Origin of the sequence: Gelidibacter sediminis (assembly GCF_004364975.1) — a bacterium.
Taxonomy (GTDB): domain Bacteria; phylum Bacteroidota; class Bacteroidia; order Flavobacteriales; family Flavobacteriaceae; genus Gelidibacter; species Gelidibacter sediminis.
The window spans coordinates 576715-618224 of the sequence record NZ_SOBW01000008.1; the positions used below are offsets into that span (position 1 = coordinate 576715).

General features: G+C 37.1%; 35 protein-coding genes, 1 tRNA gene and 1 pseudogene (1 of these 37 running past the window's edge). 25 read left to right on the forward strand and 12 right to left on the reverse strand.

Going from position 1 to position 41510, the window contains the following annotated elements:
• The 4 genes from BXY82_RS09205 to mscL form a co-directional block, all read left to right on the forward strand.
• Positions 1-76, forward strand: the end of a protein-coding gene (locus BXY82_RS09205; RefSeq protein WP_133757904.1) for a hypothetical protein. Its footprint begins 215 nt before the window's first position; the window shows 76 of its 291 coding nt (coding positions 216-291); the start codon falls outside the window, past its left edge; its stop codon occupies positions 74-76.
• A gap of 6 nt (positions 77-82) precedes the next feature.
• Positions 83-493: a group III truncated hemoglobin gene (locus tag BXY82_RS09210; RefSeq protein ID WP_133757905.1), complete on the forward strand. Its 411-nt coding sequence runs from the start codon at positions 83-85 to the stop codon at positions 491-493.
• A gap of 155 nt (positions 494-648) precedes the next feature.
• Positions 649-3843 (forward strand): cytochrome c biogenesis protein CcsA, encoded by a 3195-nt coding sequence (gene ccsA / locus BXY82_RS09215; RefSeq protein WP_133757906.1) that lies wholly within the window; start codon positions 649-651, stop codon positions 3841-3843.
• Positions 3844-3952: 109 nt separating this feature from the next.
• A complete protein-coding gene (mscL, locus tag BXY82_RS09220; protein WP_133757907.1) occupies positions 3953-4411 on the forward strand; it encodes a large conductance mechanosensitive channel protein MscL in 459 nt (152 codons plus the stop codon).
• Between the two features lie 73 nt (positions 4412-4484).
• Here mscL and BXY82_RS09225 read toward each other — a convergent pair whose 3' ends face one another.
• The gene (locus tag BXY82_RS09225; RefSeq protein ID WP_133757908.1) at positions 4485-5156 is read right to left on the reverse strand and encodes an HAD family hydrolase; all 672 of its coding nucleotides are present in this window, start codon (positions 5154-5156) and stop codon (positions 4485-4487) included.
• 224 nt (positions 5157-5380) lie between these two features.
• On the opposite strand from BXY82_RS09225, the gene BXY82_RS09230 reads away from it, so the two are divergent.
• The 4 genes from BXY82_RS09230 to BXY82_RS09245 all read left to right on the forward strand — a co-directional run bounded on the left by BXY82_RS09230 (position 5381) and on the right by BXY82_RS09245 (position 8378).
• A complete protein-coding gene (locus BXY82_RS09230; RefSeq protein ID WP_133757909.1) occupies positions 5381-6550 on the forward strand; it encodes a trans-sulfuration enzyme family protein in 1170 nt (389 codons plus the stop codon).
• Positions 6551-6590: 40 nt separating this feature from the next.
• Complete coding sequence (rlmF, locus tag BXY82_RS09235) at positions 6591-7484, forward strand: 23S rRNA (adenine(1618)-N(6))-methyltransferase RlmF (RefSeq protein WP_133757910.1); 894 nt, start codon at positions 6591-6593, stop codon at positions 7482-7484.
• A 4-nt stretch (positions 7485-7488) separates the two neighbouring features.
• Positions 7489-8205 (forward strand): bacillithiol biosynthesis deacetylase BshB1, encoded by a 717-nt coding sequence (bshB1, locus tag BXY82_RS09240; protein WP_133757911.1) that lies wholly within the window; start codon positions 7489-7491, stop codon positions 8203-8205.
• 97 nt (positions 8206-8302) lie between these two features.
• Positions 8303-8378, forward strand: a tRNA-His gene (locus BXY82_RS09245).
• Between the two features lie 231 nt (positions 8379-8609).
• On the opposite strand, the gene BXY82_RS09250 is transcribed toward BXY82_RS09245, so the two are convergent.
• From BXY82_RS09250 to BXY82_RS09260, 3 genes are all read right to left on the reverse strand, one after another.
• Positions 8610-9389, reverse strand: coding sequence for a S1/P1 nuclease (locus BXY82_RS09250; protein ID WP_133757912.1), 780 nt, complete (start codon positions 9387-9389; stop codon positions 8610-8612).
• A 16-nt stretch (positions 9390-9405) separates the two neighbouring features.
• The gene (locus BXY82_RS09255; RefSeq protein WP_133757913.1) at positions 9406-10755 is read right to left on the reverse strand and encodes a DEAD/DEAH box helicase; all 1350 of its coding nucleotides are present in this window, start codon (positions 10753-10755) and stop codon (positions 9406-9408) included.
• Between the two features lie 105 nt (positions 10756-10860).
• Positions 10861-11751, reverse strand: a complete 891-nt coding sequence (locus BXY82_RS09260) for an aldose 1-epimerase family protein (RefSeq protein WP_133757914.1) — start codon at positions 11749-11751, stop codon at positions 10861-10863.
• Between the two features lie 81 nt (positions 11752-11832).
• Here BXY82_RS09260 and BXY82_RS09265 point away from each other — a divergent pair, with 81 nt between their 5' ends.
• The 4 genes from BXY82_RS09265 (at position 11833) to BXY82_RS09280 (ending at position 17127) form a co-directional block, all read left to right on the forward strand.
• On the forward strand, positions 11833-13122 hold the full coding sequence (locus BXY82_RS09265) for an anthranilate synthase component I family protein (RefSeq protein ID WP_133757915.1): 1290 nt from the start codon (positions 11833-11835) through the stop codon (positions 13120-13122).
• A gap of 79 nt (positions 13123-13201) precedes the next feature.
• The gene (tilS, locus tag BXY82_RS09270; RefSeq protein WP_133757916.1) at positions 13202-14512 is read left to right on the forward strand and encodes a tRNA lysidine(34) synthetase TilS; all 1311 of its coding nucleotides are present in this window, start codon (positions 13202-13204) and stop codon (positions 14510-14512) included.
• Positions 14513-16135, forward strand: a complete 1623-nt coding sequence (gene ade, locus BXY82_RS09275; RefSeq protein WP_133757917.1) for an adenine deaminase — start codon at positions 14513-14515, stop codon at positions 16133-16135.
• A gap of 32 nt (positions 16136-16167) precedes the next feature.
• Positions 16168-17127 carry a YheT family hydrolase gene (locus BXY82_RS09280; RefSeq protein ID WP_133757918.1) on the forward strand — a complete coding sequence of 320 codons (960 nt, stop codon included), beginning with the start codon at positions 16168-16170 and terminating at the stop codon, positions 17125-17127.
• A 49-nt stretch (positions 17128-17176) separates the two neighbouring features.
• Here BXY82_RS09280 and BXY82_RS09285 read toward each other — a convergent pair whose 3' ends face one another.
• A complete protein-coding gene (locus BXY82_RS09285) occupies positions 17177-18646 on the reverse strand; it encodes an SLC13 family permease (RefSeq protein ID WP_133757919.1) in 1470 nt (489 codons plus the stop codon).
• Positions 18647-18817: 171 nt separating this feature from the next.
• On the opposite strand from BXY82_RS09285, the gene BXY82_RS09290 reads away from it, so the two are divergent.
• From BXY82_RS09290 to BXY82_RS09330, 9 genes and pseudogenes are all read left to right on the forward strand, one after another.
• Complete coding sequence (locus BXY82_RS09290) at positions 18818-20356, forward strand: YifB family Mg chelatase-like AAA ATPase (RefSeq protein ID WP_133757920.1); 1539 nt, start codon at positions 18818-18820, stop codon at positions 20354-20356.
• A gap of 69 nt (positions 20357-20425) precedes the next feature.
• Positions 20426-21544, forward strand: a pseudogene (locus BXY82_RS09295) (DUF2891 domain-containing protein).
• The gene (locus BXY82_RS09300) at positions 21537-22763 is read left to right on the forward strand and encodes an Nramp family divalent metal transporter (RefSeq protein WP_133757921.1); all 1227 of its coding nucleotides are present in this window, start codon (positions 21537-21539) and stop codon (positions 22761-22763) included. Before BXY82_RS09295 ends, BXY82_RS09300 begins: the two are co-directional and overlap by 8 nt.
• Positions 22764-23066: 303 nt before the next feature.
• Positions 23067-23807: a 5-oxoprolinase subunit PxpA gene (gene pxpA / locus BXY82_RS09305; protein ID WP_133757922.1), complete on the forward strand. Its 741-nt coding sequence runs from the start codon at positions 23067-23069 to the stop codon at positions 23805-23807.
• A gap of 3 nt (positions 23808-23810) precedes the next feature.
• Positions 23811-24542 carry a 5-oxoprolinase subunit PxpB gene (gene pxpB, locus BXY82_RS09310; protein ID WP_166643284.1) on the forward strand — a complete coding sequence of 244 codons (732 nt, stop codon included), beginning with the start codon at positions 23811-23813 and terminating at the stop codon, positions 24540-24542.
• A complete protein-coding gene (locus BXY82_RS09315) occupies positions 24535-25380 on the forward strand; it encodes a 5-oxoprolinase subunit C family protein (protein WP_133757924.1) in 846 nt (281 codons plus the stop codon). Before pxpB ends, BXY82_RS09315 begins: the two co-directional genes overlap by 8 nt.
• A gap of 89 nt (positions 25381-25469) precedes the next feature.
• Entirely contained in the window at positions 25470-25973 is a 504-nt protein-coding gene (locus BXY82_RS09320) for a hypothetical protein (RefSeq protein ID WP_133757925.1), read from the forward strand.
• A 9-nt stretch (positions 25974-25982) separates the two neighbouring features.
• Complete coding sequence (locus BXY82_RS09325) at positions 25983-26681, forward strand: hypothetical protein (protein WP_133757926.1); 699 nt, start codon at positions 25983-25985, stop codon at positions 26679-26681.
• A complete protein-coding gene (locus tag BXY82_RS09330; protein ID WP_243835771.1) occupies positions 26657-27487 on the forward strand; it encodes a sensor histidine kinase in 831 nt (276 codons plus the stop codon). Before BXY82_RS09325 ends, BXY82_RS09330 begins: the two co-directional genes overlap by 25 nt.
• Before the next feature lie 137 nt (positions 27488-27624).
• Here the strand turns inward: BXY82_RS09330 and BXY82_RS09335 are convergent, their stop codons facing one another.
• The 4 genes from BXY82_RS09335 to BXY82_RS09350 all read right to left on the reverse strand — a co-directional run bounded on the left by BXY82_RS09335 (position 27625) and on the right by BXY82_RS09350 (position 31688).
• The gene (locus BXY82_RS09335) at positions 27625-28311 is read right to left on the reverse strand and encodes an RluA family pseudouridine synthase (RefSeq protein WP_133757927.1); all 687 of its coding nucleotides are present in this window, start codon (positions 28309-28311) and stop codon (positions 27625-27627) included.
• A 100-nt stretch (positions 28312-28411) separates the two neighbouring features.
• Positions 28412-29230 carry a 3-methyl-2-oxobutanoate hydroxymethyltransferase gene (gene panB, locus BXY82_RS09340; RefSeq protein ID WP_133757928.1) on the reverse strand — a complete coding sequence of 273 codons (819 nt, stop codon included), beginning with the start codon at positions 29228-29230 and terminating at the stop codon, positions 28412-28414.
• 132 nt (positions 29231-29362) lie between these two features.
• Positions 29363-30787 (reverse strand): L-serine ammonia-lyase, encoded by a 1425-nt coding sequence (locus BXY82_RS09345; protein WP_133757929.1) that lies wholly within the window; start codon positions 30785-30787, stop codon positions 29363-29365.
• A gap of 388 nt (positions 30788-31175) precedes the next feature.
• Entirely contained in the window at positions 31176-31688 is a 513-nt protein-coding gene (locus tag BXY82_RS09350) for a hypothetical protein (protein ID WP_133757930.1), read from the reverse strand.
• A gap of 171 nt (positions 31689-31859) precedes the next feature.
• Here BXY82_RS09350 and dnaK point away from each other — a divergent pair, with 171 nt between their 5' ends.
• A complete protein-coding gene (gene dnaK / locus BXY82_RS09355; RefSeq protein WP_133757931.1) occupies positions 31860-33767 on the forward strand; it encodes a molecular chaperone DnaK in 1908 nt (635 codons plus the stop codon).
• Between the two features lie 135 nt (positions 33768-33902).
• Here the strand turns inward: dnaK and BXY82_RS09360 are convergent, their stop codons facing one another.
• The 3 genes from BXY82_RS09360 to BXY82_RS09370 all read right to left on the reverse strand — a co-directional run bounded on the left by BXY82_RS09360 (position 33903) and on the right by BXY82_RS09370 (position 36425).
• A complete protein-coding gene (locus tag BXY82_RS09360) occupies positions 33903-34451 on the reverse strand; it encodes a hypothetical protein (protein WP_133757932.1) in 549 nt (182 codons plus the stop codon).
• Between the two features lie 421 nt (positions 34452-34872).
• Entirely contained in the window at positions 34873-35406 is a 534-nt protein-coding gene (locus BXY82_RS09365; protein ID WP_133757933.1) for a hypothetical protein, read from the reverse strand.
• Positions 35407-35714: 308 nt separating this feature from the next.
• The gene (locus BXY82_RS09370) at positions 35715-36425 is read right to left on the reverse strand and encodes a Crp/Fnr family transcriptional regulator (protein ID WP_133757934.1); all 711 of its coding nucleotides are present in this window, start codon (positions 36423-36425) and stop codon (positions 35715-35717) included.
• A 153-nt stretch (positions 36426-36578) separates the two neighbouring features.
• Here BXY82_RS09370 and BXY82_RS09375 point away from each other — a divergent pair, with 153 nt between their 5' ends.
• The 3 genes from BXY82_RS09375 to BXY82_RS15440 form a co-directional block, all read left to right on the forward strand.
• Positions 36579-37523, forward strand: a complete 945-nt coding sequence (locus BXY82_RS09375) for an NAD(P)H-dependent flavin oxidoreductase (protein WP_133757935.1) — start codon at positions 36579-36581, stop codon at positions 37521-37523.
• 75 nt (positions 37524-37598) lie between these two features.
• Positions 37599-38804: an NAD(P)/FAD-dependent oxidoreductase gene (locus BXY82_RS09380; RefSeq protein ID WP_133757936.1), complete on the forward strand. Its 1206-nt coding sequence runs from the start codon at positions 37599-37601 to the stop codon at positions 38802-38804.
• 667 nt (positions 38805-39471) lie between these two features.
• A partial coding sequence (locus BXY82_RS15440; RefSeq protein WP_166643285.1) for a hypothetical protein occupies positions 39472-41510 on the forward strand: 2039 nt, incomplete at its 3' end.

Sequence of the window (41510 nt, forward strand, 5' to 3'; positions counted from 1 at the left end):
CGTCTTCAATTTATTCATCGCTACAGTTTTGGTGCACATTACGTTTATTGTTATAAATTTGTTGCGAATGGCATAGCATCACATGAAAAAAAAAGATATTCAAAATAGAGACGATGTATATTTACTAGTTTCAGAATTTTATAAAAAAGTAAGAAAAGATACGGTTTTAGGACCTTTTTTTAACCGTGTTATTAATGATTGGGAAGCACATATTGAACGATTGACCACATTTTGGGAATCGAGCTTATTCATGTCCCGAAAATTGGAACAGCGCTACCATGGCAATCCTCTAGAAGTGCATATTAAAGTTGATGAAGAAAACGATAATATGATCACATCTGAACATTTTGGTTTATGGCTTAACCTTTGGTTTGAAACATTAGATCAAAATTTTGAAGGGGAATACGCTCAAAATGCCAAAAATCGTGCCCGTAAAATGGGCACCTTTATGTTTATGAATATCTTCCAAGCAAGGCAGCATCGCGATGTGTAATGTTGGTAATGTTGTGGTATTGACATGCCTCATTCTGGGCAATTCGTGTTTCTCCAAATTATATCAACTTTAACATCTTTTAATTTCTTTCCAATCAACAAAATTGGCTAAATTTGCACAACTTAAAGGAAAGCCCAAAAAACCGTCCTTCTACTATGCAAAAAAGACTAGCCAACATTCTTTTCTCCACCCGATTAACAGCTATTTTATTTGTTGTTTTTGCCTTAGCCATGGCCATCGGTACATTTTTAGACGCCAATCAAGATACATCTCCAACGCCTTATACCCGACATTTGATTTACAATGCCTGGTGGTTTGAGGCCATTATGGGGATTTTCATGATCAATTTTATTGGCAATATGTTTCGGTACCGCTTGCTGCGCTGGAAAAAATGGGCAACATTAACATTGCATTTATCCTTTGTGCTCATCATTTTTGGAGCATTCATCACAAGATATATTGGTTATGAGGGTATGATTGCCATTAGAGAAGGTGAAACCGAAAAGCAATTTCTATCTCAAAAAACATATGTTACTGCATATATTGATGGCGATTATATGGTAGACGGAATGGCCCAACGCAAAATTATTGAACGTGAGGTTGATTTTTCCTATCGTCTGAATAATACTTTCAAGGCTGAGACTGATTATAATAACATTCCTGTTACGATAGAACTTGAAAAATACATTAAGGGTGCCGAAACTGATGTAATCCCAGATGAATCTGGAGAATCGTATTTAAAATTGGTGGAAGCTGGAGAAGGTCAGCCTCACAATCACTTTTTAAAATCTGGAGAAGTTCAAAACTTACATAACGTTTTGATTGCTTTAGATAAACCAACACCAGGTGCCATTAACATTGCCAGTACTCCTGATGGTGGCCTCACCATAGAATCGCCTTATGAAGGAAACTACATGACAATGGCCACAAGAGCCACAGGAACTGTAGTAAAAGATAGCGTTCAACCTTTAATATTAAGATCACGTTATCAAATTGGTAATATGTCTATGGTTTTTCCAAAGCCAATTGTGAAAGGTGTTTTTGATGTGGTTAAAAAATCAGAAATACTTAAAGGTGATGAAGATGGGGTGGTAATGAAAGTAACTGTTAACGGAGAAACCAAACGCGTTAATGTATTAGGTGGACCCTATAAAAACAATCCTTTTGAACAGGTTGATTTTGGTAATATTACGGTGGCTTTAAAATACGGTTCTAAATTAATAGAACTCCCTTTTGAAGTTAAATTGAATGATTTCATCGCACAAAAATTTCCAGGAACAGAAAAAAGTTACTCTTCTTATGAGAGTAAAGTTACGGTTTTGGATAAGGAGCAAGGAGATTTTGACTACCATATTTATATGAATAATATTTTAGACCATAGGGGCTATCGTTTTTTCCAAGCTAGTTTTGATCCCGATGAAAAGGGTACAATTCTCTCTGTTAACCATGACTTTTGGGGTACCTGGGTAACCTACATTGGGTATTTTCTCCTTTATATTGGTTTGATGGCTATTTGGTTTGACAAGAATACCCGTTTTGCAGATCTTAACAAAATGCTCGAAAAAGTTAAAAAACAAAAGCGCAAAGTCATCACTATCCTTGTTATAGGATGTACCACTTTAGGGTTTTCACAAACGCATTCTCCTGATGATGGTCATGATCATGGCAGGCCTACTAAGGCACAGATAGATTCGGTACTCCGGGCCAATATCACGCCAAAAGCGCATGCTGATAAGTTTGCACACCTTGTTGTACAGGATTACAGTGGACGTATGATGCCAATGGATACTTACGCCTCAGAAATATTGAGAAAACTGAGTAAACATGATACTTACGAAGAATTTGATGCTAACCAAATTATGCTTTCCATTCAGGAAAGTCCGTTGTTATGGTATAACGTTCCAATCATCTATTTAGCGCCTAAAAAAGCCGATACTATTAGAAAGTTAATTGGAGTGCCCATGGATAAAAAGCACGTTGCTTTCATCGATTTTTTTACCGCAGATGGCACTTATAAATTAGAACCGTATTTAAATGATGCTTATAGAGCTCAGGTTCCAAATGGATCGCAAAAAGAACTTAAAGAGGCAGACCAGCGGGTTAATTTATTGCACAACGCCTTAGAAGGTAGGGCTATGAAAATTTTCCCTGTACCTAATGATGACAATAATAAATGGATTTCATCCAATGAGTTTAGAGATGGAAATTACAGAGAAAAAATCGAGGATTCACTCTTAGGAAATTTTATGAATAATGGGTTCAGCGCCTATTTGCTGACTCTGAATAGAGCAAAACAGGACGGCGATTTTTCTAAAGCTGAAGATGTCCTTATGGGCATTAAAAAAACGCAAGAAAAATACGGAAGTGAAGTGATGCTTTCTGACGAGAAGGTTAAAACTGAGATTGCTTATAATAAATATGACATTTTTAAAAACCTTTTCAGCTGGTACATGTACGCAGGTTCTTTAATGTTTATTTTATTGATTATTCAAATATTCAAAGGCAACAGTAAACTAATAAATTTGGGCGTAAAGATATTTTCTGTTATTATTTTAATGTTATTTTTAGTGCATACTGCCGGTCTTGGGGTACGTTGGTATTTGTCAGGGCACGCGCCGTGGAGTGATGCTTATGAATCTATGATTTATGTGGCCTGGGCGACAATGTTTTTTGGATTGGCTTTTGGCAGAAAAAGTAATCTTACCCTTGCCTCTACAGCCTTTGTAACTTCAATCATCCTAATGGTGGCCCATTGGAATTGGATGGACCCTGCAATTTCAACTCTAGAACCAGTTTTGGATAGTTATTGGTTAATGATTCACGTAGCTGTAATTGTAATGAGTTATGGGCCATTTGCCCTCGGAATGATTTTGGGTACGGTGAGTTTAATGCTTATGATTGTGACCAATAAAAAGAATAAAGACAAGATGTTGCTAAGTATCAAAGAGTTGACCATAATTAATGAAATGGCTTTAACTACAGGGTTGGTATTATTAACTATTGGAAACTTCTTAGGAGGTATGTGGGCCAATGAGAGTTGGGGACGTTATTGGGGATGGGACCCTAAAGAAACATGGGCGTTGATCAGCATTATGGTCTATGCTTTTGTAATCCATATGAGATTGGTTCCTGGACTGCGCGGGCGTTTTGGATTTAACCTTGCGTCTATCATCGCTTTTGCAAGTATTATGATGACTTATTTTGGGGTAAATTTCTATTTGTCAGGTTTGCATGCTTATGCAAGTGGAGACCAAATTGTGAGTTTAAAATTTATAGCCATTACAGTAGGTGTTGTAGCCGTGATAGCTGTTTTAGCTTACAGAAAATACGTTGTTTATTATAAAAAGTAAAAATTACATAGCAATTTAAATAAAGCAGCCATAAACAATTTTGTTTATGGCTTTTGCAATTTAGAGCATCAATTAATAGTTGCTTTTAAAATCTTAATTTTAAGAACTCATGAAAATTTTTAAAGAATTTAAAGAATTTGCCGTTAAAGGGAATATGATGGATATGGCCATCGGAATTATAATAGGTGCTTCTTTTAACAAAGTCATAGATGTACTGGTTAAAAAGGTGCTAATGCCACCATTGTCTTTAATGACCGATGGATTAAAATTTCAGGATAGACGTTTTGTTTTAAGAGAAAAGGAGACTGATGCAGCAGGGCAATTAATTGCAGATGAAGTGGCCATAGGGTATGGCGAGTTATTTGAAACGTTTTTAGATTTTATCATAATAGGATTTACCGTTTTTATTTTGGTCAGATTCTTAAACAGTCTTAAAAATAAAGCACAAGATCCTAAAGATAAAACCGTAAAAACACCAAAGGATATTGAGTTGCTATCCCAATTGACAGAATTGCTTCAAGAACAAAATCAACTGTTAAAAACCAAAAACGGTCAGGATAATAAGTAAATACCACTATGGTCACTAAAGACAATCAGAAAACGCTGTAGTAAGTGGGTAAAAACGGTTAATAATATTATTTTTAAGTAATCAATGCAGTAAAATGCTGAAGGATTTTTGGGTAAGAGATCGATTTAAAATCATTCACTACAATATCTGCCAAGCTATAATCCTGATCATGAGAATGGAGACTATCATAGCCTACACAAAATATTCCAGCATCTTTTGCGGCTTTAACCCCATTGGTGGAATCTTCAATCACTATACATTCGTGAAGTTTATGTCCAGAAACGTACGCAGCTTTTTCAAATATTTCAGGATGTGGTTTGGATGCTTTTAAATCAGCACCACTCAATTTTGCAACAAAATATTGGTTTAAATTAAAACGCTCAAAGATGTTGTTGATGTTTTCCATAGAAGCAGAAGAAGCCAACACTAAAGTTAAACCGTTGTTATAGTATTCTTCTATTAACTCTAGGACACCTGGTAAGAGGGTCAAAGCATCATCATTCTCAAATAGATGTTTAAAGTGATCGCGCTTTAATCCAATTAGAGTCTGCGGACTTAGAGGCAAATTAAAATGTTCAACCAGGGTTTCGCAGATAGCTTTTGTAGATTGGCCTGTAAAGGAGGCATATAGAGGTTCTGGCACACTTATGTTGACATCTTTAAACATCAAGTGATAGGCTTTGCGATGGAGGGGTTCAGTATTTACGATGACCCCGTCCATATCAAACAATACGGCTTTAAGCATTTGGATGGTAATTAATTAATAGCACTACGAATATAAGAGAATTGGACTTCAATCCCAATAATAGGTGTGAAGTTTTGGATAATCAGTAAATAATTAACGTTTTAAGGCATGGATGTAGCTGCGTCAGCGAGAAGAACAAATTGTTTTTATATAAAAGCAAGGTTGTATTATGTAAATGTGTTCCTAATTATTTGTAATTTTAAACCTTACTAATAGCAGCTCACATGTCTCAATTAAAATACGGATTAAATACTATTTGCACTCACATTGGCGAAATTAAGGACGAACAGTTTAAAGGCGCTGTGTCACCTATATATATGTCTACTTCTTATGAATTTGAAGATGTTCAAATAAAGCGTTATCCGCGATACTTTAATACACCAAATCAAGAATTTACTTCAAAGAAAATTGCTGCATTAGAGCATGCCGAAGCTGGAATGCTGTTTGGTAGCGGCATGGCGGCTATTAGCACTGTATTTCTGGCGTTTTTGAAACACGGCGATCATATTGTGGTACAAAACACTTTATATGGTGGCACCAGTAATTTTATTAGAGAAGAATTTCCTAAATATGGAATCGACTTTACGTTTACGGATGGCTATGAAGTTTCTGATTTTGAAGCTGCTATCCGTCCAAATACTAAACTCATTCATATTGAAACACCGTCCAATCCACTCTTGACAATTACTGATATTAAAGGCGTTGCAGATTTGGCAAAATCCAAAAATCTGATGACGACTATTGACAATACCTTTGCCAGTCCTGTAAATCAAAATCCAATCGATTTTGGAATTGATATCGTCATGCATTCCGCTACCAAATATTTGGGTGGCCATTCTGATATTTTAGCAGGAGCTGTTGTGTGTAATGAGGCTCATATGAAAATTATTTGGAATGTTGCTAAAAATTTAGGTGGCAGTTTAAGTGATATGACGGTTTGGATGTTAGAACGCAGCATGAAAACCTTAGCTTTACGGGTAAAGGCGCAAAACCGAAATGCTAAAAAGTTGGCCAAATTTTTATCTCAACATGACAATGTGAAACAGGTGTATTATCCTGGATTGAAATCCCATCCGCAATACGATTTGGCAAAATCTCAAATGAAAGGCTTTGGAGGCATGTTGTCCTTCGAATTGGCAGACGGTCTGGATGCCATGGCATTTCAAAAGGAGCTAAAATTGATCAAATCGTCAATGAGTTTGGCAGGTGTGGAAAGTACGGTCTTATCACCGCACAAAACCTCACATTCTTTATTAAGTCAAGAGGAACGAGATGCCATTGGTGTGAGCGATAATTTAATCCGGTTCTCAGTAGGTATCGAATCAAAAAAGGATTTGATAGCAGACATTGAACAAGCCATCCTTAAGGTAAAGCAAAACACGCAGATGGCATAGCATAAAACCTAACTTTACAAACCCTAGAAACTTTACCAATTTGCATAAAAACTCTTATCACAATACGAAATACAATTTTGATGAACTTGTAAAAAATTATGATGCTTTGAAGGAGCATGTTTTTATAAATGACTATCAAACCCAAACCATAGATTTTTCTAATCCTTTGGCGGTTAAAGCTTTAAATACGGCATTGTTAGCCACGCATTATGATATCAAATTCTGGGAGTTTCCTGACCAGAATTTGTGTCCACCCATTCCGAGTCGTGCCGATTATATGCACCATTTAGCTGATCTTTTGAGAAGAAATAAGCTTCAATCAACAGTACACATTTTAGATATCGGGACAGGTGCCACTGCTGTCTATCCATTATTGGGCCATAGTATTTACAAATGGCATTTTGTAGGTACTGATGTCGATAAAAATTCACTACAGATTGCTCAAAACATTATTGAAAAAAACAATATAACTGCTGCTATCGAGCTGCGATTACAACCAGACTATCAACATATCTTAAAGGGAGTTATAAAATCTACCGATAGATTTACGGCATCTGTATGTAATCCGCCATTTTACAAAAGTCAAGCCGACGCTTTAGAAGCTACCAAAACCAAATTGAAAGGATTGGGAAAGGGTGGAGACAAAGTGGTGAGAAACTTTAGTGGGACGCCAACAGAGTTGTGTTATGCAGGTGGCGAAAAAGCATTTTTACATAATTATTTATACGAAAGTTCGCAGTATAAACAGCAATGTTTCTGGTTTACGAGTTTGGTGTCTAACGTTAACCATGTAGAATCGATGAGAGCCTCTTTAAAAAAATTGGGTGCTACCCAATTTGAGGTGTTAGATATGATTCAAGGTAACAAAGTGAGCAGAATAGTCGCCTGGAGTTTTTTAACAGAAGATGAGCAAAACGATTGGAATAAAAAATAAACAGATGAAATTAGATATATTAGCTATTGGTGCACACCCAGATGATATAGAATTAGGTTGTGGGGCAACTATTGCGAAAGAAGTACATAACGGCAAAAAAGTAGGTATTATTGATTTGACGCGTGGCGAATTAGGGACTCGCGGTACTGCAGAAACGAGGAAATCAGAAGCGGAAGCAGGGGCCAAAATTTTAGGGGTGGCGGTAAGAGAAAATATGGGCTTTGCTGACGGATTTTTCAGTAATGATAAAGAACATCAATTGCAGTTGATTAAGATGATTAGAAAGTACAAACCTGAAATGGTATTATGCAATGCGATTAATGATCGTCATATAGATCATGGTAAAGGTAGTCAGTTGGTGAGTGATGCTTGTTTTTTGAGCGGCCTGATGAAAATTGAAACGGAGTTGGATGGGCAACCTCAAGAGCAGTGGCGACCAAAATTTGTATACCATTACATACAATGGAAAAATATCGAGCCAGATGTGGTGGTTGATGTCACTGGGTTTATAGATAAAAAAATTGAAGCGGTACTTGCATATAAAACGCAATTCTTTGACCCTGAGAGTGAAGCGCCGCAAACCCCAATTAGTAGTAAAAACTTTACAGATAGTATTAATTATAGGGCCCGTGATTTGGGAAGATTGATAGGAACTGAATACGCCGAGGGCTTTACGGTAGAACGTTACGCAGCAGTTAAAAGTTTATTCGATTTAGTGTAATTTTTTTATAAAAAGTCTTTGTAAACATTAGTAAATAATTTACATTTGCACCTCCCAACCAATAGAGGTTGGATCGCATCGCAAGATGTGGCTACATGGTGGTTGTAGCTCAGTTGGTTAGAGCATCGGTTTGTGGTACCGAGGGTCGCCGGTTCGAGCCCGGTCTTCCACCCAAAATATAAGCCTTCAAAGCAATTTGAGGGCTTCTTTTGTACCCAATGTTGAATAAATAGCTTATTGGGCGAATAGGCGTGTCAAGTTCAAAAGTTATGGAATTTATTTACCCTGCCATTCCATTGCAATTTGTCATTCTGACGTTAGGAGAAGTCCCATATTATAAGTAGTCTATGAGGCAAAAATGATGTGATGATGTCTCATTTTATATGGACATGACTAAGATGTAATTAGAACAAATCATTCAACACTTTAGCCAATCGGATACCCGCAATTTGCATTTGCGTTCGCGCCGTATTTAAATATTTATATGAATATTCATATCGCAGGTTTTCGCCTTCTTCAATGGAATTGTAAATATCTTTAGTGAGAACTTGGGTTTCATTAACCCAATCTACGACCGTACCTTTTTGTAAAAATTTCACTTGCGCTTTTGATAAACGATCAGCATTTTCGGATAGCTCACTATAACTCATTCCGTAAGATTCAATCATCTGACTGTCCCACACTCTGTGTAAATTAGTCTCTTTGTAAAACCATTTAACTTTAATATCATTTCCTCCTTTATCTTCTGCACGGCCTACATGCATCGGTTGGTGTAAGTCGCCAATTAAATGAATAAGCATTTTTAAATAAAATACCTTATCCTCATCGGACGCATTGTCATCTGTAATGATGCTTTTGCATTTTGCTATTCCTGTCACTATATCGCCTTCAGGATTTTTTGTAGACGTTTCATAGGTGTCCTCAAAAGACATATTAACGTAATGCCAAACGCCAAATTCCCTATAGCGTGGATCGGATTTTATTTCATCGCTAAACGTAGATACCAACGCTAAAGATTGGTGGTTTAATAGCTTTTTGAGCTTACGTTTGGTTTTGTTGGTTGTATGTTGATCAGCAATAGCACCCACCACACGATGTCCTGTGGCGCCCCATTTTTTAGTCGCGAAACTCTGTGTATTAACAAGTAACGCCAGGAGTAATAGAAGTACTGGAATTGGTCTCATAAAATTTAAAGTCGTATTATTTCTTATTGCGTCTGTTATAATTTTTGTCGCCTCTAGTTTTCGGCTTTTTATACTTTTTAACGATCTCCCGTCTGTACGATCCTCCTAAGTTTTCTTTCTTATTTTTTTCCTTTTTTTCGTGATAAGCAGGCCCTGGAGCATCTTCGTCGCGTCGTTTTAAAGGGTTGTTGCGCTCCTTAAACTGTGGACGTTCTTCTTCCAAAAGTTCAGTGGACATTTCTACACCTTCAGGAAGTTCCTTTAATGGAATCTCCATTTGCATCAATGCTTCAATACCAGATACCAATTCCTGTTCGGCTTCTGTCGAGAACAATAATGACTGACCTTCACGTTCTGCACGACCGGTACGTCCAATACGGTGCATGTAATTTTCAGGGTAATTAGGCGTATCAAAATTAATAACGTGACTAATATGATCGATGTCCAGTCCGCGTGCCATAACATCTGTTGCAATTAAGATACGATTGCTGCCTTCTCTAAATTGTTCAATACTCCTGAGTCGGTAATTTTGGGTTTTATTGGAATGGATGACGCAACTTTCATCGTGAAAATGTTCTTCTATTTTGTCAAATAATAAATCTGCCATTTTTTTATAGGCCACAAAAATCAACACTTTGTTAAAGGTTTCTTTATCAGCCAATAAATGTTTCAAGACATTTACCTTTGAATGAAAATTAGGTACATTATAGCGTACTTGACTGATATTTTCTAATGGCGTTCCTGATACAGCAATGGTTACTTTCTCGGGTTTCACAAAGAAATTGGTAATCAATTCATCCACATCATCCGTCATGGTGGCAGAAAACATAATATTCTGTCTGCGTTCGGGAAGAATATCAAATATATTAAGCAGTTGATGTCTAAAACCTAAATCGAGCATCACATCTACTTCATCAATTACCATTTTCTGAATGGATTTTAATTGCAACACATGACTTACAGCCAAATCGAACAATCGACCTGGAGTAGCCACCACAATGTCCAAACCTTGCGCTACGGCATGTTTTTGTGTATTGATGTTTACACCGCCATATACTCCTAAAACGCGCACGTTAATATATTTTGTCAATTTTTCAATTTCATCTACCACTTGAACAACCAACTCTCGCGTTGGTACCATAATCAGCACTCGGGGATTGTCTTGTGTTGAATACGGCAGATTCTTTAAAATTGGCAACATATAGGCATATGTCTTACCAGTACCCGTTTGTGCAATTCCCACCATGTCTTTTCCTGAAGCCACCACATTAAAGGCTTGTTCCTGAATAGGGGTAGGCGTGGTAAACCCTAAATCGTCTAGGGCGTTATATAATGGGGTATTTAAGTTCAGGTTTTTAAAGCTCAAGGTATTTATTTTTAAATGATGTTTAATATGTTGTGTTGAAGCTTAAGTTTTAAGGAACTACATGGCTTTTTTGCACAATTGGCAAAGTTAAAGCTAATTAATAACTTATGCTAAATGCGTTTTATGTATTTCAATGGTGTAGGAAGCGCTGTATATCTTGCTCTTGTCTAATGCAATAATACCTTCCTTGTCTTTTAAAAGTTGTGTACTGTTTTCTGAATCTGCAACACCTTGCCAAGGTTCTATACAGACAAAATTAGCCTTTGGTTTGGCCCAAATTCCCATAAATGGAAAATCAGGGAAGCTTACGTTTAAAATTTCGCCATATTTTTTGCTGGTTAAGGTGATTTTATCTGATTTAAGATCTTTAAATACAAGCGCATCCTTATCAAATAAATGTTCATGTAAATTGAGGGTTTGTGGCGTCGAAAAAATAGGTTTGGAGTCTAAGTTTAAGAGACCATTCTCCATATTAATGAGATGTGTCACGCTGTTTTCCGGTTGATTAAACTCTAGAGTATAATCAGAATATACCTCATCAGAGTTTAGTGGACATTTAAATGCAGGATGTCCACCAACCGAGAAATACATGATTTTTTCGTCCTTGTTTTTTACGGTATAGGTAATTTTAATGCGATTGTCCAGCAACTCATAACTGACCAAATATTCAAATTGGAATGGATAGTTTTTAAGTGTTTCTTCTGATGATACTAATTTTAAAGTCAGCTGCTGGTCACTTTTTTCTTCAACCAAAAAGGAAGTGTTGTGTCTTACAAATCCATGTTTTGGTAAAGTGTATGATTTGTTGTCGTAAAAAAATGTATTTTCTTTTAAAGCACCTACAATAGGAAATAAATTGGGTGCATGTCCTGTCCAAAACTCAGGATTGCCATCCCACATAAATTCCATATTATTTTTTACGGCGGATATTTTTTGTAATTCCGCGCCAGTTGGATGAATGGCGAGTTCTAAAAGTGCATTTTTTAAGCTAAACATGAGCAATATATTTTCAACTAAAGTACAAAGTTCTTAATAAGTTAGCAGAATGTGATTAACTTTACTTCGGAAAATTGAGCTTTGAGAACACGACATACTTTTACGATAGCGAACCCAGATTTTAAAGCGCAACTTTTACAGTGGAGCCAACAATTTGAGGAAGTAGTTTGGTTAGATTCCAATAGATATCAGCAAAACTACAGCACCTATGATGCCGTTTTGGCGGTAGATGCTTTTACATGTATTTCTACGGATAGTCATCAGGGGTTCGATCAATTACAAGAATATCAAGCCATCACTAAAGATTGGATTTTTGGCTACTTAACCTACGATTTAAAAAATGATCTTGAAAACCTAAAATCGGAGCATTTTGACGGATTAGAGTTTCCAGATCTTTTCTTTTTTCAACCTAAAAAGATTTTCTTAATTAAAGGTGATATTGTCGAAATGGACTATCTAAGAATGGTGGATGACGAATTTGAATCTGATCTAAAAGAAATTGCCGCAATTGACTTCGATGAACCAACAAAACCGTCAAAGCTTTTAAACATTCAAATGCGATTGACCAAAGAGCAGTATGTTGCTAAAGTCAATACCATGTTGGACCATATTCATAGAGGCGATATTTATGAGGCCAATTTTTGTCACGAATTTTATGCTGAAAAGACACATATTGATGCTTTAGCTACCTATAGAAAACTGAATGCCATTTCTAAAGCGCCCTTTGCGGCGTATTTCAGGAATCATGATCACTATCTATTGTCTGCCTCTCCAGAAAGATATTTAAAGAAAATTGGGAACAAGGTAATTTCCCAACCTATTAAAGGGACGGCCTCGCGATCAAAAGATCAATTGGCAGATGAAAATTTAAAAAACGAACTTGAAAACAATCCAAAAGAGCGAAGTGAGAACATCATGATTGTTGATTTGGTACGTAATGATTTGTCACACACCGCAAAAAAAGGCAGTGTTACCGTTGAAGAATTGTGTGCCATCTATACCTTTGAACAAGTACACCAAATGATATCGACAATAACGTCTGAAGTAGAAGCCACAATTCCGCCGGTTCATATTTTAAAAACCACGTTTCCTATGGGAAGTATGACGGGAGCACCAAAAATTTCTGCCATGCAAATTATTGAGGACCTGGAAGAAACCAAACGCGGATTATATTCTGGGAGCATCGGTTATTTTACACCTTCGGGCGATTTCGATTTTAATGTGGTTATCAGAAGTATCCTTTATAATGCCGATAACAACTATGTTTCCTATTCTGTAGGCAGCGCCATTACTTCAAAAAGTGATCCTCTTAAAGAATATGAGGAGTGCTTGATTAAGGCGAAAGCCATGAAGGAAGTGCTGGAAAATTAATTATATTTAAAGACAACCGTGGCGAAGAGAAAATGCTGAGTTCCGCCATTCCATTCTTTAAACACCTAATACTAAACTTATGCTAGATACTTTTCAAAAACATCTTGGGACCAATTTAAATATGTTGCATGACAGCCGATTGTTGCTGGCAATTTCTGGAGGTCTTGACAGTGTGGTTTTAGCACATTTATGCCATCACTTAAACCTAAAAGTGTCCTTGGCACATTGTAATTTTAATTTGAGAGGTGATGAAAGTGATGCTGATGAGAATTTTGTATTGCAGTTGGCGGAAGATTTGGATATGGAAGTATTTATTGAAAGTTTCGATACCGAAACCTACGCTAAAGAAGAAGGGCTTTCCATCCAAATGGCTGCTCGCGAATTGCGTTACACATGGTTTCATGAACTGGCTGAACAACTAAATTTTGATTATATCCTCACTGCACACCATGCGGATGATAATCTCGAAACCTTTTTAATCAACTTAACTCGTGGAACGGGCTTGGAAGGCTTGACTGGAATTCCAGAAATGGCGGGTAACATTGTCAGACCTTTATTGCCATTTTCTAGAGAAACGTTAGAGGTGTATGCTATTGGACAGGGAATGTCATGGCGTGAAGATAGTAGTAATGCCTCCACCAAATATTTGAGAAATAAATTGCGACACGATATCATTCCGGTATTGAAACAAATGAATCCGCAATTGCTTCAGAATTTTCAAACCACTATTTCAAATCTGCAGGATAGTCAAGATCTAATTGACGACAGTGTTGTACGCATTCAGAAGAAATTCACTAAAGTTGAAGACGATCAGATTAAATTGGATGTTCATAAACTTAAAAAACTCTCTAATCCTAAAGCATATCTCTACCAACTTTTAAAGGATTTTAATTTTACGGCGTGGACTGATGTGGTGAATCTATTGGATGCACAATCAGGAAAACATGTGTTTTCATCCACCCACAGACTGCTGAAGGATCGCGATTTTTTGTTGTTGAGTGAAATTGATTGGGAAACTGAAGCACAGCCTATATCTATTGAAGAAAACGAGAAAGAAATTGCAGTGCCTTTTGGAACATTGACTTTTGACAAGGTTGATGCCATTTCTGAAACAGCTCCAAACATTAGTTATGTTGATACTGAAAAACTGATATTTCCATTAACCTTAAGAAAATGGGAGGAAGGCGATGTGTTTTATCCTTTAGGAATGACAGGGAAGAAGAAGCTGAGTAAATATTTTAAGGATGAGAAATTCTCCTTGATTGAAAAAGAGCAAGTGTGGATTTTAGAATCTGCTGGCGATGTGGTTTGGGTTGTGGGGAAACGTGCAGATGACCGATTTAAAGTCACTGAGAACACCACTAATATTTTAAAAATTGAAGTACAGTAAATGAAGTTACAAGGACAGATTGTCGACATTCAAAATAGCCGTATTTATAAAGGAGAGGTCACCATTGCACATGGGAAAATCACCAATATTACCAAGAAGGACCACAACGTTGAACATTATATTCTTCCTGGTTTTGTAGATGCGCATATCCATATAGAAAGTTCAATGTTGGTGCCGAGTGAGTTTGCCCGTTTGGCGGTCGCGCATGGTACCGTTGCGACCGTTTCTGATCCGCATGAAATTGCCAATGTGCTAGGTGTAGATGGCGTTGAATTTATGATTGAGAACGGAAAGAAAGTGCCTTTTAAATTTAATTTTGGAGCGCCTTCATGTGTGCCAGCTACCGATTTTGAATCGGCGGGTGCTATTATAGATGCTGACGGCATCAAAAAACTGCTTGAGAATCCCGACATTAAATATTTGGCGGAGATGATGAATTATCCCGGCGTGTTGTTTGATGATCTTGAAGTGATGAAAAAAATCGAGTGGGCAAAACATTATAATAAACCTGTAGACGGCCATGCGCCAGGCGTTGTAGGAGACGATATCACGAAGTACATCAAGGCAGGTATTACTACAGATCACGAATGTTTTACCTACGATGAAGCACTCGAAAAACTTCAAAAAGGGATGAAAATCTTGATACGTGAAGGAAGTGCCGCCAAAAACTTTGAAGCCCTTATCGATCTTTTACCGGAGCATTTTGAAAACATGATGTTTTGTAGTGATGATAAACACCCTGACGATTTGCTGTTGCACCATATCAATGATCTTTGTGCAAGGGCAGTCGCAAAAGGCATGGATGTTTTTAAAGTCTTACAAGTGGCATGTCTTAATCCTGTAAAACATTATAGTTTGGATGTTGGTACATTAAATAGTGGCGATGCTGCCGATCTAATTGTAGTTGAAGATTTGAAAACATTTAAAACCCTGCAAACATATATTGATGGTGAGTTGGTTTTTGATCAAGGAAAATCACTAGTTAAAGAAATAACATTCCAAAATCTAAATAATTTCAATACCTCAAAAAAGGAAATCAGCAAATTTAGATTCCCATCCAATTCCAAACACATTCGTGTCATTGAAGCTCTGGAAGGTCAATTGGTCACCAATGAAGTTGTCGAAGAAAGTTTGGTTGAAAATGGGAATGTCGTTTCAAATATAAAAACAGATGTTCTTAAAATGACGGTGGTAAATCGATATAAAAACCTACCGCCAGCTATCGCATTTATCAAAAATTTTGGTTTAAAAGAAGGTGCTATTGCAAGTAGCGTGGGTCATGATTCACATAATATTATTGCCGTTGGTGTTTCTGATGAAATGATTTGTAAAGCGGTCAATTTGGTGATAGAACATAAGGGCGGAATTTGCGCAGTTTCAAATGCAGATGAACACATCTTACCTTTGCCAGTTGCCGGAATTATGAGCGATAAGGATGGTGAAACTGTAGGCAAAGTGTATGCTCAATTAGATAATATGGCGAAACAATTGGGGAGCACTTTAAATGCACCATACATGACGCTATCATTTATGGCGCTTTTAGTTATTCCTGCATTAAAGTTGAGTGATAAAGGCCTTTTTAATGGGAAAGAATTTAAGTTTACCACTGTTGCCGTAGATTAAAATTTTAATAACCAGTTAATTTACAATCAAAAATGCCCATTTTAGAATCTTCATTTAAAGCACCATTTTTATTCAGAAAAGGATTTGTTGCTACCGTTTATTCTGGCTTGTTCAGAACAGTCAAATTAGAGCAAAAACGTGAACGTTTAGAATTGGCAGATGGCGATTTTATTGACTTGGATTGGAGTTATGCCGAGCAAAAATCTGATAAAGTGATCATTTTACTTCATGGATTGGAAGGCAATGGCCAACGTCCGTATTTAACGGGAACGGCAAAATTGTTCAATCAGAATGGTATTGATGCCATCAGCGTAAATTTTAGAGGCTGTAGCGGCGAACCTAACCGAAAATATTATGCCTATCATTCTGGTGCAACGGACGATTTGCACGACATTGTAATGCACGCCATTATGGATAAAAACTATGCTGAGGTTTTTATTTATGGGATCAGCTTAGGTGGGAATTTAGCATTAAAATATTTAGGGGAACGCGATGTTCCGTCACAAGTGAAAGCGGGTATTGGAATCTCCGTGCCATGTAGTTTACAGCATTCCGCCAAACGTTTGCACAGTTTGGAGAATAAATTATTTCACGACCGATTTAAAACCAAATTGGTGGACAGTTTAAAGCTTAAGCAGGCGTTATTCCCTGAGCATTTATCATTGGAAGAGGTGAATTCCATAAAAACCTTAACTGAATTTGATGAGGTATACACTGCAAAAGCGCACGGATTTGAAAACGCTCAAGATTATTATGAAAAAAGCAGCTGTCTGCAATTTTTACCTTCTGTTAAAGTCCCGAGTATAATCATCAATGCGCTCAACGACTCATTTTTAACCCCAGAATGTTTCCCAGTAAAAGCAGCCAAAAATAATCCTAACCTCTATTTAGAAATGCCAAAACATGGTGGTCACGTAGGTTTTGTGCAACGCGGCGGATTTTATTATACAGAGAAACGTGCCTTGGAATTCGTAAAAGAGCACTCGAATTAGCACTCGTAAGAACCATGACAGTTTCGTGTCAATTCGTGTCTCTAAAATCTCATCGTTTCAAAGCCTCAGGAAAGCCTTCCACCGTCAAATCCCATAGCATTGGCAACATAAAATAGACAAACAAAGTCAAAATGACGATAGATATAACATTCATCACAACCCCCTTGCTTACCATATCAGGAATGCGCAAATACCCAGAGCCGAAAACCACGGCATTTGGAGGCGTAGCTACAGGCAACATAAACGCACAGGACGCAGCCACCGCGGCGCCCACCATTAGGATAAATGGATGAATGTCTACAATAACCGCCATGGGAGCCAATACAGGTAACAACATGGCCGTAGTTGCGGTATTGGAAGTGATTTCCGTTAAAAAGTTGATGGATGCAATTAGTAGAAGAATTAAAATAATGGTCGATAAACCAGCAAACGTGGTCATTTGATTGCCGATAAACGCTGCCAATCCGCTCGATTCAAATCCGCTTGCAATTGCTAATCCACCACCAAATAATAGGATTACACCCCAAGGCAGTTTAACGGCATCTTCCCAAGTCATTAATTTTTCTTTTTTATTTTTTGAAGGGATCAGGAATAGGACTATTGCAAAAATGATGGCAATAATGGTGTCATCTAATTTAGGAATGAGTTTGTCAAATAGGATGGACCGGGTAATCCAAAAGAAAGCTGTTGTTCCAAAAACAATCGCTACCATTTTTTCTTCATAACTTATGTTGCCGAGCAATTTCAATAATCGATTGATTTCGGTCTTTCCTCCAGGAAATTCTTTTTGAGTAAAATTAAATGCGTAGGAGGTTAAATATTTCCAACAAATAAAAAGGAGTACAAGTGAAATTGGCAAACCGAACATAAACCATTGTAAGAAGGTAATTTCGTAATCATATATATTCGAAACAACACCCACTAAAATCAAGTTTGGCGGCGTACCAATTAAGGTTGCAATGCCACCAATGGAAGCACTATAGGCTATGGCCAGCATCAATGCTTTTCCAAATACATCCGTCTCATTTGCTACCGTATGGGGATTGTCTTTTAATTGGGTGATGATGGCAATGCCAATAGGTAGCATCATGACTGCCGTTGCGGTATTAGAAATCCACATGCTCAAAAAAGCGGTAGCGAGCATGAAACCGAGGATGATTTTCTTAATGTCAGAACCAATAAAATTGATGATGTTGAGGGCAATGCGTTTATGAAGGTTCCATTTTTCAATGGCAATGGCAATGATGAAGCCGCCTATATATAGAAAAATATACTTGTGTCCGAATGACGCTGTAGTGGTGCCAAGGTCCAATCCACCTGATAACGGAAATAAAACTATTGGCAATAGGGCCGTCACTGCAATAGGAATGGCTTCGGTAATCCACCAAATGGCTACCCAAGCCGTGGAGGCCAGTATGGCTCTAGCTTCCGTAGAAAGACCCTCAGGTTTAAAAAAGAGTAGAATCAGAATAAAAGCTAATGGACCTAAGAAAAACCCGATGCGTTTAATAGTGCTCATAATTTTTGATTGGTGCAACTAAGATATGTTATTTAGTACTTTGATTAAAAATAAAATGTGTATCGCTTTAGCACTAAAATATCAGCCTCTTTAAACCAATTTGTTATCGACAGTTGTTTTCTACTTTGTAGTTAATAGCATTCTTCCTACATTTAACCAAATCAAAACCTTATGCTAAAAAAAGTTTTTGGTAGTGCCGTTTTTGGCGTGGAGGCCACAACCATTACTGTTGAGGTGAACGTTGACAATGGTGTAGGCTATCATTTGGTAGGTCTTCCAGATAATGCAATTAAGGAAAGTAACTATCGTATTGCCGCTGCATTGCAAAACAACGGCTATAAAATTCCGGGAAAAAAAATCATCATTAACATGTCGCCCGCCGATTTACGCAAAGAAGGCTCTAGTTATGATTTGACTTTAGCCATTGGTATTTTAGCGGCCACGGGACAAATTCAAGCAGACCATTTAGACGACTATTTAATAATGGGCGAATTGGCTTTGGATGGCAATTTGCAACCCATAAAAGGTGCATTGCCTATCGCTATTAAAGCACAGGAAGAAGGCTATAAAGGATTTATTTTACCGATGCAAAATGCAAAAGAGGCCGCCATTGTTTCTGATTTGGAAGTTTATGGTGTGGAAAATATAAAGCAAGTCATCGATTTTTTTGATAAAAACGAACCGATTGAACGAACCGTAATTAATGTTCAGGAAGAGTTCTATAAAAATTTAGACTTCCCGGAATTTGATTTTTCAGATGTTAAAGGTCAAGAATCCATAAAACGCTGTATGGAAATTGCAGCGGCAGGTGGACATAATATCATCTTGATTGGACCTCCAGGTGCTGGAAAAACAATGTTGGCAAAACGATTACCAAGTATTTTGCCACCCATGACCATGCGGGAAGCCTTAGAAACCACCAAAATCCATTCGGTGGCTGGTCGTGTTAAGGACAATACAGGCCTAATGTCGCAACGTCCGTTTAGAAGTCCGCACCATACCATTTCGAACGTTGCTTTAGTTGGTGGGGGCAGTTATCCCCAACCCGGAGAAATTTCATTATCTCACAATGGCGTGTTGTTTTTGGACGAATTGCCAGAATTTAAACGTGATGTATTGGAGGTGATGCGGCAGCCTTTAGAAGATCGAGAAGTCACAATTTCAAGAGCGAAGTTTACAGTAACTTATCCATCCTCATTTATGTTGGTAGCCAGTATGAATCCGAGTCCGGGCGGTTATTTTAACGATCCTAATGCGCCAGTAACCTCGTCTCCTGCAGAGATGCAGCGCTACTTGAGTAAAATCTCAGGACCGCTTTTAGATCGGATTGATATTCATATTGAAGTGACACCTGTCCCATTCGAAAAATTATCTGACGAACGTAAGGGCGAAGCATCTATTGACATCAGAAAACGAGTTACAGCTGCTAGAGAGCGACAAACCGAACGTTTTCAAGACAATCAGAACGTACATTACAACGCTCAAATGAATACCAAGCAAATCCGCCAATATTGCATTTTGGATGATGCTTCCAAAAATCTCTTAAAAACAGCAATGGAACGCTTAAATTTATCGGCGCGAGCTTATGATCGTATTTTAAAAGTTTCAAGAACTATTGCCGATTTAGAAGGTGTGGCTGAGGTCAACGGTTCTCATATTAGTGAAGCCATTCAATACAGAAGTTTGGATAGAGATGGCTGGTTAGGTTAACCTCTTTTAGATTGAAATATTTTATTAAGCATAAATTATAATCACAGTACTAAAAATTATACACTCTTCATGAAATCATTACTACTCACTATTCCTTTTTTATTAGTCTTAAACTGCAAACAATCCGAAGAAAAAAAGAAAAATGTACCTATAACTACTGTTGAAATTGAACAGGTAACTGCACCTACACTTCATTTAGAAGAAGCCAATCGGTTGGCACAATTACCCATTCATTGCATTCAGACAGAATATCCTAATAAACTAGGTCAAACCATTGGTGGTAAGGAAGATTTGCAAGAGCCGAAAACACTCCACCCGGCATTTTATGGATGTTTTGATTGGCATTCCGCAGTACATGGTCATTGGAGTCTGGTCAGTTTGCTAAAGCAATTTCCAGAACTCGAGAATGCAGAAGAGATCAAAAAAATGTTGCAACAAAATATCTCTAAAGAAAACATACAAAATGAAGTCCAATATTTTTTTGGGAAGCACAATACAAGTTATGAGCGCACTTATGGTTGGGCGTGGTTATTGAAACTTGCTGAAGAATTGCATACCTGGGATGCCCCTCTAGCAAGAGAATTGGAATCCAATTTGCAACCCCTAACAGATCTTATTGTAGAAAAATACATCGAATTTTTACCAAAGCTTAATTATCCTATTCGTGTTGGTGAGCATCCTAATACCGCTTTCGGACTGTCCTTTGCCTACGATTATGCTGTAACGGTAGGAGATGATACTTTAAAAGCGCTTATTGTGCAACGCGCGAAAGATTTTTATTTACAAGATGTTAATTGTCCATTATCGTAGGAACCAAGTGGATTTGATTTTTTATCGCCATGTTTTGAAGAAGCGGCATTAATGAAAAGGGTGTTGCCTAAACAAGAATTTGAAAGTTGGTTGGCTGAATTTTTACCACAATTAAAAGATAAGAACTTTAAGTTGGAACCCGGCATCGTGAGCGACAGAACTGATGGCAAATTGGTGCATTTGGATGGCGTTAATTTTTCAAGAGCATGGAGTTTATATGAAATTGCCAAAGATTTACCAGAATATGCACATCTAAAAAATACAGCAAATGCACACATCAACTATTCCTTGCCAAGTATTGTAGGCGACAGTTATGAAGGCGGGCATTGGTTAGGCAGTTTTGCAATTTATGCCTTAAATACCATAACACGTGATTAAAAATTGGTTTAAAAACATTGGTCCGGGTCCTCTAGTTGCTGCTGCTTTTATAGGTCCGGGAACAGTGACGGTGTGTACTTTGGCAGGTGTAAATTTTGGCTACGCATTGCTTTGGGCCATGGGCTTATCAATTTTAGCTACGATAGTGCTTCAGGAAATGTCAGTGCGTTTAGGTATTATTACTCAAAAAGGTCTGGCTGAGGTTATTAGAACTGAAATTGATAACCCTATTTTGAGAGGTCTCACCATACTCTTAATCTTATCTGCCATTGTTATTGGTAATGCCGCATACGAGGCTGGAAATATTAGTGGAGGTGTGTTAGGATTGGAAACCATTCTAGGCAATCCTTCAGTAGCTATCGGGAATTTTGATATAAATATATTAAGTCTGATTATTGGCGCTATTGCTTTTATAATACTTTATATAGGAAATTACAAAGTCCTAGAGCGGGTATTGGTGACTTTAGTGATATTGATGAGTATAGCATTTTTGCTCACTGAAATTATAACAAAACCGGATTTGTCTGATATATTTAAAGGATTGTTTGTTCCGAAAGTAACAGAAGCTAACTTGTTAACAATTATTGGCTTAATCGGTACAACTGTTGTCCCTTACAATCTTTTTTTGCATGCCTCATTGGTCAAGGAAAAATGGCATCATGAAACGGATTTAAAATATGCACGGAAAGATACTATTGTAGCCGTAGTATTGGGTGGAATCGTCTCTATGTGCATCATCATTTCAGCGGCTGCCATTGATGCCCAAAATATTGCAAGTGCGGCCGATTTAGCAAAAGGTCTTGAGCCTTTATTTGGGCAGTTTGCCAAATATTTCTTGGGCATCGGATTATTTGCTGCTGGCATAACCAGTGCCATTACGGCGCCTTTAGCAGCAGCTTATGTCACAACTGGTTGCTTGGGATGGTCCTCTAATATGAAATCAAAACAATTTAAAACCGTTTGGATTAGTATTTTAGGTATGGGTGTTTTGTTTTCGTCTATCGGTTTCAAATCGATTGAAATTATCAAATTTGCCCAAATTACCAATGGATTATTGTTGCCAATTATTGCGGCGTTTTTGTTATGGGTGATGAACAAATCCAGTATTTTAGGAGTTTATAAAAATACTATTATCCAAAATGTTATCGGCTATATCATTTTAGGATTGGCGATTTTTTTAGGAGCAAAGAGTATTTTAAAAGTTTTTGAAATTATTTAGAAGAATTTTCAAGGTCGCAATTTTTAGGATTGATGGACTGTCCAAAGTTGTATGATTAAGGGTTCTCGTCAAAAAAAGAACAAATAGGTATTTTTGTTCAGCGTAAATTTGCGAGGATCTCCGGGATAATTTTTTATACGCTTATTATTGGTTCCCGCTGATTACGGAGATATCCGGGGATTTTTTTGTAGTATGGGAAAGCAGATAAACAATTTGTTGGGCAACGTTTTGAAAAAATAATAAGTCAACAGATTAAAACCCAAAGATTAAAAACTTTAGTTAGTGAATTTCCTGTTAGATATAATGAAGAGAAAAACAATAGATATCAATGCTGATGTAGGCGAAGGCCTAAATAATGAAGGGCAATTGATGCCATTTCTCTCTTCGTGTAATATTGCCTGTGGCGGTCATGCCGGAGATGCACAAACAATGCAATCTGTAATTGCTCTGGCAAAAGAAAATAAGGTAAAAATTGGAGCACATCCATCATTCCCTGACAAAGAAAATTTTGGACGCATATCAATGGATTTGGACGACGCTACCTTATTAAAATCCTTAATAAATCAAGTGCAAGAGCTTATAAAACATCTAGAGGCTCAAAATGAAAGTTTAAACCATATTAAGCCTCATGGAGCGCTTTATAATTTAGCCAATACCGATGCGCGCTATGCAAAAGTTGTAGTAGACTTAATGAAACAATTTGATAATACGGTCAAACTTTATGCGCCTTACCAGTCGCACGTTGCCGAATTAGCCATTCAAGAAAGTATTCCCATGGTTTTTGAGGCCTTTGCAGATAGGGCTTATAATGAAGATTTAACTTTAGTATCACGATCTGACACTAGAGCTTTGCTTACTGATTCAAATCAGGTTTGCCAACAGGTGCTTGATATGGTGTTGCGTAAAGAGGTCAAAACGATTACGGGTAAAACGGTTTCCTTAAAAGCGGAGACCGTATGCATTCATGGCGATCATCCTAATGCTGAGGCCCATTTAAAAAAGTTGACCGAATGTCTATTACAAAACCATGTTGCTATAATATAGATTTTGAGCTCTTATAAACTGACATATACGCGTTTTTCAGAAAGGTCCATTTTAATTCAATGGCCGGAAGAAATTGATCCTAAAATTCATAAAGATTTACTGCGGTATAAAGAAAATATTCTGAAATATTCTAAAGATATTATTCAAGTCATTAATACCTATAACGCTTTACTCCTTGCTTACACTACAATCGAAGTTGATTATAAGAATGAGATTGAACGATTAAAACTTTTGAGGACTAAGACGCTAGCAATAGAGCCACTTCAAACTAAACTTTGGAAAATCCCTGTATGTTATGATGTCAAATATGGGCTTGATCTAGAAGAATTAGCAGCAGCTAAAAACAGCTCAATTGCTCAACTCGTTCAATGGCATACTGAAGCTGTATACAAAGTTTATTTTATAGGTTTTTTACCTGGATTTCTATACCTAGGAGGTCTCGATAACCGACTTATCATGCCACGACGACAGCGTCCGAGGCCTCAGATTATGAAAGGTGCAGTTGGGATTGGTGGCAATCAGACGGGTGTATACCCAAATGCAAGTCCGGGAGGTTGGAACATTATAGGAAATTCGCCTATAACATTTTTCGATGCTAAGGCTAAACAGCCATGTTTTGCAAATGCTGGAGATAATATACAATTTGTAGCTATAGATATAAATAGGCATGCTGAAATTAGAGATCAAATTGATCATGGAAATTACAAATTAGAAAGCGAAGTTGGTAATGGTTGAAGTACTAAGAACGGGTTTATATGATAGTATTCAAGATTTAGGACGTCTTGGATATCAACATTTGGGAGTGCCAACTTCTGGTGCCATGGATCAGTATGCCGCTTCATTGGCAAATTCAATCTTAGGCAATCAGCCTGAAGACGCGGTTTTAGAATTCACACTATTAGGGCCAAGCTTAAGATTTCACATCTCAACTGCCATTTGCATTACCGGAATGCAGAGTGACGCCAAAATAAATGGTCGCTCGGTGAGTAATAATACAGTCATCAACATTAATCAACAAGATCGTCTTTCATTTGGGCAACGAATTTTAGGAAGCAAAGGCTATGTTGCCGTTTTGGGAGGGTTTCAATCTGAAAATGTCATGGGAAGTAGGAGCATGTACCAAAACATCACACAGAAACCACGGATTCTAAAAAATGATCAACTCTCTATACTGCAACTTACATTAATAAATAGGCAGCCAAATGCCCATGTTAATACACCAGTTTCGCATTTTAATAGTGCTCAACTCGAGGTTTTTAAAGGTATGGAATTCAACAGGCTATCTCGTGTCCAGCAGGACCTTTTGTTTAAAAAGGAATTTATGGTATCTAAAGATTGTAATAGAATGGCCTATCCGCTAGAAGGTTGTTTGGAAAATAATTTGGAATCCATCATCACAGGCCCTGTTTTGCCAGGTACGGTACAACTAACACCATCAGGCCAAATGATTGTTTTGATGCGTGACTGCCAAACTACTGGTGGTTATCCGAGGATATTACAGCTTACGGAGATGGCTATTAATCAGTTATCGCAGAGAGCTCCAGGAGAAAAATTTACATTTAAGATAGCATAAATAGGATAAAAGCATAAATCTTGATAGTTTAGAGGTAATATTATAAATTCTATTATCTATATCATATAATCAACTTTTACCAACCAGATATGAAAAATTTATTACTTCTCATTTTAGGAATTCTAATTGGCGCATTTATTAGCTATTTTTATTTTAGTAAATCTGATACAGATGTTACAATTACCACTCCAAAAGGTCTTATTACGCCTGAACAGGCCATGACTTTGGATAAGGCATACAACCCAAGGTATAAATTGATAAGCGACTCTATTGTGACACGAAAAGGCGGTGATAACCGGTCATCCTGGTACGGACTGGAACAAATGCGCAATTATTTAAATTATGCTGAAAACCAAGCTAAAGACCTAGGGTACACCATGGATGGTGTCCGCATTTATTTGGGTGCCCATCCCAACCAAAATGGACAAGCGGGCTATACAACCATGTTTTTAATTCCAACAGGAAATATTCCTAAAGCGGCGGCGTCCATGTTTAGTTTAAATATGCAAGAGGAAGGTGGCGACATTCCTGATGCTGACGGACTGGATATGGGAAGTCAAGGTTATCCTCCAAGCGCTAATTATCCGCAATAGCTAAAAATAATGGATGAATTTTTAAGGCTTAATTACTTCAATATTACTTATTCGGTTGAAGCATTAGCCGCAATCACAGGATTAATTTGTTTTAATAAGTACAAAAAAACAGCTATAAAATATTTTATTCCATTTGTTATATATGCTGTATTGGTAGATGTTATGGGCAGCTATCCAATGTTTTTTGCGCATTTTAGTGTTTACCATATCATTCAAGGCACGCTGTTTGAAAAAAACTATTTATATTTTGCTGTTTTTTGGGGTATTGGGACGGCTGTGTTCTATGTGTTCTTTTATAGGAAGATATTGAGGAATAAGCGTAGGAAACAATTTTTAGGATATACAGTACTTGTTTTTTTATTTTTAGCTATACTCGATTTGGTTTTAAATATCGATAACCTTGAATCTACCCATAACATTTATGTGGGAGGCTCACTTCTTATTTTATTATGTGTGGGTTTATATTTTATAGAGATATTAGAGAGTGATAAAGTTTTAACATTTTATAAATCCATTTATTTCTGGATCAGTTGCGTTATATTGATCTGGTTTCTAATAACAACACCTTTACAGTTTTATGAGATTTATTTCTCTAGTGCAGATTGGAATTTTATTTTTTTAAAATGGCAAATTTTCTTATTTGCCAACAGCTTTATGTATTTATCATTTACTTTTGCTTTATTATGGTGCAAACCTCAGAACGCCTAATTAGTACAGATGCCCAAAGGTATTTGTTAATTTATATGATTGCTGTACTAGTAATTGTTACGGTGCTTATTGTCGTGTTTTTTATCGTTTTCCAAAAGCGGAAAAACAAGCTTTTGTTGGATAAAATTAAACAACAAAAGAAATTCGAAGAAACGGTTTCTAAAACTAAAGAAGAAATTCAGGAACAAACCCTAATGTACATCGGACAGGAACTTCATGATAATATTGGTCAGTTACTCTCTTTGGCCAGTATGCAAATGGGTATGTTAGGCGTTAAAATTACAGCGGATATTAAGGAACCTTACGTTGAAACACAAAAAATAATTAAAGAAAGTTTAGGTGAAGTTAGAGCACTTTCAAAATCCTTAAATACCGAAGTCATTCAAAATAGAGGATTTGTTGAGTCCATTAAATTTGAAATCTCACGACTGAATAAGTTGAAATTGATGACGGCCGAATTTGTAATTAAAGGTGTTGTCATCCCTTTTGAAAACCCCAAGGATAGTACTATCCTATTTCGTATTTTACAGGAATTTATTTCCAACACGGTAAAACATGCTGATGCAACAACGCTTCAAATTTCATTGGAATACACACCAGATGAATTGCATATTACTGCTACAGATAATGGCATAGGCTTTATTATGGATGAAGTTGAGGATAGTTCAGGCTTATTAAATATGAAAAATAGGGCAGAGCTAGTAGAGTCAACGTTTCATATTACTTCACAACCAGATCAGGGCACAAAACTCGTGTTAAGGTATCCAATCGTTAAACGGACGTTAAGCACCTTAGATTTGTTATAAGCCTTGACTTAATTACGACCAATTGTATGAATTATGATTCATTCTATATGTTGATTCATTAAACCTCAAAAAAAGTTTCTACGCTCTATTCTTTTCTCTCTTTTCTTTTTAAATCTTCTACCAACGTTCAACACTCCCTACAAACATGCTTCCCAAATTGGGTCACTAGGCAAAGGAGCTTCAACATGAATATGTTCATTGGAAACAGGGTGTACAAAAGATAAGGTACGAGCATGTAAACTAATGCTGGCATCAGGATTGCTTCTAGCAAAGCCATATTTTAAGTCGCCTTTAATGGGGCAGCCAATACTAGCTAACTGCGAACGGATTTGATGGTGTCTTCCCGTTTCTAAAGCGACTTCAACAAGGTAATAATTGTCTAAATTTTTAAGGACTTTGTAATGCAGAATAGCTTTCTTGCCGTTAGCAATTTCTTTTATATATGCAGAAGATTTGTTGTTCTTCGGGTTCTTTTTAAGCCAATGAATCAGCGTGTCTTCGGTTTTCGGAGGCATTTGCTTGACGAGTGCCCAATAGGTTTTTTGAGCATCTTTTTCAGCGAATAGTTTATTGAGGCGCGGTAATGCTTTACTCGTTTTTGAAAAAACAATGACTCCTGTGGTTGGCCGGTCTAACCGATGTGCTAAACCTAAATAGACATTTCCCGGCTTGTTATATTTTTCTTTTATATAGGATTTGACAACCTCGCTTAAAGGTTTATCGCCTGTTTTATCACCCTGCACAATATCACCTGCTCGTTTGTTGACGATGATAATATGATTGTCTTCATACAGAACTTGGAGATTGTCTTTATTTGAAAGCATTTTAGACACTATATATGTTTACGGATTATCTATTAAAAACAAATGGCATAATTTTCACTTCAAAATAAACAACTACCAGCTGAAAACTGCCCATTGAAAATTAATATTGTTCCTCATCATTAGGGAAATCTACAGCTTTTACATCCTTTACATATTGTGAAATGGAATTGGTCATATCTTCATATAAATTCATATAGCGACGTAAGAATCGCGGATGAAATTCATGAGTCATCCCTAGCATATCGTGCAGTACTAGCACTTGACCGTCTACACCGTTACCAGCACCAATTCCTATTACAGGAATGGAGATACTTTCAGCAACTTCTTGTGCTAATTTTGCGGGAATCTTTTCTAATACAATAGCAAAACACCCTATGCGTTCTAGCATGAGCGCATCTTCTTTGAGTTTGTGAGCTTCTTCCTCTTCTTTGGCTCTAACGGTATAGGTTCCAAATTTATAAATGGATTGCGGTGTGAGTCCGAGATGGCCCATAACTGGAATCCCGGCATTCAATATACGTTTTATAGACTCCTTAACTTCTTTGCCACCCTCTAATTTAACGGCGTGTCCGCCACTTTCTTTCATTATTCTGATGGCAGACCGCAAGGCTTCCTTAGGATCGCTTTGGTAACTTCCAAAAGGTAAATCAACCACAACCAAAGAGCGCTCAATGGCCCTAACCACACCAGCAGCATGATAAATCATCTGGTCTAAAGTAATTGGTAACGTAGTCTCATGACCTGCCATAACATTACTTGCAGAATCACCAACCAAAATCACATCAACACCAGCACCATCAACAATTTTTGCCATGGTATAATCATAGGCAGTTAGCATGGATATTTTGTCGCCATTGGCTTTCATATCCACTAGTGTTTTTACGGTAATTCTTTTATAATCTCTTTTTGCTATAGACATCGATAAAAATTTAGAAGTGTAAAAATAAGTGATTTTAAATAAATGTTCGTTTTAAGCTCTAATTGCGGGCAGCACCCATAAATGTTTAGCTTTTTATTCCACGGTTTCTAATAGAAACTGGTTATTGACGTATTAACAGTCTGACAGGTGTACACCAACAGCTAAGCCGCCTTCCGAGGTTTCTTTATATTTGGTATTCATGTCTTTTGCGGTTTCCCACATGGTTTGAACAACTTTATCCAATGGTACCTTAACATTTTTAGGATCTGTATTTAATGCCAGTTCTGCAGCATTAATGGCCTTTAGGGCACCCATAGCATTCCGTTCTATACACGGGATTTGAACCAGTCCGCCAATAGGATCACAAGTTAAGCCAAGGTGGTGTTCCATAGCTATTTCAGCAGCAATTAAAACTTGTTCTGGGGTACCGCCCAATAATTCGCATAAAGCTGCTGCTGCCATGGCTGAAGACACGCCTATTTCTGCTTGACATCCACCCATAGCAGCCGAAATGGTTGCATTTTTTTTGAAGATACTCCCAATTTCGCCTGCCACTAAAAGGAATTTTTTAACATGTTCAAAATCTGCCTCGTGGTTTTCAATCACCATATAATACATCAAAACCGAAGGAATTACACCAGCACTACCATTTGTTGGTGCGGTAACAACACGTCCTAACGCAGCATTAACTTCATTCACACTTAGAGCAAAACAACTAACCCATTTTAAAATTTGTCGAAACTTGACTTCTGTTTGACGTATGGTTTCTAACCATTCATGCGGATTGTTATAAGGAATGTCACCTTTTAAGTTTTCATACATGTCATAAGCACGACGTCTGACATTTAATCCACCCGGTAAATTACCCTCAGTATGACAGCCTGTATACATACATTCTAACATAGTATTCCAAATACGTTTCAATTCAAAATCAATGGTTTCCATATCTCTAATGGATTTCTCATTTTCTAAGACTACACTTGAAACGGGCAAATTTAAATCTTTACAAAAGGCCAGGAGCTCAGTGCCTAATCGGATAGGGTAAGGAAAAGTGTTTTCAAAGATTTTACAATTCTTTTTTGAAACTTTACGTTCTTCCTTAACTACAAATCCGCCACCAATTGAATAAAAAGTAGAACTCGATCTTCGGCCGTCAATCATTGCAGTAAATTTCATACCATTAGCGTGAAAGGGTAAAAATTTACGATTGAAAACGATGTCTTTTTTAGGGTCAAAGGAAATTGCAACTTCGTTATTGAACAACAAAGTGTTAGTAGATTTTACAGTTGCAATGATAGATTCTAAAGTATCAATAGGGATACGTTCAGGATCTGCACCATAAAGTCCTAAAATAACTGCATAGTCTGTAGCATGACCTTTGCCTGTTAATGATAGGGAGCCAAAAAGGTCTACAGTTATATGCTCAACCTTATTAAATTTATTGCTGTCCTTTAGTTCTTTAATCCAGCGTTCAGCCGCACGCCATGGACCTAACGTATGCGAACTTGATGGGCCAACGCCAATCTTTAACATATCAAATACTGAAATACACTCCATTAACGATATCGATTTAGAGCTACAAATATAGCCTCTTTTATTTCAAAATAGAATGCTAATCCATATGAAAAAATATAGACGAAAGTATTCTCAAGAATCCAGTGATTTGCAATATGAGCGGTAAGATATTTTGAGTATGGGTCGCGTTATAATATTCTCAAGAATATTAGAATATTAGAGATGCCCTGAGGTTATATTATTTGGCAATCGTTGGACTAGGGATGTTATTCCAAACATTTTAAAATGTGAAAACAAGGATTGATATACAATATAAAAGGATGTGCTACCAGATATCACTATCATTTTAATCTGCCAAGACTAATCGGCAAGATTAATTTGATAGATGATGAGATAGGACATCCCTTTCAAGAAGCTATATATACTGATATTATTTTACATCAACATGTTCAATTTGAGCAGCTTGCATTACCAAGTTGATGTCAGACACATCAACACCGTCAATATTGTCAGCCGGAACGACCACTACTCTGAAAACTTGATTTTGCGTCCAATCTGATGATAATTTAGAAAAATCAGTTGTGCCATCTAAAAAGAAACGGACGTCAGTTTGGGTAAAATCAAAGTTGTAAACTAAGTCACCATCATCAAACCGTACCGTTTGAGGCAGCATACGCCAAATGTCGACACCGTTACTCGTTTCCCATAGGATATATACAAGTGTAACGTCAGAAACTAAGACTTCAAAACCATAGTTTTCTGTAAAGGAATAATTATTGGCAGCATTAAAGTTAACGTCTATTTCAAATGCTGAAGCGGTAACAATACCACCATCAGCGCCATCAAACCCTGGAGGACCTGGAGGGCCTGGAGGGCCTTGGTCGCCTGTACATGCAGTTAAGGAAATGGCCAATACAAATAATAAGGATGCGATCTTTTTCATGTGATTTCGTTTTAGGTGATCTGTAAATTTACGAATCCTTATTTATATATGGTATAACTCTGTCAAAACTAATATATAAATGACACCTTGTCATATTTTCTGTCATGGCACAATGATTGACATATAGAAAGAGAAATTAAAAAATTAATAATTCAACACAAAACATATATTATGAGTAAAATAATTGGAATCGATTTAGGTACAACCAACTCTTGCGTTTCGGTAATGGAAGGTAACGAGCCAGTTGTAATTCCTAATGCAGAAGGTAAAAGAACCACACCATCTGTCATTGCTTTCGTAGAAGGCGGTGAAATTAAAGTTGGTGACCCAGCAAAGCGTCAGGCAGTTACAAACCCAACAAAAACTGTATCTTCCATTAAGCGTTTTATGGGTAATAAATATTCTGAATCTAAAAAGGAAGCAGAACGTGTACCATATAAAGTAGTTAAAGGCGACAATGATACTCCTAGAGTGGATATTGATGGCCGTTTATATACACCACAAGAATTATCAGCAATGATCCTTCAAAAAATGAAGAAAACTGCTGAAGATTATTTGGGTCAAAATGTAACTGAGGCGGTTATTACCGTACCAGCTTATTTTAATGATTCACAACGTCAAGCGACTAAAGAGGCTGGTGAAATTGCAGGTTTAAAAGTTCGTCGTATCATTAACGAACCTACTGCAGCAGCTTTAGCTTATGGGTTGGATAAAAAAGGAAAAGATCAAAAAATTGTTGTTTTTGACTTTGGGGGTGGAACGCATGATGTTTCTATCCTTGAGTTAGGAGATGGTGTTTTTGAAGTACTATCTACAGAAGGCGATACGCACTTAGGTGGTGATGATGTTGATGAGAAAATCATCGATTGGTTAGCTGACGAATTTAAAAAAGAAGAAGATATTGACTTGCGTAAAGACCCTATGGCGCTTCAACGTTTAAAAGAAGCATCAGAGAAAGCAAAAATTGAATTGTCATCTTCAGGACAAACTGAAATCAACTTGCCATACGTTACAGCTACAGCAAGCGGCCCAAAACACTTGGTAAGAACGTTGACTAAAGCGAAGTTTGAGCAGTTAATTGATGATTTAGTAAAGCGTACCATCGAGCCTTGTAAGAATGCAATGAAAGCTGCCGGTCTTTCTAAAGATGATATTGACGAGGTTATTTTGGTTGGTGGTTCTACTCGTATCCCAGCTGTACAAGAAGCCGTTGAGAATTTCTTTGGTAAAAAACCAAGTAAAGGTGTAAATCCTGATGAAGTTGTTGCCGTAGGTGCTGCTATTCAAGGTGGTGTATTGACTGGTGATGTTAAAGATGTATTGCTTCTTGATGTAACACCGTTGTCTTTAGGTATTGAAACTATGGGTAACGTGATGACGAAGTTGATTGAAGCTAACACGACAATTCCAACTAAGAAATCGCAAATATTCTCGACAGCCGCAGACAATCAGCCTTCAGTGGAAATCCACGTATTACAAGGAGAACGTGCTATGGCAGCCGATAATAAAACAATTGGACGTTTCCATTTAGATGGTATTCCACCTGCAAAACGCGGAACGCCACAAATTGAAGTAACATTTGATATTGATGCCAATGGTATTATTCACGTTACTGCGGGAGATAAAGCTACAGGGAAATCACAAGATATCCGTATTGAGGCGTCTTCTGGATTAACTGAAGAAGAAATCAAACGCATGAGAGCTGATGCCGAAGCAAATGCTGAAGCCGATAAAAAAGCGAAAGAAAAAGCAGACAAATTAAATGCTGCTGATGCAATGATTTTCCAAACAGAAAGTCAGTTGAAAGAGTTTGGAGATAAATTATCTGAGGATAAGAAAAAACCAATCGAAGAAGCGCTTGAAGAATTAAAAACAGCTTTTGAATCTAAAGATATCGCAGTTATTGATCCAGCCCTTGAGAAAATCAATGAGGCTTGGAAAGTAGCTAGTGAAGAAATGTACAAAGCTCAGGCCGATGCTCAGGGTGGTGCACAACCAGGACCTGACGCAGGAGCTGAAGGAGGTCAGTCTGACGAAGGCAGTGATGTTGAGGACGTAGACTTTGAAGAAGTGAAGTAAGATAAACTTAGATTTTGGAAACAAAATTTTAGTAAGTCTTAGCCCATTTTTTTGGGATTACTAAACTTATTATAATAAAAAAACGCAATCCTAATCAGATTGCGTTTTTTTATATGTTTCAGATTGTGCGTAGACTCAATTTCTTGAGCTTAAAACATCTCCATCACAATTCACTTTTAAATTTAATTTTTTATCATCTTTTACAATTTGAAGATGGTAGACTCTTTCAACGTCTTTATTATTGGCATATTTTACTTTAAACACAGTTGAGTTTAGTCGCCATCCTGGATATTCACTTAAGAGTGATAATCGCACTTTTTCAGATAATTGAATGTTTTCAAACTTCTCAACCGACTTTACAAGTTCGCCTTCATTATCATAAATGGCCATGATTTTACCTAAATGATTTTTAAATATGAATAGATAGGATTCATATTTGCCGTATAAATCGGATGATGAGATATCATAACTAGCAGCGGCAGTTTCCAAATTGATGACTCCTTTAGCCGCATACGGGTCATGTACAGCATTGTAGTACGTAACATTTTTTATTGGTGATAGAATAATTTCATCTAAATTAACATAAGAAATTGAGGTTTCAGGTCGCTGAGCATTTACGATGTTGCAAAAGCCTAGTAATACAAGACTTAATAACATGGATTTGATTTTTTGTGTTGTTTTCATGATTTCTAGCAGTTTAAGTTATAAATTGAATAGTAACATTTAATTTGATTTTTAAATTTCACTTACTATCAATCTTTAAATTCATTTTTTATTGTCATTATCTATTGTACATCTTATATACAATGGATATTCCGGTTCAACCAATCGTGAGCCCGATATTTAAGTTTTATTTTATGTCCATTCAGGGTGGCTACTTCTGAGTGTGGTTTATCAAAGGTTCTGGCCATATGATACCTTCAAAGTTCTCAACAGATTAAGTAAGTTACCTCCAGGATTAAAACACGCTAATACTTTATCCTACTCAGAGTCGAAAAGTATAGTGTTGTAATTAGTGTTTTCTTAAAGCTTGGAGTCGATATAGAAAACGCAACCTTTACTGAAGGTTGCGTTTAGTTTGGAGGATACATTATAGCGCTATTTTTTAAATGTTTTTAGGATTTAAAATAACCCCTTTACAATCAATCTTCAAGTTCATTTTTTTCTTGTCATTTGTCAATTGAACTTCGTACACACGTTTGATATCTTTATTTAAGGTATAATTTACACGGTATTCCGTAGTATTAAGCTTCCAATCAGGATATGTGTCTCTTAAAGCAATTCTAACATTTTCAGGTAATCGAATTCCTTCAAATTTCTCATTAGATTTTAACAACTCCCCATCCGCATTAAAGTGGGCTAAAATGCTACCGTAGTTACCTTCAAATAACACTTCATATTCATTGTGGTTTTTAGAATACACCTTGGCACTTTTAATATCATATTTGCCAACTTCATATTCTAGGGTTTTGGCCTGAATGGGCGCATTGGGGTCGTTTACTAAATTAAAATAGGTTGCGTTTTTCAGTGATGAGACAATGATCTCATTTAAAGCTACTTGCTCCGCCTGGTCAGGCAGGTTTTGTGCGTACGTTAGGGTGGTCAGACCTAAGAATAGACCAATCATTAAAGTTTTCATAATATATTTATTTAGAAGCAGGTGGCCAGCTAACGGGAGCTAATCTTTAAGCTACTTGAAGATTAACTTTCATTATTTAACAGTCCAATGCAGAAATATGGGCATTATTGTCTAGTAGCAAGTTCACCGCATAGGTGATATCGCTAAGTGATATTAAAAATTTAATAATTGATTCTTACTAGGGAATTTTGCGTACTTGTAAAAGTGTGGGGGAAGTTTGTTAATGTAAAGGTAAATGATTGTTGCGGAGGTTTTTGCTACTAAAATAGCACAAGGTTAATTTTAACACAATTTTTTGTTTTTAATAATTAAGTAGGTGAATCTCTGTGTTGTGTTTGTGCACGCAACATTTCAACGTCTAAAATTTCAATATGTTTACGGCCCACATCAATTATGCCTTCTTTTTTTAAACGTTGTATATGTCTATTTATCACCGCTCTGGAGGTACCTATCATTTGTGCCAATTCGTCGTGAGGTAAATTATCAATATGTTCAATCCTCCGGGTTTCCTTGTTGTAATGTTGCAACAATAAATTGGCTACGCGCGCCGTAATTGTATTTGTGCCAATATCCAGTATTTGGGTTTCAAGCAATTTAAACTGTTGTATGGTATATTGAAAAAAGGCATTTAAAGTTTTTGGATTGTCTTTTAACCAATCTCTCATAATATCTATCGGAATGACCAACAATTGTAAATCTTCAAGTATTTCATAACACACATCATGCTGCACGGTGTTGATAAGCGTAAACACATCAAACACGTCATGATTGGAAAGGATAAATAATGTTAAATACTTATCGGATTGATTTAAATTGTAGACTTTAATCTTGCCCTTAACAATAAAGTGAAACTTGTAAAGATTGGTTTCTTTGGCAATAGTATGTTCACCCTTTATAAGATCTTTCAATGTGCAACTGGATACCAATTTTTCTAGAGCTTGTGTGGTAGTAGTTTTAAAAATTGAATTGTGTCTTAACAGGTCAACTAAGTAATTGCAATTATTTTGGTCTGCGTCCATTTTAAAGTGTTATGTAAGCAGCCCATAGCGTCAGAGGGTGAAATAATGGTTAAAATTACGTAAATAATTTGAAGTGAGTAGATTATGTCAATTGTATTTTAAAGTACTATGCATGCATAATAATTGTTATATTTGTAAAAATTAAATCGCTATATGTCAAAACTCAACCAACTTCTCAATATTAAATATCCTATAATACAGGCCCCAATGTTTTTGGTTTCTAACACTGCAATGGTTATTGAAGCCATGAAAAGTGGTATAGCTGGGTGCATTCCAGCATTAAATTATAGGACCTTGCCAGAACTGAAAACCGCAATTAAAGAACTTCAGGAGGCCAAAGTAATTGGAGGCTCTTTTGGTTTTAATTTAATTGTCAATAAATCGAATATAAAATATAAAGATCAGTTGCGGGTGTTGTGCCAAGAAGGCTGTGATTTTATAATTACCTCTTTAGGCAGTCCGGAAGAGACCATTAATCAAGCGCATAAGGCTGGTATTAAAGTATTTTGTGATGTTACTGATTTAAAGTTCGCTAAGAAGGTAGAAGCTTTGGGCGCTGATGCCATTATAGCCGTTAACAATGAAGCTGGTGGACATCGTGGTGAAATTTCGCCCAGAGAATTTATTGAACTTTTAAAACAAAACTGCAATATCCCCATCATTTCTGCTGGTGGGGTAGGAACAAAAGCTGATTTAGATCAGATGCTTGCGTATGGTGCAGATGGGGTGTCTATTGGCAGTCCGTTTATTGCATCTGTAGAAGCAGGGGTCACGGAAGAGTATAAACAAGCTTGTGTTGATTATGGAGCCGATGATATTGTCATGACACAGCGTATCTCTGGTACACCCTGTACAGTGATTAATACGCCTTATGTCCAAAAAATTGGCACTAAAGAATCGTGGTTGGAATCCGTATTGAACAAGAACAAAAAATTGAAAAAATGGGTTAAAATGATCCGATTCTCAATTGGAATGAAGGCCACGGAAAAGGCTGCTAAAGAGGCCACTTATAAAACCGTATGGGTAGCCGGACCTAGTATTGAATACACTACAGAAATCCTCCCAGTAAAAACCATCATTCAAAATTTAACTGTTTAAAATAGTGTTTGAGTCAATGATTGGCGCATATGGTGGAGTTAAACACACTAACTTTAACATTGTAAATAGTTCAATATGCGCTTAACATCTTCTGAACCTTTTTGGTTGGTAAAAAATGGAATTATCAATTCCTACCCGTCGTTAGATCAAGATCTAAACACCGATATTGTAATTATAGGTGCCGGAATTACGGGCAGTTTAATAGCGCACCAATGCATTGCCGATGGATATCAAACGGTCATTATTGACAAACGTGAAGTGTGTCATGGCAGTACATCTGCTACAACGTCTATGCTTCAATATGAAATTGATAAACCGTTGTATAAGCTTATTAAGATGATTGGTGAGAAAGGTGCTGTGCTCAGCTATAAAGCCTGCTTTGATTCTATAGATCAGTTGCACTCCCTTTCAAAAGCTATAAAATCATCCTGTGGTTTCACAAAAAAGCAATCGCTGTATTTTGCCTCCAGGAAAAAAGATGTGGCTTGGCTAAAAAAAGAGTTTGAAGCAAGAAAAACACATGGTTTTCCTGTTGAGTGGCTAGATGCGGCAACAATTAAAACTACTTATCATCTTGAAAACTCCTATGGTGGCATACTTTCAGATCAAGGTGGGAGTATTGATGCCTTTCAAATGGCTCATGATTTACTCCACTATAATCAGAAAAAGGGACTTCAAATTTATGATAAGACAGATGTAGAAAGGATTGTTTATCGCTCCAACGGTGTTATCATTCAAACAGAATATGATAATACCATAACCGCTAAAAAAGTAATCTTCTGCAACGGTTTTGAAAGCACAGATATCATTCCTGAAAAAATTGTCAATTTGTTATCCACTTATGCCATTGTAGGCGAGCAAAATAGAGAAGACCAATCGCTTATAGCAAATACTCTTTTTTGGAATACTTCTGATCCGTATAATTATTTGCGCACCACTGATGATCATCGATTACTGATTGGGGGTGAAGATGAAGATTTTGTGAATGCTGAAAAAAGAGATGCGTTACTAAAAATTAAGTCATCTAAATTAGAAAAGCTTGTCCATAAAATTTTGCCTAAACATCATTTTAGGGTCGACTTTGGATGGGCAGGAACTTTTGGCGAAACAAAAGATGGTTTACCTTATATAGGTAGACATCCAAATTTCAAAAATGCATATTTTGTCTTAGGATTTGGCGGTAATGGTATTACATTTTCTACCATTGGTATGGCAATGGTGTCTGCTATGCTTAAAGGTAAAAGGCATCAACTTGCACACTATTTTAAATTTGGCCGATAGTTTTTAATGTATAGAGTACTAAATGTTCTATAAAAGCAAAATCCGAGTTGATGTTTAGATCTTGTATCACCCTCTTAAACTCATAAAGAATTCTAAAGTTCTAGCTCGGGATTATAGTTAAACAATTATTTGTGATTTGTTTTCAAATTTTTCACGTCAAAAGGGTGGCTTTTATTTCCATAAAATTCAATATAAAAATTTCTGAATTATATAGGTTTCATCATCGATCAACAGTAAAAACCACATTTCATATTACCAATAATTTAACATATCTGAAGTATGTAATTTGTTAAATTTCAAATATTTAGTATAAAATATGTTAGAATAATGTTAATTATTTATATATTTGAAGTCTCCATTGAATAATCTTGCATTATTCAGATAGTAGATTAATAGCCTTTTTAATTTTGTATTCAAGTAAATGAAGCCCTAGATATTAGGGTGTCATTAGATGAATCGTATGATTTGCCTCCAAATCTATGAGAACTCGACATATTGGTTATGATTTAAGGTTATTAATTTAAACTATATCAACATGGAAAGTTTTACAAAAAGCGAAATCGCATTGGGGCAATGCAGATTTGCCCAAAGCTTTTATTACCGGCTCAAATTATTCAAAACTCCATTTAGAAAGCTAAAACACCTTGTGTTCATTATGCTTTTTTTTATGTCTAGTTCTATTTTGTTTTCACAGAACATTCAAGGGGTAACGCCTACGGTTTCTCCTAAGGGAGGGTTTGCTGTAGACGGTGGTGCCTATGCAGGTGAACCTGCATCTTTTTCTACAATAGGCGACTTCTTCTACAAAAGAGGAGCAGAACCTAATTTTGCTGATACAGCCACCTCGCCAGGTGGTCTTTTTTATAAAGACCCCACTGCACCATTTGGCTATAGAGCAACCTACCCCAATACCTTCTTTTTTAGGGATGATATAACCACTGAAGATCCTTCGGTTTTTGATACGGCATCAAAAATTGATGATAACCCAAACACCTATAAATGGAAAAAGGGCTCATCACCAACTAAGAATGAATTACAGACAACCATTGTGCATTTTACTAACGGAGACCCGGCCATTGGAGGAAATGCTGATGATTTATGGGTAATATTTGCGGCTGACCGAGAAGATACTGATGGGAGTAGTTATATAGATTTTGAGTTTTTACAGAAGCCGTTAACACTTACGGGAGCAATCACTCCAACGAACACTTCAGGAGGTTTCATTTCTGAGGGTACTGACGGTGGGCGTACTATAAATGACATTTTGGTAACTGTTGAGTTTACCAAAGGAGGTGTGGCAGCAAATGTAGTAGTTTTAAGATGGGAGCCGAAAAGTGGGGGTGGCTTTGAGTACAAGCCGTTCACTGGTTTTCCAGCGGGTAGTATTTTAGCTTCTAACAACAATCTCCAAACCATAGTTCCATATCCTATATACGATCAACCAGAAATAGCACCGGGACAATATCAATATTTGGTTAATCAATATGCTGAGGGGGCTGTTAACTTAACGGCGTTATTCTCCGTAGCTGATCCATGTTTTAATATCAGTACATTATTTATAAGAACAAGAACTTCTGGAAGTTCAGGTTCGGCACAGTTAAAAGATTTTCCTACAGAAGGACCTATTCAATTAATTGAAGATTTAACACCAATTTCAGACATTGTCGCAACATCTGTATGTGTTGGACAACCAATTACGTTAACAGCCAGTTCTAGTTTGCCAGCAACCAATTATAAGTTTTTTATTGATGCGAATGAGAATGGTAAATTTGATACGGGAGAGACTGTACTTCAAAATGGTGCGAGTAATGTTTATAGTGATGTTGGTCTAACATTGACTGCAGATGATGTTGTAGGCGTATTGGTTTTAACGAGTTTGGGTTGCGAAGATGCTTCCACCACAGGATTGACCTACTATAATACCCCTAATGTTGAGGCTGGGCCAAATAAAGAGTTAACATGTACGACTACTTCGATAAATTTAAGTGGCTCAAGTACAACCGCGAATGTTTCTTATGCTTGGATTGCCAGTGACGGTGGCCATATTGTGAGTGGTGCTGATTCAGCAACACCTCTTGTTGATATGCCAGGCACATATACTCTAACTGTAACAAGTGCCGAAGGTTGTACAGCTACTGACCTTGCTTATATTACTATTGATGATATCACACCAACAGCTAACGCTGGAGCAGATGTCGAGTTGACCTGTACTGTTACCAGTATGATGCTTACTGGCATTGGGGATTCCACAAATCCTGATGCCGACCTGGTATATGCATGGAGTGGTCCTAGCGGCTACAGTGCGAGTACGGCCCAGATCACGGTCTCTGTTGCCGGTGATTATACCCTGCGTGTGACCGATAACGACAACGGTTGTTATATGGAGGACACCGTTACAGTGGGTCAGAATTCAGATAAGCCTACAGCAGACGCTGGGGCAGATGTGGAGCTCACCTGTACCACAACGAGTGTCATGCTTACGGGCGTTGGGGATTCCACGAATCCTGATGCCGACCTGGTATATGCATGGAGTGGTCCTAGCGGCTACAGTGCGAGTACGGCCCAGATCACGGTCTCTGTTGCCGGTGATTATACCTTGCGTGTAACCGATAACGACAACGGTTGCTATATGGAGGATACCGTCACGGTTGGAGAGGATAAAACGGTGCCTACAGCAGATGCTGGGGCAGATACGGAATTGACCTG

Excerpts from the sequence above, each read along its gene's own strand:
- BXY82_RS09210 (WP_133757905.1), top strand. The coding sequence starts at position 83 with ATGAAAAAAAAAGATATTCAAAATAGAGACGATGTATATTTACTAGTT.
- ccsA (WP_133757906.1), top strand. The coding sequence starts at position 649 with ATGCAAAAAAGACTAGCCAACATTCTTTTCTCCACCCGATTAACAGCT.
- mscL (WP_133757907.1), top strand. The coding sequence starts at position 3,953 with ATGAAAATTTTTAAAGAATTTAAAGAATTTGCCGTTAAAGGGAATATG.
- BXY82_RS09225 (WP_133757908.1), bottom strand. The coding sequence starts at position 5,156 with ATGCTTAAAGCCGTATTGTTTGATATGGACGGGGTCATCGTAAATACT.
- BXY82_RS09230 (WP_133757909.1), top strand. The coding sequence starts at position 5,381 with ATGTCTCAATTAAAATACGGATTAAATACTATTTGCACTCACATTGGC.
- bshB1 (WP_133757911.1), top strand. The coding sequence starts at position 7,489 with ATGAAATTAGATATATTAGCTATTGGTGCACACCCAGATGATATAGAA.
- BXY82_RS09250 (WP_133757912.1), bottom strand. The coding sequence starts at position 9,389 with ATGAGACCAATTCCAGTACTTCTATTACTCCTGGCGTTACTTGTTAAT.
- BXY82_RS09260 (WP_133757914.1), bottom strand. The coding sequence starts at position 11,751 with ATGTTTAGCTTAAAAAATGCACTTTTAGAACTCGCCATTCATCCAACT.
- tilS (WP_133757916.1), top strand. The coding sequence starts at position 13,202 with ATGCTAGATACTTTTCAAAAACATCTTGGGACCAATTTAAATATGTTG.
- ade (WP_133757917.1), top strand. The coding sequence starts at position 14,513 with ATGAAGTTACAAGGACAGATTGTCGACATTCAAAATAGCCGTATTTAT.
- BXY82_RS09280 (WP_133757918.1), top strand. The coding sequence starts at position 16,168 with ATGCCCATTTTAGAATCTTCATTTAAAGCACCATTTTTATTCAGAAAA.
- BXY82_RS09285 (WP_133757919.1), bottom strand. The coding sequence starts at position 18,646 with ATGAGCACTATTAAACGCATCGGGTTTTTCTTAGGTCCATTAGCTTTT.
- BXY82_RS09290 (WP_133757920.1), top strand. The coding sequence starts at position 18,818 with ATGCTAAAAAAAGTTTTTGGTAGTGCCGTTTTTGGCGTGGAGGCCACA.
- pxpA (WP_133757922.1), top strand. The coding sequence starts at position 23,067 with ATGAAGAGAAAAACAATAGATATCAATGCTGATGTAGGCGAAGGCCTA.
- BXY82_RS09315 (WP_133757924.1), top strand. The coding sequence starts at position 24,535 with ATGGTTGAAGTACTAAGAACGGGTTTATATGATAGTATTCAAGATTTA.
- BXY82_RS09320 (WP_133757925.1), top strand. The coding sequence starts at position 25,470 with ATGAAAAATTTATTACTTCTCATTTTAGGAATTCTAATTGGCGCATTT.
- BXY82_RS09325 (WP_133757926.1), top strand. The coding sequence starts at position 25,983 with ATGGATGAATTTTTAAGGCTTAATTACTTCAATATTACTTATTCGGTT.
- BXY82_RS09330 (WP_243835771.1), top strand. The coding sequence starts at position 26,657 with ATGGTGCAAACCTCAGAACGCCTAATTAGTACAGATGCCCAAAGGTAT.
- BXY82_RS09335 (WP_133757927.1), bottom strand. The coding sequence starts at position 28,311 with ATGCTTTCAAATAAAGACAATCTCCAAGTTCTGTATGAAGACAATCAT.
- panB (WP_133757928.1), bottom strand. The coding sequence starts at position 29,230 with ATGTCTATAGCAAAAAGAGATTATAAAAGAATTACCGTAAAAACACTA.
- BXY82_RS09345 (WP_133757929.1), bottom strand. The coding sequence starts at position 30,787 with ATGGAGTGTATTTCAGTATTTGATATGTTAAAGATTGGCGTTGGCCCA.
- BXY82_RS09350 (WP_133757930.1), bottom strand. The coding sequence starts at position 31,688 with ATGAAAAAGATCGCATCCTTATTATTTGTATTGGCCATTTCCTTAACT.
- dnaK (WP_133757931.1), top strand. The coding sequence starts at position 31,860 with ATGAGTAAAATAATTGGAATCGATTTAGGTACAACCAACTCTTGCGTT.
- BXY82_RS09360 (WP_133757932.1), bottom strand. The coding sequence starts at position 34,451 with ATGAAAACAACACAAAAAATCAAATCCATGTTATTAAGTCTTGTATTA.
- BXY82_RS09365 (WP_133757933.1), bottom strand. The coding sequence starts at position 35,406 with ATGAAAACTTTAATGATTGGTCTATTCTTAGGTCTGACCACCCTAACG.
- BXY82_RS09370 (WP_133757934.1), bottom strand. The coding sequence starts at position 36,425 with ATGGACGCAGACCAAAATAATTGCAATTACTTAGTTGACCTGTTAAGA.
- BXY82_RS09375 (WP_133757935.1), top strand. The coding sequence starts at position 36,579 with ATGTCAAAACTCAACCAACTTCTCAATATTAAATATCCTATAATACAG.
- BXY82_RS09380 (WP_133757936.1), top strand. The coding sequence starts at position 37,599 with ATGCGCTTAACATCTTCTGAACCTTTTTGGTTGGTAAAAAATGGAATT.